This window comes from Enhygromyxa salina, from assembly GCF_002994615.1.
Classification (GTDB): Bacteria; Myxococcota_A; Polyangia; order Nannocystales; family Nannocystaceae; genus Plesiocystis; species Plesiocystis salina_A.
The window spans coordinates 1-41,762 of record NZ_PVNK01000055.1 but is presented as its reverse complement, the minus strand read 5'-3'; the positions used below and the strand labels follow the sequence as shown (position 1 = coordinate 41,762).

Genomic DNA, 41,762 nt, shown 5'->3' with positions numbered 1-41,762 from the left:
CCCCGTCCCCTTGCCCCCAAGAACGAGGACAGCGTCAGGTCGGACGAGCTGCTCGGGCGCCTGGTCGAGTCCGTGACCGGGGCCTATTCGTTCACCGCCCGCGAGCAGGAGGTGCTCCACTACGTGCTGTTTGGCCACACCCCCGCGGCGATCGCCTGGCGCCTCGAGATCCGCGAGACCACGGTTCACAAGCACATCCATCGGATCTTCGCCAAGACCAACACCGACACCCGCAAGCGCCTGCTCGACCTCGCGCTGCGGCTCACGGCCAACGACGCCTGGGTCAGCGCGCCCCGACGCGCGATGGCGAGCTGAGCTGCCCGGCTCAGACCTCCATGAAGAAGCGGTGCTCGTGAGCCGGCTCGACGCCCGGCTCACCCCGCTCACCCGGCGCCCCCCGATCACCCCGCTCGGCGTTGCGCAGCAGCCGGAGGATCTGAGGCCCGAGCGCGTCGACTTCGGTCGACACGAAGCTCTCGCCGCCAAAGCGCTCGATGTTTGCGACCTGGCGCTCGAGCACGGCGGCGTCTTGCTTGAAGATCGCCCGGGCGAGGGGCCCGAGCACGGGCGTGACCATGAACGAGGGCACGGGCAGACGAAAGCTGATGACCGCCGTCAGCCGCGTGCGCGTGTCGGTGATCGGGGTCAGCGCGCTGACGGTGCAGATGTGGCTGGTCTCGCCGAGCCGGTACTCGACCTCGGTGATGCTCGGGAGCACGAAGCGATCGAAGTGCTCGACGACCCCGCCCTGGGGCGCGAGCAGGCGCCCGACGACACCGGGCGGCCGCGGCTCGCCGATGTACTCGGCCTCGGCGCGGTCGTGCCAGCGCCTGACGACGACCTCGATCCGGTTGCCAGCGCCCGATTTGCGAAACAAGCCCTTGTGCAGGAAGGCCGTGTGGGGCACGTCGAGCGCGTTCTCGGCGACCGCGTGGATCGTGCCGTCGACCTCGAAGGTCTCGCGCCCCGAGTGGTAGCGGCTGTCGCGGACCCAGCGAAATACATAGGGCTCGCGGACCGGCTCGACGTCGGGGGTCGCGTAGACCCACACGACCCCGTCTTGCTCGCACGCCGCGAAGCGCGGGACCACGCGGGCCTTGCCCTCGGGGTCGCCACACAGGGTCGGGATCTCGCGGCACACGCCCTCGGCGTCGAAGGCCCACCCGTGGTAGCCGCAGCGCAGCAGCGCGCCTTCGACCGCGCCGTCGGACAGCGGGACGTTGCGGTGGGGGCAGCGATCGAGCAAGGCCCCGACCTCACCCGTGGCGCCGCGAAACACCACGATCGGCACGCCATAGAGCGTGGTCGAGAGCGGCTTGGCCCCGAGCGCGTCGAGCTCGTCCGAGCTGCAGACCACAAACCAATCATCGAGGACGCGAGCCGCCGAGCTGTTGCCGGAGCCCACGATCGGCAGCCGGGGCCGCCCCTCGCCCTCACTGCCCGTGCTGCTGGGGCCGTCCACCGGGCGACGATAGCAGCGCCGGCCTGGGCCCGCACTCGCGCCGCGCCGCACTAAATGCCGTTGAGCGCGTCGAGCAGCTGGGCCCGCCGGAAGGGCTTGGCCAGAAACATCGCGGGCGCGACCCCCTCGACGTCGGGCACCTCGCCGTGACCGCTGATGAACACCACGCGAATGTCGCTGCCGCAGGCACGGATCCGCTTGACCAGGGCGACCCCGTCGAGCTTGGGCATGCGGATGTCGGTGATCACCAGCCCCCAGATCTGCGGGTCCTCCGCGAACAGCTCCCAGGCCTCGAGCCCGTCGCGGGCGAGCGTCGGCTCGTACCCATAGCTCTCGATGATCCGCGCCAGCGACTTCGCGATTCGCGGCTCATCATCGGCGATGAGTACTTTCATGAGGTCATCGCGTCCGTGTCCGATCAGCTCGGTGCGCCTCGAGCGTGCAGGCCCATGGTACCCCCGGGAGCCAAAGCGGCCCAATCTCCCGCATTGTCGAGGCTGTTGGGTGCTCGGGTCAGGCTGCCGAGATCTGTGCGAAGACTTTCACACCAGGTGAGCGCAGTCCTCGGACGGTCCGGTCTTGGCATCCTGTGATCCCGATCATCGTTGCGAGGATCGCGCCAGGTCTATGCTCCCACATGCGAACTCGCCTCACGACTCCCCTAATTCTCGGTCTGTCCCTCAGCTGCTTTGGCCTCGTCGCCTGTGGTGACAGCGTCGCCGACACGGGTGCGGAGGACGACACCACCGGCGACGGCGACACCGACTCCGGTACCGACACCGACACCGGGGACGGCGATGGTGATCCCGGGGACGGCGACGGCGATCCCGGGGACGGCGACGGTGATCCCGGGGATGGTGACGGCGACACCGGGGATGGCGACGGCGACACGGGTGATGGCGACGGCGACACCGGCGATGGCGATGGCGACAGCGGCTGCCAGGTCTGGGAGATCACCTACGACCTCGAGGGCAGCATCTTCGAGATCAGCGACACGCCCGCGGGAGAGGGCGATCAGGTCAACACCTTGACCATGCCCTACGACGCCGACGACCACGTCGGACCGGGCAGCTTCGTGCTGCGCTTCCGCGACGTCGGCGGCGAGCCCGGCGACATGGCGTACATGTACAGCTACGACATGATCATGAACTTCGTCGTCGGGGGCGCGGTGACCGTGACGACGGATCTCCAGAACAACGCCGGACCCGAGGAGTGCGGCATCACCAGCGCCCCGATCAACGGCACGAGCGTCGCGTGGGATCCGCTGGCGATCGTCGACCATCACAGCATGGGCACGATCCTGTGCGAGGGTTTCCTGTGTGGCCTCGGCGGGTTCCAAGACGGCGTGCCCGAGGACTTCGACGAGACCACGAACCACCCGCTCGAGCCCTTCGAGTTCAGCGACGACTTCACGACCTTCAACATGCCCACCGTCGTCGTGCAGATGGACAGCGACTCGACGACGACCTGGACCTTCGAGGGCACCGAGGCCAGCCGCGAGCTCGTCAACGCCGACGCCTGCCTCTGCGAGTAGCCCGAACACCCGCTGTTTGGCCTACGAGCCCTGACACCGACATTTCACCATCGTCTCCCAAGTCCTGGGAGACTGTCAGTTGGTGAGCGCGGGCGACGAGAGAATCTCGTCGCCCGCGGGCAAAAGCCATGTAGTCTCGGCCCGTGCGCGTGAAGTATCCGCTGAATTATCGTCTCCAAGCCCCCCCGGTCCTGGGAGACTGTCTTCTTTTCGGAGCCATCGTCGGCGCTCTCGGAACTCTGACCGCGTGCCCGGCCGAGCCGATGTCCGACGAGACCAGCACGACGATGCTGACGATCACGACGCTTCCGCTCGACACCAGCGACAGCGGCGACGGCGACGGCGACGACACGGGCTGCCCGCCCGGCGGGTGCCTCGACCTGGAAGAGACCACTGGCGGGCCGGGCTGCGCGTCCGGTGACGGGACCTGCAACCAGGTCGACCTCCTGTTCATCATCGACAACTCGGGCACGATGGGCGAGGAGCAGGTCAACCTCTCGGCCAACTTCCCGCTGCTGATCGACAAGCTCCAGATGCTGACCGACAAGGACGGCGAGCTGCTCAACCCCGACGTCCACATCATGGTCACGACGACCGATGTCGGGCACCCGCAGTGCACCCAGTTCCAGATCCCCGGCTACGAGCCCGCCGTCGGCTCGCCGCAGTCGACCGCCTGCAGCGAGCGGCTCGAGTACTTCACCGGCCTCGGCAGCAACCCGCCCTCCTTCCCCGAGGCCTGCGACTGCCCGGTGCCGATCGTGCCCTCGGGTGCGCCCTTCATCGAGTTCTCCGGGCCGATGGGCCAGACCACCAACGTCCCCGGCGACGACATCAAGGGCGCGCTGAGCTGCATCGGGCCCCAGGGCATCGTCGGCTGCGGCTACGAGGCCCCGCTCGAGGCCATGCTCCAATCGATCTACACGGGCGCCGAGTGGAACAGCGGCAACAAGCCCTTCTTGCGCGACGGGGCGATCCTCGCGATCGCGGTCATCACCGACGAGGCCGACTGCTCGGTCCGCTCGCCCGATGGCTACGCCTACTTCACCGACCCCAACCTGGACACCTACTGGGAGGTCAACCCCGACACCGGGACCAAGAGCCAGGCGACCTCGGCGGTGTGCTGGAACGCGGGCGTCGACTGCGGAGCGCCCGACGGCAACGGCGTCTACGCCGACTGCATGTCAACGGATACCGGCGTGCTCCACCCGCTGAGCCGCTACCTCAACTATCTCCAGGACGAGCTGATCGTCAAGGACAACAAAGAGGTGATCATGCTCGGGATCCTCGGGGTCCCGCCGGTCACCGCCCACAACCTCAACCCGCCCTTCGAGCCGACCGCGGGCGGCGTCATGGACCTCGTCTACCGCCAGTGGCGCGACGGCGCCTACCCGGCCGGCGACATCCTGCCCGACGACATCGCCGACAGCGACGCCGCGACCAAGGAGTTCGAGTTCGGCGTCGGGCCGGGCTGCACGGGCGAGGACGGCATGGGCGGGTTCACCGGCCAGGCGATCCCGCCGGTCCGCGTCAAAGAGGTCTGCGAGGCGCTCAACGAGGGCGACAAGATTCGCTGCTGCATCGAGTCGATCTGCGACACCGACTTCTCCGACGCCCTCGGCTGCCTGACCGGCATCATTCAGACCGTCGTCGATCCACCCGAGTGATCGCCGGGGGCTTGTCGTCGCGATCGGATGCGATCGGATGCGGCCGGATGCGGTAGGATGCGGCCGGATGCGGTAGGATGGGCCATGACCTCCCGCAGCCTCGCTCGTGTGTGCACCTCTTTCTTCGTGATCGCCGCGAGTGGCTGCGGTGATGACGACGGTCGCCCCACGACCGGCGACGGCGGCATCGTCACGACGATCGGCGACGGCATCGACACCGACGACCCCAGCACGAGCGACGGCGACTCGGGCGACGGCGACTCGGGTGACGGCGACGGCGACGGCGACGGCGACGGCGACAGCGGCGGGCTCAAGCTCGATCTCTCGCCCTTCCCCGACATGGACGAGCCGATGGCGCCGATCATCCCCGAGACCTGCCTCCAGGCGGAGGAAGGGCTGAGCACGGTCGGCTGCCTGTTCTACGGGGTTGACCTCGACTCGCACGACTCGGTCGAGAACCAGCAATTCGCGATCGCCGTATCCAACGTCCAGCAGGCCCAGATGGCCACGGTCGTGGTCGAGACCAAGCAAGGTGGGGTGTGGAGTACGGTCGCCGGGCCGGCCGTCGTCAGCCCCCTCGATCTGCACACCTTCAACCTGCCGGCCTTTAGCCAGGACGACAGCGGGGTCAAGATCGGCGGCGCCTATCGGGTCACCTCCGACGTCCCAATCATCGCCTACCAGTTCAACCCGATCGACGGCGCGAGCTCGTATCTGTCGGACGCCTCGATGCTCTACCCGGTGCCGACCTGGGACAGCATCAACCATGTCGTCGGCTGGAAGGTCATCAACGACGGCTCGGTCCAGGGCGCCTACCTCACGGTCGTCGCGGCCCACGACGGCACCCAGGTCACGATCACCCCGAGCGTGACCACCCTGGCCGGGACCAACATCCCGCCGAGCCCCGCGGGCGTGCCCTTCGTCGTCAACCTCGACGAAGGCGACATCGCCGAGGTCATGACCAAGAGCATGAACATGGGCCTGACCGGAACCCGGGTCACCTCCGACGAGGATCACCCGATCGCCGTCTTCTCCGGCAACGAGTGCACCTTCATCCCGACCAACGTCTACGCCTGCGATCATCTCGAGGAGCAGCTCTCGGGCGTGCGCCTGTGGGGCCAGCACTTCATCGCCTCGCGCGTGCCCCCGCGCAGCGCCAATGACCCCTCGCTGTGGCAGATCTACGCGTCCGAGGACGGAACCACGATCACGCTCACGACCGACGTCGAGATCACCGGGATCCCCAACAACAACTTCGTGCTTCAGGCCGGGGAGGTCGTCGAGTTCTACGTCGGCGGCAACGCCGAGGTCCCCGGCGACTTCGAGGTCGAGGCCGACAAGCCGATCGCGGTGCTCAACTACATGACCGGCTCGGAGAACGCCGGGGCCGGGATCGGGGATCCGGCCATGGTCCAGCTCAGCCCGATCGAGCAGTTCTTGCCGCGCTATGTGGTGTTGGTCCCGGGGACCTGGATCAATGACGTCGCCGTGCTCGCGCGACCGGCCGGCGCCCCGATCACCCTGGATGGGGCGCCGATCGACGATGGGCTGTTCATTCCGGTCGCCGATAGCGGCTACGAGGTCGCGCGGGTGCCCGTGAGCGATGGGATTCACGTGTTCGATGGCGGGCAGAGCCCGTTCTCGATTGTGATCGTCGGGTACGATACTTGGGACAGTTATGCGTACCTGGGCGGGACCGGGACCGGGGTGATCAACCCCAACCCGGTCGGCTGAGCGCGGCTCGGCCCTACTCGACCGGCACGGTGTCGCAGCCGAACAGGATGTCCACCGAAGCCTCGACCGCGGCCTGGGTCCGCGTGCAGGTCGCGGGGCAGATCCGGATCGTCTCGGGGTTGACCGCGTCGGGCAGATAGAACCACCCGTCGCCGCCGTTGCACGCGGCCTCGCTCTCGACGTAGTAGACGCTCTCTTGCTGGCCGTCGAGCACGAGCTCGACGTTGACCTTGGACGAGTCGAAGGAGTCGCCCTCGGGCGGCTCCGGGATCTCCCACTCGCACGCCAGCGGCACGTTCTGCTGGACCGACTGGGCGATCTGATCGAAGACCGGGCCGAACTCCTGATCGCACAGGTCCCCGGCCACGCCCGCGGTCTGGCTGACGAGCTGCAGATACACGTCGCCGACATCAGCGGACAGCGGGAGCAAGCCCGCGCAACAGCTGGCCCCGAGACCACAGTCGAAAGGGTTGGGGTCATCGAACGCGACGATCGCGTGGAAGAAGTAGTTGGCGTAGTCGGGGTTGAGGGCCTTGAAGCCCGCGTCGAAGGTCGCCGCGTCCATGCTCGAGTCGTCGTCGCTGACGACGACGATGTGCTTGATCGAGTTGGGCCGGATCGAGGCCGACCACAGCTGCTCGGTCGAGATGATCTTCGCGAGCGCGTCGCTGCTGCCGACGGTCTCGACGACGTGGAGGTACTCGGGCAGCTTGGTGTCGGCCGGGCACGAGCCGCTGCCAAGCGGCACGCCGACGCACGGCCCGTCGGGCGAGGACTCGGCGATCATGACCACGTGGTGGTCGATGTTGGCCAAGAAGATCTGCTGCGAGAAGAGGTTCATGTTCGACTGAACGAAGTTCTTCTCGTCGCTCATCGAACCCGAGGTGTCGATCACGAAGATGATGTCGACCGGCGCGAACTGATTTTGAGCCATCTCGCTGACCGCCGCGCACTCCTCACCGGTGTCGCCGTCGCCGTCGCCCTGCGGCATGTCGAGCAGCGGGCCGGTCGAGGAGTCGTCGCCGTCCCCCTCCCCCTCGCCCTCGCCCTCGCCGGCCGTGGTCTCGCCGTTGGTCGCCGTGAAGATCCCGGTTGTGGAGTTGACCGGCCGGCCCTCTTCACCGCCGCAGGCTCCCAGCAGCAGGCTCGAGCCGATCAGAGCACGTCGAAATCCACGAGTCATGGGCGCATGGTAACGGCACGAAGGGACCTGACCAGTTTTTTGCACGAGCGGGTGCAAACATCCGCTGCGAGCCAGGCCACAGCGACTTGGCCGAGTCGGACGTGCAGCCCCTGAGGTCGCCGCCTTGCCGGACGCGCGACCCCTCGTGGCCACGGCTGGCCCCGGCCCCCTCGGCCTCGGCGACGCCCGAGTCGACGCAGGCCGTGAGACGAGCAGCGCCGCGCAGGGTACCCCCCCGACCGCGCGCAGAGGTCGACAGCGCGAACTCGGCCATCGCCAGGCCTGGATCTACGAAAAGCTTCGCCTTGGCCAGGCTTTTCCGCTTGTGCGGCCGAACCCCGCCCCCTACGCTATTTTGGATGTTCTCGGCGGCGCCGCTCGACCAGCGATCTCATCGCTACAACGGCCTCAACATCGATCCGCGCGTCGTCGTCGTCGCCGACGGGGCGTTTGGAAACGGCTTCTTCGTCGACAAGTGGCGCGACACGGTCGTCACGGCGTGGCACGTGGTCGAGGGCAGCGCGAGCGTCAAGATCGAGGCCCAGTCGAGCGACAGCGCGCGCTCGACCGTGTGGTTCGACGCGTGCGCGGTCGCCTGGGACGGAAGCCGCGACCTCGCGGTGATCCGCCTCCCGGGCAGCGTGCGCGGGTTCACGACGCCGCTCCAGGCCCGGGTCCCGCACACCGCCGTCGAGGCCGTGCTCCAGGGCTACGAGAGCTACGACGCGTGGCGGGCCGCGCCCCGACGTTGGCGCAAATGGCAAGCTGTGACCGCGGCCCCGAGCGGCGACTGGCTGGTCTACGGCGAGACCAACGCCAGCGGTGAGCCCCAGCCGTCCCCGGGCCTCAACGGCTTCAGCGGCGGCGCGGTCATCGAGCCCGGCTCCGGCGAGGTCATCGGCGTCCACCACGGCGCGATCGCCAACGAGAGCAACCGCGCGTCGATGTTCAGCCTCGACCTCATCGACCAGCTGCGCAGCAAAGCCTACGAGATCGGTTGAATGTCCGGCCCCGCCACCCCATTGAACAAGCGCCTCGTGCGTGTGCTCGCGAGCCTCGCGCTCGCGCTGTGTGCCGCGCTCTCGAGCCCCCGCTCGGCCCGGGCACAGAGCCCCGCGGAGGCCCCAACCTTCGCGACCAACACCGAGCCCGGCTCGCTCGCCGACCCCAACGGCCAAGGCGGCGGCACAAACCAGTCCGTAGATCCGAACCGCCTGGTCGCCGAGCACTTCGCCAAGATCGCAACCAGGCTCGGGATCATCTGCGCCGACCCCGAGCAGCCCTTCACGCTGCTCACCAGCACCGAAGACATCGCCGCTCCGGTCGTCCCCGCGGCGGCCGACGACTGGAAGGGACTGTGCGCGACCTACTGCGGCGACGCGGCCAAGATCGATCTCTGCGCGTTCTCGGATCCCGCGCTCGCCCGCGTCGCCGCGACCAACGCCCAAGACGACATCCGCACGACCCTGAGCGCCCTCGAGCCGATCCGCAAATACGCCGACCAACTGCAGCCGCTTCTACAGCCGCTTCGGGACTCCACCCCAAAGCTGACGCCGATCGGGCAGGCGGTCACGCAGCTGTCGACTTCGGTCAACACGATCCGCCAGTCCGCCGACGCCGGGGCCGTCGGCGCGCTGCTCAGCGGCGGCGCCACGGGCATGGACGTCCTCGAGCCCTTCCTCGGCGGGCTCGCCCGGGTCATCGCCGATCGAGCCAAGCGCGAGGCGATCGGCTGGATGCTCGACGAGATCGGCGACCGGGTCTGCGGAGCTGGCCCGCTGACAAAGGCCGAGCGCAAGGATCTCAGCGCCGCGCTCGGCCAGGGGGCCGAGGCCTACTCGGACATCGAGCTGGTCACGCTCGCGGAGCAGCTCCTGCGCGAGCGCCCCGGTGGCCCCAACGCCGACGCCCTGCGCGCGGTCTTCGAGTCGCCGCACATGGTCCTCCAGACCGAGCTCCGCAACGAGCTGCTGCCCAACCTGTGCGCGCTCGCCCGCGAGAATCGCCTCGATCACTACGGCGCTGGCGCGGCCCTGCTCGAGGCCCTCCGCGGCGCGCTCGAGGCCGACATCGAGGGCTGGCCCGGGGTCGTGACCGGGGTCGCGCTCGCGGAGTTTCACTGGTCGCAGGTCGAAGGCCCAGGCGACGCGTCCGCGCCCCAGCAGCCCGCGCTGGTCGCCTGCAAGGCGCCGAGCGCCGCGCAGACCGAAGGCTGCGCCGAGGTCGGGCGTCTGCGCCGAGCCGGCCAGCGCTTCATCGAGCGCCTGCTCGACCACGCCGATCCACTCATCGCGCTGCGCGAGCTCGGGGCCGCGGCCAGCCGCGCCTCGGTCCGCGCGAGTGAGGCCGCCGTCGTCGACCCGCCCCTGGCCTTGCTCGCCTGCGGCGTCTCGCTGCCCGCCGAGATCGCCCACTTCGAGCCGCGCTTTCACAACGCGGCCAAGGCCAGCTACACGGCGGTGCTGACCAGCATGCTCGACGCCCCGGCCTGCTGGGTCCTGGTCGGCCAGGGCTACGCCAGCGTCGAGGCCAGCGGCGACCTGGGCACCGCCCTCGCCAACCCCGACATCGAGCGCCTGTCGACGATCGTCCGCCTCCACCGCCACGCTGGCCAACAGCTCCAGTCGCTGGCGATCGAGGTCAACGCGATGCAGACCGCCGCCACGGCCCTCGCCAGCACCTCGAAGGCCGACGCTGCGCCCGACCACGCCCGCGATCACATCGTCGAGCAGTGGCAGGCGGGGATCGCCGTGATCGACGCGAGCCTGAGCCTGACCGCCGCGATCCTCGACGCCGCCGAGGGCCTCTCGGACCCAACCCAGATGTTCCCCGGCCTCGACCTCGCGCCCGAGCTCGACAGCGCGGGTGCGGCCACGGCCCTCGCGCTGCTCGAGCGCCACGTGGAGGCGACCCACGCGATCAGCGACAAGCTGCGGGCCGGCGCCGACGTGGCCAGCAAGATCGCGATCGGCGACTACGCCCAGGCCGTCGCGGTCGGCTCGGCCGAGCTCCTCTCGACCTTCAGCCAGGTCTGCGGGACCCACCCGGCCACGAGCGAGTGCCGGGCCCGGCTCGACGCGCTCGGCCGAAGCTCTGGAACGATCGCGGCCCTGCTCTCGGCCGAGACCACCGAGCAGATGGCCGAGACGATCGACGCGGCCGCGAACCCCCCGGGCGGCTGGCGGCGCAAGCTGGTCAAGGACAACGTGACGATCTCGCTCGCGAGCTACCCCGGCATCTTCGCGGCCACCGAGTTCCGCTGGGGCCCCTACGGCGCGACCCTCGAGCAGGGCCGCCCGGCCTACGGCCAGGCGCCCACGCTCTCGCTGCCGGTCGGGATCGACATCGTGCGCGGGTTCGGCAACTGGGGCTTCGGTGGGTTCCTCTCGATCCTCGATCCCGCCGCGTTTCTTCACTACGACGTGTCCAACAGCGGCCAGCTCCCCGGCCCGCGCCCGGTCACGGTCCTGGCTCCTGGCGCCTTCTTGCGCTTCAACCTCGGACCGACGCCGCTCGTCGCCCTGCTCGGCGCGGTCTATCGCCCGCAGTTTCGGACCTGGGGCCCGACCGTCAGCGGGCCCGGAGCCGACGCCCTCCAGATCGGCGTCGCGCTCGGCGTCGACCTTACGCTCTGGCGGCTCTACGCGAGGGGCAAGTGAGCGTCATGAAAACGCTTCGAGCGACGCTTCGACTGGGCTTGGCCGTGACCGTGCTCGCGGCGACGGGCTGCGGCGACATCGTCGAGCCGATCTTCGACGTCCGCGACGAAGCCGACGGCCGCCGGCCCGCGCTGGGCAGTGACAGCTGCGCGAGCACGGGAGATCTGAACGTCACGAGCGACCAGGTCATCTACGCCGTCCATGCGCTGCCCGAGCAGCTCGACGGCTCTCCCGCTGAGCTCGAGCTCACAGTCTCGACCGCTTGCGCCGAGCTCACGAAGACGGCGACCCACGATGAAGACGGCCTGGCCTTGGTGCCCATCGCCCTGCCCAAGGGTGCCGAGTGCGGGGCCGTGGTCACCGCCTCGATCGCCAACGCGAGCGAGCGCTGCGTGCTCCGAGGTGTGCTCGAAGGCGCCGGCTGCAGCGTAGATTGCGGCTCAGCCGAGGCCGGAGACACCGAGACCGGCGACGACTCGACCGAGACCGAGACCGGCGACGACTCGACCGACTCGACCGGCTGAATGGGCTGTTGTTTTGGTTTTATCCGCCGCAAAGACCGCCTATTCTCTCGCCTGTGACAGCTCCCCCATTCAAACTCTGGCGCACGGTCGTCGCGGCCGCGGTCGCGCTGCCGATGACCCTGGGGATAGTGGCGTGCAAGACCGGTAACGCCGCCCAGAAGCTGGCCGACTCGACCGCGCCGACTCTCGAGGGCAGCGTCGGCAAGTGCAAGCCCGGCGCCGAGGCATCGAAGTCGCTGGTCGTCGAGTGGCCGATGGGCGAGCGCGCGGCGCTCGAGAGTCGCGTCAAGCAGGGCCTGGTCGCGGTTCGCTATCGCAACTGCGAGATGGAGCTGATCACCAACTGCACCGTCAGCGGGGCCTACAGCTACACCAGCGTCACGCCGAAGTCCGAGAACATCAAGATCACCAACGCCGACGAGCTCTACGCGAAGATCCCGATCGGCGCGGTCAAGCTCGAGGGCAAGCTCGAGCGCGACGGTCAGCTCAACGTCGACATGGTCCTGGTCGGACGCCACGAGGCCAGCCGCTATTACTTTCAGACCTCGGATCTCTCGGGTCGCTGCGACGGGGCGACCCACGTCGTCACGGGCCTGAGCGTGGGCGCCTTCGTGTTCTACTCGGGCGCCGGAGCCGACATCGGCATCTCGGGCGGCGTCAAGGGCACGGGCGTCGAAACCGGAGCCGGGTCGACCGCGTCCAAGGAGATCCTCAACCGCGACGGCGACGCGGCGGCTTGCTCGGCGCCGTCGACCGTCGCCGAGGGAGAGACCGGGGATCTGGCGATCGCGGGCCCGCCCGCCGGCTGCGCGGCCGCGCTCCAGGTCGAGGTCGTGCCGATCGACCGCCCGCAAATGACGACCACGACGAGCACGAGCGCGGTCGGAAAGATGACCGACACCAACGGCGTCGCGGGCGTGGATCTGGCGACCGAGACCCTCGACAAGCGCATCAAGGTCATGACCTTCACGGCGCTCTCGGGCTACGCGATCGCGGCCGGTGGCGTCGTGCTGGCCTACATCGGGCTGGCCCAAAACAAAAAGTACAGCGCCGAGTCGACCGACGTCGGCGCGGCCGGGAGCGCCGATCGCAGCAAGTACATCGCGGGCTACACCACGAGCCAGGCGATGCTCTACGGAGGCATCGGCGGGTTCGTGCTCGGCGCGGGCATCGGCCTGTGGGCGACCGTCCGCGGCAACAAGCTCCGCAACGAGCGCTCGACTCGGCTCGCGGGCCTCGACGTCGCGCCCCTGCCCGGCGGCGGCTTCTCGCTCGGCGCGGCGTGGAGCTTTTGATGCGCAGTACGGTCAAATACTTGCTGCTGCTCGGCGGCCTGCTCACCGGGGCGGCCTGCGGCAGCCTCGGCGAGGCCCTCGACGGCGAGGAGTGCTTCTCGGACGCCGACTGCGGGCCGCTCAACTGCGTGCAGAGCCAGCCCGTGATCGACAACATCGCCGTCAACTCCACGGGCATCGGCTGGTGTCTCGATCGGTCGAGCTGCATCGTCGGTGAGCAGCCCTACTGCGCCTGCGGGGTCGACCCGAACACCAACGGCCCCCTGTGTTCGACGCCCTACTCGAGCAACAACATGGTCCAGGGCACGGTCGCGTGCTGGGACGGGGTCGACATGGCGACCTGCGTGTGCCTGCCGCCGATGACCGAGTGCCCCTACATGCAAGACGATCCCTGAGCCTCACGGGGCGAGGTGCTCGTAGGCGTCGACGGTGCGCAGGCGCGGATCGTCGACGGCCCCGCCGATCGTGAAGTGATAGATCGTGTCCAGCGAGTGGTCCCCCACCCCGATGATCTCGTGGACCCCGTCATCGAAGAAGCAGCCGATCCCCGTCGCCCGGCGCCCGGCCGCCTCGGCCTCGAGGTAGAGGACCTGCCCGATCGCGCCGGCCTCCCAGTGCAGGTGGCGATACATCCACGCCCCGTGGTCGGCGAGCGCCGGGCCGAGCTCGGCCAGCATCGCGACCGCGAACGCGCCGTCGGCCGCGATGCTCTGGTGGCACGAGACCAGCCCCGCGGCCTGACGCGTGTCGGCTCGCTCGAGGCACCAAAGCGGCAGCGCGAGCGCCCCGGTCTCGACGGGCTCCCACCCGAAGCCCTCGTGCATGCTGGCCGCGACCGCCTCGCGCACGGACGGGTCGCGCAGGAGCAGATACAGCCCCGGCTCGAGGCCCTCGACCCGATGAACGAACAACAACAGGTGCACGCGCGGGCGACCGAGCAGGCTCGAAAAGGGCGCGTGCCCGGGCCGCGCCAGCGTCCGTGACAGCATCGCCAGGAAGCTCGCGCGCGACAACCCGGTGACCCCGTCCATGGCCACGGCGCTGCGCCGCGTTCGAAACAGGTGGTGGGCGGCCGCGTTCGAACCAGACGGCGGCGGCTCGGGCAACGCGTCGGGCGAGGGCTCATCGAAGGTCACCGCGCCGACCCGTCGACACGCCCCGGCGACGTGCTCGATCACCGGCCAGGGCTCGTGCGACTGGCTGAGACGATTGGCGACCCCGCTCAGCCCGAGCGCGAGCGACTCGGGCACGACCGGCGCATGCGAGGGCAGGCGCGGACCGACAAAGAGCGCGAGGTCGGGGTGCTCGGGCTCGGGCCCCTCGATCTTCGCCAGGCCGAGGAGCCGAGCCACGGCCGCGTCGTCGAGCGAGGGCAACATCCGCGTGTGCCAGCCGAGCGCCGCCGCGGCCAGGGCCAGAGCCGCGAGCGCGTGGCCGACGTCGTGCTGGCAGTAGCGAAACGCCCGCTCCCCGTACTTCCACGACTCGCGCCACGGGATCGAGCTCAGCCCGATGATCACGCCCTCCCCCTGACCGCGCAGCGCGTCCCACAGCCCAGCGTCGACCGCCGCCCGACGCTCGAGCGCATGCAGCAGGGGCGTGTAGTGCCACAGCCGCGGCCCGTCGCCGAGCCCGGCGACCTCACCGACGACGTAGGCCTCGGTCGGGTGAAGGTTGCCGCTCGACGGGTTGCAGCGCAGCGACCAGCGCTTGCCGGCCACCTCCTTCCACGCCGACAGGGCCATCGCGTCGTAGAGCAGGCGAGCGACGCCCGCGGCGTCGAGCGGGTGAGCCGAGATCCGGGCGGGGTCGTAGGCCTCGTCGAGGGTCGGACCGACGCGCTCGTCATCGCGCGCGAGCACGTCTCGCTCGCTGCCCTCGTAGAGCCGAAAGGGGTTGGGCTGGTTGTCCCAGTCGAGGTACCCGAGCGAACGCGCATAGCGGTTGGGCAGGCGGTGCTTGGTCAGCTCGTGATACGCGAGCGTGGCTGAGACGGGATCTTTACTCATGTTACCCAAAGACGCCCTCGTGGTAGCGTGGGCCCGAGGTAGATACCATGCACTGCACGACGAGATTGACCGCAGTGACCACGACGCGCCCCGCCGCCCGTGGCGCCGCCAACGTCGCTGAGACCGAGCTCAGCGGCGACGCCGACGCCAACTTCTACGGCGCGCTTCGGATCGCTCCGGACACGCTCCCGTACACGCTCCCGTACAACCCCCAAGGTTAGCCACCATATGGACATCGAGCAGCTCGAAGCACTCGCGCTGGCATCGGATCGCGAGGCTGCCCTCGCGACGCTGATCCCAGGGACCGAAGACTACTATTTTCATCACTGCCTCGAGCACCAGCTCCGCGGTGAGCTCGACGAGGTCGAGGCCCTGCTCGACGCGTGGGTCAAGCGCCACGACGAGACCGCCCGCGTGCGAGAGATCCGCGATCGTCAGGCGCTGCTGAGCTACGAGCGCGACCCCGCCCAGACCCTCGAGCACATCCGTCGGCGCCTCAACCTGACCTTCGATCATCAGCGCGAGACCGAGGACGCGCGCAGCGAGCTGCCGACCCGCCTCGACCCCGCGCAGATCGGCCGCGAGGCGTTCCTCGTCGACGCCCTGGGCCGCCACGACAACCTCGATGGCTTCACCGATCGCGCGCTCGACTGGCTGACCGAGTCCAAACAGATCGCCGGCTCGCTGACCCGGCTGCGCGCGCTGCTCTCACGCCTGCGCCGGCCCGACTACCCCTCGCTCGTCGCCCTCGTCCTGCGCGAGCTCGACGACAAGCACTCGCGCGGCTTCGGCGGGCTCCCGATCCACTCGCTCCTGACCCTCGCCCAGCTCAACGCCCTCGCCACGGCGCGCCCCGCTTTGGTCTCAGAGCGCCGCTTCGTCGAGGTCCTCCTGTCGCGGCTGAAACCGGGGCCCGACGTCGACCTCGACGCCGAGCCAGCCCGGATGGACGCGCACCTCGACACGCTGTGGGCCTTCGTCGAGCCCCTCGCCGAGACCTTCAACAGCCTCAAGCTCCACGTGCTCTACCACCGCCTCGACTTCGATCGGCGGCGCGGGGTCTACGACCGCGCCCGCTTCGATCGCTACATCAGGCTCCCGCGCCAGGCCGCGTACATGGCCAGCGACTACCGCCGCGCCCACCAGCGCGCGCTCGCCCGCTTCGGCCAGGACTACGTCGCGGCGACCGGCCTCGCGCCCGTGGCCGGCGACGACGCGCTGATGCGCGACTACCTCGGCCAGATCTTCGCCGATCCCAGCGTCGACGACTACGACGCCTACCGCCCCTTCCTCGACGGCGACTACCTGCGCCGCGTGTTCGCCGAGACCAAGATCCTGGCCGGGGTCGGCGATCAGGAGCGCTGGTACTCGCTGCTCGACAGCCCCTCGTACTACGGCGAGCTCGAGGATCGGGTCGACATCGAGCTCGCACCCGACAACCCGCGCTACGTCGGCGCCAACGAGCCCGTCGAGCTGCGCGTCGACCTCAAGAAGGTCCCGGCGCTGGTCGTGAAGGTGTTCGAGATCAACACCCTGGCCTACTTTCAGACCCACGGCCGCGAGCTCGACACGAGCGTCGATCTCGACGGGCTCGTGGCCAACCACGAGCGCGTGATCGAGTACGACGAGCCGGCCCTGCGCCGGGTCCGACGGAGCTTGAAATTCGAGTCGCTGACCGAGCCGGGCACCTACGTGATCGAGCTGATCGGCGGCGGCAAGAGCAGCCGCGCGCTCGTCCGCAAGGGCGGGCTGCGCTTCGTCGAGCGCCTCAGCGCCGCCGGTCACGTGCTCACGATCCTCAATGAAGACGACGAGCTCGTGCCCGAGGCCAGCGTGTGGTTTGGCGGCCGCGAGTACCCGGCCAACGAGCGGGCCGAGGTCCGGATCCCCTACAGCGCAGCCGGCTCGACGAGCAAGATCCTGCTCCGCCACGGCCGCGCGAGCTCGATCGCCAGCCTCCGCGTCGAGGCCGAGCGCTACCAGCTCCGGGCCGGGGTCCACGTCGAGCGCGAGCAGCTGATCGCCGGGCAGACCGCCGACCTGGTCATCCGCGCGACCCTGAGCGTCAACGGCCTGCCCGCGGCCCCGAGCCTGCTCTCGGCGCCGCAGCTCGTGATCACCTCGAGCGACCGCCACGGGACCAGCTCGAGCGTGACCGTGGCCCTCGAGCTCGATGACGCGGCCGAGGCCGTCCACTCGTTCAAGGTCCCCGAGGCCCTCGCGCAGCTCTCGTTCGAGGTCCGGGCCAAGGTCCGGAGCCTCAGCGAGCAGCGCGACGTCGAGCTCTCGGACCGCAGCTCGATCGCGGTCAACGGGATCGACGTCGGCGCCGAGATCGTCGGGCTCCACCTCGCCGCGACCGCCTCGGGCTACGTGCTCCACGCCCTCGGCAAGTCCGGCGAGCCGCGGCCCGACATGCAGGTCAACCTCAGCTTTGGCCACCTCGACTTCAACGCGCGCATGCAGATCGCGCTCCAGACCGACGCCCGCGGCCGCGTCGAGCTCGGGCGCCTCGACGACATCGACAACATCCAGGCCTCGCTCGGCGCGGGCGGTCAGGCCAGCTGGACCCTGCCGCGGCCAACGGGCTCGATCCCCACCATCATCCACATCGCCGCCGGTCAGGAGCTCACCCTGGCCAGGCTCGACGACGACGACGCGCCCGTCCGCTCGCTGCTCGAGCGCCGCGGCAGCGGCTATCTGCGCGAGCGCATGGACGCGGTCTCGATCGACGACGACGCGATTCAAATCCGCGGGCTCGAGCCCGGCGACTACGACCTCGTCCTCGCCCACGATCGCCAGCGGGTCCGGGTCCGGGTCGGCGGCGAGGCCAAGAGCGGCTTCGCCCTCTCGGCCAAGCGCCACCTCGAGCTGCGCGCGCCCGAGCGTCTGCGCGTGGCCGCGATCGAGGTCGACGAGCAGCGCCTGCGCGTCCGCGTCGCCGGGGCCGACGCCGACACCCGGGTCCACCTCTTCGCCAGTCGCTTCGTCGCGGCCACCCGCGCCCGCAGCTCGCTCGATCGTGTCCGCCTCCCCGAGCCGCTGTCCGCGAGCGTCCGTCGCAGCAGCAGCCACTACCTCTCGGGCCGCGACATCGGCGACGAGTACCGCTACATCCTCGAGCGTCGCAGGGCCGAGATCTTCGCTGGCACCATGCTCGAGCGCCCGGGCCTGCTGCTCAACCCCTGGGCCCGGCGCGGGACCTCCACGGGCACCGAGTCAGCCAAGGCTGGAGCGTCCTTCGGCGCGGCGGGCAAGAGCGAGGCGATGGCGCGACCCCCAGCCGCGCCCGCGCCCGTGCCCCGGGCCATCCAGGCCGCGCCCTCCAACAACCTCGACTTCCTCGCCGCGCCCGCCTACGTCGCCCTCAACCTCGAGCTCGACGACGAGGGCGTCGTGACCCTCGCCCGCGAGGAGCTCGCCGGCCACCAGCTCGTGCATGTCGTGGCCGCCAACGCGCGCGGGCTCGCCTCGCGCGACGCGACCCTGCCCGAGGTCGAGGCCGCGCCCCGGGATCTACGCCTCGACAACGGGCTCGCGCCCGACGGGCACTTCGTCAAGCGCAAGCAGCGGACCGGCCTCGCGCCCGGGGCCACGCTGACCCTCGACGACATCCACACCGCCAAGCTCGAGGTCGTCGACACCCTCGCCAAGGCCCACGCCCTGCTCTTGACCCTGTCCAACGACAGCCACCTGCGCGAGTTCGAGTTTGTGACCCGCTGGCCCTCGCTCTCGCCCGAGGATCAGCGCAGCAAGTACAGCAAGTACGCCTGCCACGAGCTGAGCTTGTTCTTGTCGCGCAAAGACCCGGCCTTCTTCGCCGCGCACATCCAGCCCTACCTGGCCAACAAGCGCGACAAGACCTTCATCGATCACTACCTGCTCGGCGACGATCTGGCCGGCTACCTCGAGCCCTGGGCTTACGGCCGCCTCAACACCCTCGAGCGCATCCTGCTCGCAACCCGAGTCGAGGGCGAGCCCGGGCCGACCGCGCGCCACATCAACGATCGCTTTGATCTGCTCCCGCCCGACCTCGAGGGTGACAACGCCGCGTTCGATACGGCCCTCCAGGGCAGCGCGCTCGACACCCGTGACCCCCTCGGCCTCGACGAGCTCGCGGCCGAGGCCGAGGCCGAGGCCGAGGAGCTCAGCCTGGCCGAGGGCGGCGGCGGGCCGAGCGGGGGCAGCTTCGGAGGCCCGCCGAGCGGCCCACCCCCGCTCGGACCGGGCCCAGGCGGACCCCCCCCAACGCTGGGCAGCCCCTCACGCAGCCGCCGCAAGAGCAAGCGAGCAGCTCCCCCCGCCGAGGCGCCGATGCTCGATGGCCTCAGCAGCCGCGCTCGCCTCGACGAAGACGTCGCCGCGCGCGAGGAGGCCCGACGCCTCTATCGGGTCCTCGACAAGACGCAAGAGTGGGCCGAGAACAACTACTATCGCCGGCCCCCGACCGCGCAGGGCCCCGAGCTGATCGGCGTCAACGCCTTTTGGCGTGACTACGCCGCGCACAGCGGCGACGGGCCCTTCTTGTCGGGCCACTTCGTCCGCGCGACCGCCAACTTCGCCGAGATGATGTGCGCGCTCGCGGTCCTCGACCTGCCCTTCGACGCCGAGCCGACCGAGACCAGCCTCGACGGGGCCGCGCTGACCCTCGGCGCCAAGTCCCCGCTGATCACCTTCCACGAGCAGATCGTCGCGGTCGAGCCCGACCCGCGCCCGCTCGGCGTGCTCGTCAGCCAAAACTACTTTCGGGCCGACGATCGCTACCGCTACGAAGACAACGAGCGCCACGACAAATACGTCGAGGGCGAGCTGCTGATCCACACGGTCTACGTCTGCCAGGTCGTGCTGACCAACCCGAGCTCCTCGGCCCACAAGCTCGAGCTCCTGGTCCAGATCCCCCGCGGCGCGATGCCCGTGTCCAACGGCCGCGCGACCCGGGACCTCCACGTTCACCTCCCGCCCCACGGGACCCACGCGATCGAGTACGCCTTCTACTTCCCCGCCCCCGGCAGCTTCGCCCACTTCCCGGTCCACGTGGCCAAGAACGGCGCGCTCGCGGTGTTCGCCGCGCCGACAACCCTCGAGGTCGTGCGTCGGCTCAGCGTGGTCGACACCGCGTCGTGGAGCCACGTCTCGCAGCACGCCGACGACGACGAGCTCCTGCGCTACCTCGACCAGCACAACGTCGAGCGCCTCGAGCTGAGCCGCGTCGCCTGGCGAATGCGCGAGCGCGGCCTGTTCGAGGCGATCTTGGCCCGCCTGTCCCGGCGCCACGTCTACGATGACCTGCTGTGGTCCTACGCGGTCCACCACGCCGACGTCGAGGCGATCGGCGTGTACCTGCGTCACCAAGACGCGCTCTTGCGCGGCTGCGGCCTCGCGATCGACTCGCCGCTGATCCGCGTCGACCCCGTCACCCGCGGCTGGTACGAGCACCTCGAGTACGCGCCGCTCGTCAACGCCCGCGCCCACCAGCTCGGGGCCCGACGCAAGATCCTCAACACCGCGTTCGCGGCTCAGTATCAGGCCTTCTTGCGCGGGCTGGTCTATCTGCGCCGCCCCAGCGATGAGCAGCTCCTCGCCGCGGCCTCGTACCTGCTCTTGCAAGATCGCGTCGCCGACGGCCTCGCCCTGCTCGAGCGCGTCGACGCCCAGTCTGTCACCGGGCAGCTGCAGTTCGACTATCTCCGCGCCTACGCGGCCCTGCTCGTCGAAGACACCGCCCGCGCCCGCGAGCTCGCCGCCCGCCATCGAGAGCACCCCGTCGATCGCTGGCGCGAGCGCTTCGCCAACCTCCTCGCGGTCCTCGACGAGGCCGAGGGCGCGGCCACCCAAGTCGTTGACGCCGACAGCCGCGAGCAGGAGCACGCGCGCCTCGCCGCGACCGAGGTCGGGTTCGACTTCGAGGTCGACGGCAGCACGATCGCCCTCAGCTACCAAAACCTGGCCGCGTGCACGGTCAGCTATTACCGCATGGACATCGAGCTGTTGTTCTCGCGTCAGCCCTTCATGAAGGATCAGTCGGGCCGCTTCTCGATCGTCCAACCCAATCACAGCGCGCGCCACGAATTGCCCGCAGATCAGACCGAGCACCGCTTCGAGCTGCCGCCCGAGTACCGCAGCGCGAACACCATCATCGAGATCGTCGGCGAGGGCCTGCGCCGATCAAAGGCCAACTATGCCCACGATCTGCACGTACGCGTGATCGAACAGTTCGGCCAGCTGCGGGTTCAGGAGCGCGGGACCAACAAGCCGCTGACGCGGGCCTACGTCAAGGTCTACGCGCGCAAGGGTGACGGCGCGGTCGGGTTCTACAAAGACGGTTACACCGACATACGTGGGGCCTTCGACTACGCGTCGCTCTCGACCAACGAGCTCGATCAGGTCGAGCGCTTTGCGATCCTGGTCATGACCACGGGGCATGGCGCGCTGATCCGCGAGACCGCGCCGCCCCAGCGTTGAGCCTCCGATCCACGCAAGCATGACCCAGGGGTCGCACCGCAGGTTGGTGCAGGTGACCCCTGAGTCGTGCGTGCGACAAACGCGAACTCGCCCCTTTGCTCGAATTCGAGCAAACTGCCCCATTCGCTCGCTGTGCGATGATCTGGACGGCTTGCGAATGGGGCCGCAGCCTCGATTGCGCCATCCACCAATGCGATGACGACGCAGATATATCAATTGACGAAATCGCCCTTTTCAAAAAATCACCGGATGCTAGCATCCCGGTCATGGAGGTCGGAAGATGACATCGAACGTAGCTGCAGTTTTGGCCGGACTCACCCTCGTCGTGGCCACAGCAGGCTCCGCCTACGCCCACAAGAACATCCAGGGCAACTCGCCCGAGCGGGCCAAGAGTGGGCACGGCCACGGTCACGGACACGGGCACGGGCACGGCCACGGACACGGACACGGTCACCACGGCCACGGTCACGGCCACGGCCACGGCCACGGCCACGGCCATCACGATGACGCGATCGATGTCGCGGGCGATTTCAGCGTGGAGATGGGCGCACCTACCTATATCTCCCAGGAGGCGCCAGACCTGTGCGTCATCGAGCTCCCTGCGACCTTCAGCTTCACCGGCGACCTCGAGGGCAGCTTCTCCAGCCCGTTCCTCATCGAGCACGCCGGTCCATGTGACCAGCCGGCCGCCGAGTACTTCTCGACCTCCGGCGTCTTCGTCGGCGCGATCCTCGGTGGTGAAGGCAGCATCGACTATTCCTTCGAGGGCTCGATCGACAGCCAGGGCAACGCCCTCGGCGACATGGTCCTCGACGACGACAGCGGCACCAACGAGCTCGAGGACTGCGCCGGCAGCGTCACGCTCGATGGCCTCACGGGCGTCGGCGGCACCTACAGCGGCGAAGTCGAGCTCTAGCAGCCCCTGGTGCAATGCCTAGGTCTCGAGCGGATTAATAGCACCACTCCTTGTCGCCATCGAGCAGCGTGCAGGCCATGCCCGCCGGGCACGTCTCGCCCCCCGCGCAGTCCAACACACAGTAGGGGCTCACCTCGGAATTGCACACGGGGGTCGCCGTGCCCCCGTGGTTGACGAGGCACTCGCCATCGTTCGCGCAATAGTTGGTGCAGAACCCATCGAAGGGGTCGACCTCGCCCATCATCGTGACCGTCGCGCAGGCGTCGAGGCCCAGGCACTCGTCGGGCACGAGGCAGTGCGAGTACAGCCCGTCGACCGGCTGGCCGCCGCCGCCGCCACCGTTCGAGCAGCCCGAGATATCGATCGCGCAGGCGAGGCAGGCCAGTGAGCCCTGATCGAAGCCGTAGTCGGCGCAGGTCAGAGCGCCGAAGTCGTTGCCATCGCAGGTCTCGCCCTGCTCGACGATGCCGTTGCCGCAGCTCGGGCCGCCGCCGTCGCCGTCACCGTCACCGTCGCCCGTGCTCGGGTCGCCGTCGCCGTCGCCGTCGCCGTCGCCATCGCCGTCGCCATCGCCGTCGCCCGGGTCGCCGTCGCCCGAGCTCGAGTCACCCTCGCCGGACCCGGCGTCGGTCGCGTCGCCCGGCTCGTCGTCCGCCGTGGTCAAGGTCGTGTACGAGCCGCCGGAGAAGGTGCCGAAGGTCCCCTCTTCGCTGGTCCCGCCTGCGCAGGCCAGCGACGGCGCGAGCAGCAGGGACGCAATGCTGATCTGAACGACGCGTGTCGACATGCTCAAGCTCCGAACGGGCGAGCGCTCGCGGGTACCATAGCACCGGCCCCTCGCAGGCGAGCGCGCCCCGACGCTCGTGCGCGGAGCCCCTGCCCTGGAACAGCGTGCACAGATGTCCAAGCCACGGGGGACTGACACCGAGCTGGGGGTGCAGCGTCCGAGGTTGGGGTAGATTTCACCGCCATGTCCAAGGACCGCAAGCCGGCGCCCGAGACCCCGGGTCCGATCCTCCCGCCGGGAACTCGGCTCGTCGACTCCCCCGACTGGGACCGCGCGGCGCCGAACCTCGAGATCGTGCTGGACCCCAAGCGCAAGGTCGCGGCGCCAGCTCCGGAGCCACCGAAGCCTGGGGGCGCAGCTGTCCCCCGCACGACCGCCATCGCCTTGATGATCGGCGTCGGCCTTGCGATCGTCGCGGGCGCCGGTTTTGGCCTGTGGAAGCTCCTCGACGCCAACCGCGACACCGAGTCCGCGGCCCTCGCCGAGACGCAGACCGAGGCCGGGGTCGAGACCGGGGCCGTGAGCGCGGTCGAGGTCGAGCCCGCCCCGGTGACCCAACAAGAGCTCGAGACCCTCTACCGCGGCCACGTCCTCGAGACCGCCGTGGCGCTCGACCTCGACCCGCTGACGATCGAGGAGCTTCGCCAGCCCAACGCCTTCTCCCACCCGATCAGCTACGGCTCACCCAAGATCATCGCGCCAGGGAGCTCCAAGCGCATCGGCCCCTTGACCTTCAAGGTCCGGGTCGACACCCTCTCGCTCGAGCGCCGGGGGATCATCAGCAAGGGCAGGCACACCACTTTGGTGGTGACGAACAACGGCGAGCAGCCCCTCGCCTATCGGCTGTTCATGCGCAAGGCCGAGGGCGGCGAGTGCAAGTCGCCCGTGGTGTTCAACTACGACGCGATGGTCATCGATCCCGGCCAGACCTTCGACATCTCCGTCTGCGGGGGCAGCCACAGCGTCGAGGTCATCGACCTGCGCATGCTCGAGATCACGGCCCTGGGCGCCGCCTGGGTCCGCCAGGTTCCGCCCGAGGTCGTCGGCCTCCTCGGCATGGCCGCCCGCGCCCACGACCCGGGCCCAGACGTGATTGCCTGCAAAGAGGACGCGGCCGAGATCGTCCGGGCGCTCGACGAGCACCTCGTCGACTGGGAGGACGTGATCGACTTCTACAGTCGCCACGATTGTCAGCACTACCCCTGGCCGTCGGAGTATCGACTGGCGACGGAGGCGCTGCCGAGCCTGCCGATCCGACCGGCGCCGCAGCCCTGAGAGCGCAGCGGCGTCGCTGCCTGCGTCGCGTCGCGCCGGGGACGCCAAGCCGCGTGCGACAGGCCCCGGGGACGAAAGCGTCCGTTCAAGGTAGGATCCAGCGAGCGAATGGACCGCGACCTAAAACGCAAGCTGATCGCCGACTGCAAGCCCGAGGAGCCCGTCGGGCCCGAAGACCCGCGCCACTTCGACTTCGACGCCCCCGAGTTCAACCTCCGAGGTGCGCCCTGGCGTGACCGCCTCGCGGACGTCATCGATCTTGCCTCCGAGCCCACGGCGCAGCTCGTCACAGGCCTGCGTGGCAGCGGGAAGACCACAGAGCTCAAGCAGCTCGAGAAGAAGCTCCGCGCGCAAGGCTACCGAGTCGTGATGGCCGACGCCGGGCAGTGGCTCAGCGACGAGCGGCCTGTTTCAACGGAGGATCTGATGCTCGCGCTGGTCCTCAGCGTGTTCCCCGACGGCAAGCCCGAGGGCGCCAGCGCGTGGGCCGGCGAGTACGTCCAACGGGTGTGGAGGCTCCTAAAGTCAGAGGTCAGCGTCGAGGGCAACGTCGAGGGCGTCAAGGCCAAGCTGACGACGGATGACACCTTGTTTCAGGCAGTAGCCAAGAAGCTGCGACAGCGCGACGGCCTCCGCCAGCATATCCACGGTCTGCTCGAGCAGGCTGCCGCGGCTTCGCACGAAGCCGGCAAGGAGCTCGTGATCATCGTCGACGGGGCCGAGAAGCGGGCGACCGGCGACCTCCACGCGTCTGCGCGCCGCGAGGAGTTTCACAACCACTGGTTCGGCGCGTTCATCGTGCAGGGCCGAGATCTGCGGCCCCCGGTCCATACCATCTACACGGTCCCGCCCTTCATGGTCCGCAGGGCCTCGGAGCTGGCCGCAAACTTTGGCTCGGAGCTGCAGTTCTTGCCCATGGTCAGGGTCTATGAGCGCGATGGCAGCCTCAATTTCGCGGGCGTCGAGGCAATGGCGAGGGCCCTGTTTCGCCGCGTGCCCCGGAATCTGTTCGCCGATCAGGCGATCCCTCGCTGGCTCAGCGCGCGCTGTGGGGGCTACTTCCGCGATCTGCTGCGCTTCTTGACCGAGATGACCTACCGGGTCGGTGAGGCCGAGGCCTTCACGCGTGAGCACGCCGAGGCCGCTGTCCAGCAGGTTCGGCAGACCTACTTGCAGGCGCTGGTGCTCGAAGACAAGGACGTGCTGCGGAGGCTCCACCCGAGCAAGAAGTTCCCCGATGCTGAGGCGGCCCAGCTGCGCATGGACAGCTTGCTGCAGGGCTTCAAGATGTTTCGCTATCACAATGGAAGCCCCTGGTACGACGCCCACCCGCTGTCCTGGGCCGAGCTCGGCTTCGCTGATGACGTGCCCGGTTGGGACGACATCGAGTCACTCCCGTGAACGACGAGGAGGCTCTCGCCTGGTGGCTGGCCCAGGCTGACAACGCCAACGAGTGGGCGCGCCTGCGGGAGGCGTTGGCGCTCAGCGAAGGCTTTGCGCTGCTGCTCGTCATCGTGCCCGACGCGCGAACCGAGCGGCACGTCGAGCTGATGGTCGCGCTCGAGGCCACCGCGCTCGAACGCGACCTGCGTCATTCGAGCCCCCTCGACGCCGACGACGACGGCCCTTTGCAGCGGCTGACGGCGAGCGTCGACGGCGTCGCGCCGCTGGCCGTCCTGACGACCACCGAGGCCAGTCGTCGAGATCCCGAGGCGCTCGAGCGTTGCTTCGCCCAGCTCAACAGCCGGCGGGACCAGCTCGTCACCCGCCTCAGCGGCCCCCTCGTGCTGATGTTGCGGCTCGATGCGCTGCGCCAGCTCGGTGATGTCGCGCCCGATCTCTTCAGCGTGCACGCGGCGCAGTTTCGCTTTGCGACCCCCCACGAGCCTCGAGACCCACCTCCGTGGCTGCTGCTGCCCTTCGAAGCCGTCGGCGCGCTCGGCATCGATCCCAGCTTTGGGCCCGCCGACCGCTCCGGGATGCCGAGCTTCATCGACGAGCCCCCGGCGCTCACCGAGCCGTTGATTGGGCGGGATGTGGAGCTCGAGTTGATCGCTGATCGTATCCTCGCCGGGGCTCGGCGGATCGGACTGAGTGGCAAGCGCAGTGTCGGCCGGGCGGCGCTGGCCCGAGCCGCGCTCGAACGCACTCGTGAACGATGGGATCGAGTCGTGTGGGTCGCCGCGCCCATGCTCGACACGACCTTCATGGTCCTGCACGCGATCGTCGCTGAGCTCGGCGACGAGGGCGAGCTGCCGCCGGTGCACGAGGTCGATCTGGAGCACCGCTATCGTCAGCTCACGGGCCGCCAGCGCGTGTTCCTCGTGGTTGACGATCTCTACCTTCCGCTCGAGATCCCCGAGCCGTCACCAGGCTCGCTGCTCATCGAAATTGGACCCGAGCGCCCAGGCCAGACCGACGCCATACACCTCCGTCGGCTCGAGCGCCCCGGGGTCGACGGCGCGCTCGTTCACGACAGCCCGATTGACACCCTTCTCGACCAAGAGGTGGAGCAGGCGTTGGGAGCGATTGCGGACGCGATCCAACAGGAGCGCCAACTCTCGGAGCTCGAAAAACGCCTCCTGCATCTCTTTTCTCGTGCCGCGCCCGAGCTCGAGGGGCCGCCGCCCCAAACGGATCATGCCTGGCGCGTGTGGCAACGCCCCGGACTCCTCGAAGCGTCCGTCCGCGCCCTCGCGCCCCCGCAGCGCACCGATTTTTTGGACTGGTGGCACCCCCCAACAAGCTACGCCGGGTTCATCGCCACCCTCCAGGCCTTCACCTGGGACCGACTGCGCGCACGCCTCGAGACCTTGACCTCGGCCAGCAAGAGCACCGAGCAGCTCGCCCTTTTGCGCCTCCTGACCGAGCTCCGCCCGCCCCACGGTACTCGCACGGCGGCACGCCGCGCGCTGCACGAGTGGGAGGCCTCCGGCGGCGCGAATGAGCTCTCCAAGCAACTCCGCGCCGAGCTCCACCTCGAGCTCGGCGTCGCGGCTGACGACCCAGACCCTCCGCTCGACGATTCATCAGGCTCGCTCGTTCGCGCGCTTCGTCATGTCAGCAACTGCGACGACACGCATGCGCTCGAGAGCCTGCATCGGGCCACGAGCCAGGCGTGGGAGCGAGACGAAGTCCAGCTGCGCCATCTCGCCTGGTCCGGGCTCGCGTGGCTCCACATCCACCACTTTCGTCCCGCCGAGGCCCGCGCCGCCCTCGCCGAAGTCGAGGCGAGCGCCCGCGCGTGGGCGACCCCCTTCGCGCTGCTCCGGCTCCGTCTGCTGCACCACGAGCACGCCATCGAGCGCGGTGATCTGCTCGCCGCCAGTGCGGACTTCGACGCGATCTACGAGCGCTGCGAGCAGCTCTTCGGCCAGGTTCACGCGGTCACGATCACGGTGCTCGCCCGTGGCGTCGAGATCTTCGACAGGATCGCGCAAGCCGAGAGGGCGCACGAGCTCGCGGACGACTGCTGGCGCCAGCTCCAATACGTTGAAACAGCTCCGAAGCCGGCATTGCAGACCCTCGCGGCCTTCTTCGCCGAGCATGGCCGTCCAGACCGCGCCCAGGCCATCCGCGAGCGCCGCGAGCAACTCGTCCACGACCATGAGTGGCCCCTCGACGAGCCCACCTGACCAGGACCCGGCCAGCGCCATGCCCGACCGCAGGGGTCGGTTGAAGCACCGCCGCGTTGTTCGTCAGCTGCCCCCCTCGGCGCCGCGCACCGAATACGCGGCCTGCTCGAACACTCCGAGCCCAACTCACCACACGATAACGCGAACACCAGCGCGTCAATGAGGACGCGCTGATGGTCACGGTTGAGCGCTCAGCTGCGCGACGGATAGATGCCGACCAACGCGATGATGAAGTTCACGCACTGGAAGGGCTGGATGATCTGGACGGGCTGACCGCCGCCCGTGTTGGCGATGACGCCCTCGTTCATGGCCGAGTCGGGCGTGCCACCCGAGTAGATCTCATTGCCCGGAGCGCTGTTGCCCAGCGCGTTCCCGGCCGCCGTCGTCGACTTCGAGTCCCCGGCGATCGCCCTGTAGCCGTGCTTGTGGCTCGGCATCTGGTTGACCGTCAGCGTGACCTGCTCGGCGCCCCCCTTGTCGCCGAGTCGGTAGTGCGACAGGCCAGGGCCGTTGCCAGGATGAACCGCCGCGCGCCCGCGCAGGTCGGGCAGCCCGAAGGACGTGACGCCGTCGCCACCGTAGGAAGTGCCGAGGATCGAGAACAGGGCGCTGTTTTCCGCGATTGGGAGCAGCTGTCCGTCGCAAAAGGCCCAGCCCCGCGGCGCAAAGTTTCCGCCGAACTGGATGATCATTCCGATGAAGGGTTCCATGGTGTCTCCTCGAGGATGCTAGTTGTGGAAGCGGCCGCCCGCGACGAGCCCCATCGGCTCGCGCGACCGGACCTAACCCCGGCTTCATAACACGCGCGCGCAGCTCTTCGGACCGCGCTCATGCGCCCGTACCTAGGGCCGCTGGTCCGGCGCAGGCGAGTTCCCATACGTGTTCAGCCCGGCCGGCCCCGCACCCCATCCCCGCGTAGTGGTGCCCCGCAGGCCCGTGAGGCCCGCGGAAGCTCCGCCATCGCCGACCCCCGTCGAGCGTGCTTCAATGTCTCCGCGACCATGCAGCTGCAACAGATTTTGACAAGTACCGCCATGGTGTCGATCAGCCTCGGGCTCTGTGCCTGCGAGCTGAGGCTCAATGATCCGTTCAAGGTCGAGGAACCGGCCGACTGCGAGGTCGAGAGCCAAAACCAGTTCGTGGTCGACGTCATGCGGGAATTCTACCTGTGGACCGATGAGCTGCCCGCCGACATCGACCTCAGCGCCTGGGAGACGCCCGAGTCCCTGGTCAGCGATCTGCGCCAGGGCGTCGACCGCTGGACCCGAATTAGTGACAAGTCGACCTCCGACGCTCTGTTCATGGAGGGCAAGTTCGTCGGCCTCGGCTACAAGACCCTGCGCGGGCCCGACAACGAGGTCCGCATCTCCTTCGTCAGCGACAACTCGCCCGCGACCGCCGTCAACTTGCTACGCGGTGACATGATCCTCGGCGTCAACGGCGTCAGCGCCGAGCAGCTCGACGCCGAAGGCAGCTGGTCCTCGGTCTACGGCGACAACGAGCCCGGCGTCGAGGTCAGCCTCGAGATCGAGCGCCTCGCGACCGGCGAGGTCGAGACCGTGATGCTGACCAAAGACTGGATCGACATCGTCAGCATCCCGGTCGCGTCGGTCGTCGACGGGCCCGGCGGCGTCCCGGTCGGCTACTACATCATGGACAAGTTCGTCGAGACGACCAAGAGCGAGCTCGAGGCGACCTACGCCATGTTCAAGGAGAAGGGCGTCAGCACGGTGGTCATCGACCTGCGCTACAACGGCGGCGGCTTGATCAGCGTCGCCGAGCGCCAGGTCAACCTCACGGTCGGGGCCGATCACGAGGGCGCGACCGCGTACACCTTCCAGTACAACAGCAACTACACCAGCGAAAACAAGTCGACCGAGATCAGCGAGCTCGGCCACTCGCTCGGCGCCGACGAGGTCATTGTCCTGACCAGCTCGCGCACGCTCTCGGCCTCGGAGCTGGTCATCAACGCGCTCTTGCCCTACGCCAAGGTCACCCTGATCGGCGGGCCGACCGGGGGCAAGCCGGTTGGCTCCAAGAGCTTCGAATTCTGCGACAAGCTGCTGTTCCCGATCACCTTTCGGCTCGTCAACGCCAACGGCAACACCGACTACTTCGAGGGCATGCCCGCCGACTGCTTCGCCGAGGACGACCTCTTCCATCAGCTCGGCGACCCCGAAGAGGGCATGCTCGCGGCCGCGCTCGCCTACCTCGACAGCGGCGCGTGCGACATCCAGCCGATGCCCGCGCCCGGCCTGCCCCCGCGCCTGACTCAGCTCGACTCGGTCGGCGAGACCTTGCTGCCCAACGCCCTCGAGCGCGAAGACATCGACTCCTGGTAGTGGTCGAGCGCCGACTCGCGCTGGACCATCAGGCGGCCGGCGAGCGGGCGGGCGAAGTCCTGCGCCCGATCGACGTAGGTGTTTGGCGGCCTGAAGTCGTGGAGGTGGGCCGCGCACATCAGCAGCACGTCACCCGGCGCCACGACCCAGGTGCACTGGCCCGGGCTCCCGCCCCCGCCCAGCGTCCGCGTCACGATGCGCTCGAGCGCGGGGCTGTCGTCGAATGGAGCCACGATCGCGAGCTCGTCGGCGCTCGGGAGCTCGTGGACGAGGGTGTGATCGTGGGTGCTCGCGACTAACCGCGCGCCACGAATCAAGTGGGCCCGAACCACCCCGACCCAGGCGATCATCAGGCCACGCTCGGACCACAGCGCCGCCGTCGCCGAGGCCAGCCGATCTTCGCGGGCCTTGCGGTGCAGGACCGCCAGCGCGTGCTCGGCATCCTCGGGAGGGTCGTCGGCGAAGGCCCGGGCGACGAATTCGGCGGTCGAGGGCATGCCCGGCAGCACCGGACCTGACGCGAGCACGGCGATCAGCTCGGTCCCGACGACCCGCTCGACGTAGGCCCCGTCATCAATGCCTAGCTCCTGTTCAAAGGGGAATTCCATGGCCATCTGCATCACAATTCACGGTCTCTCGAGGCTTTGGGCCCGAGCGAAGCCCAGGGTCGGGGCGCAGCCCCGCGGCCGGAGACGATAAAGAGAGTCTCCACGACGGACGCAGGTCCGCAACGTCCGGGCAGGTGAAGAAGCTGCACCACGGACCGCCAGCGCCCTCGATGCCCGCATCAATTACCGGATACGGCGCTCGATCCCCCCCGAACATGCCGTTGACCGGGGCATGCGCCCGATGTTCAATGTATCTAATTGTAACACTGTCGGATATCCCACCATCGAGTATGTGGGTGATCAGATCGGTTTTAGGTGAGCCCGTCATGAGCAATTTTGACCTCACAGTCCCTGCAGTCAACGCGCGCCCGGGCCCAGGTCAGACCAGCCCCGCGCGCGTCCGAACAGACGTGGTTGGCTTCGTCGGCGTCGGCGGACCACGCCACCGTCACGAGGCCAAACGCATCGACGACTGGACGAGCTACGTGGCCACCTACCTGCGCGACGACGCGGGTCAGGCGCTCGACGAGCCCCCCGGCGCGCGCCTCGCCGAGGCCGTGCGCGAGTTCTTCGCCAACGGCGGGGCTCGCTGCGTCGTCGTCAACATCGGCGCGCAGATCGACAGCACCAACACCGACCCGCTCGTCGCCGACATGCTCGGGATCCCGGACGAGCCCCCGACCGAGCTCGCCGGTCTTCCGGTCCGCCCGATCGGCCTCGAGCTGCTCCTGACCATGCCCGAGGTCTCGCTCGTGATCTTGCCCGAGCTCCACGCCCGGGTCCCGGTCGAGGGGGTCGCCGGGTCCGAGCGCCCGCTGTTCTCGAACCCCGAGCTGCTCACGCTCCAGCGCCTGTTCCTCAATCGCCTCGCGCAGCCGCGCGAGCGCTGGCGCGTGTTCACCTTGCTCGAGCCACCGATCGAAGCCGACGCCCTCGCCGCCCTGCGCTGGCGTGACGCCCTCGGAGATCACGGCTACGCCGCCCTCTATTGGCCCTGGGTCGTCGTCGAAGACGGGGCCGAGGCGCCGACTCACACCCTGCCGCCGAGCTTCGCGGTCGCGGGTGTCTACGCCCGAGTCGACCTCGCCTGCGGGCCCCATCGGCCGCCAGCCAACGAGCGCCTGCGCGACGTCGTGGTCCTGACCGAGCAGGTCGAAGATCGGGTCCAGGCCGATCTCTACGCTGGCGGCGTCAACCTGCTGCGCGCGTTTCCGGGCTTCGGGATCCACGTCTGGGGCGCCCGCACCCTGCTGTGGGATCCCTACGCGAGCCCCCGCCCCGAGCTCAACCCGCTGAGCTTCGTCAACGCGCGACGGTGCCTGACGGCGATCGAGCGCAACGCCGAGCACATCGCCCAGCGCAGCGGCAGCGCAGCGCAGCGCAGCGACGCCCTCGCGTCCATGCGCCTCACTCGAGAGCTGAGGGCCCAGCTGCTCGCCGCCTACGAGTCGGGGGCCCTCGCTGGCGACACCCCCGAGCAGGCCTTCTTTGTCCGCTCCTGCGCCGACTCGAGCGCAGCCGAAGACGAGCTGGTCTGCAAGATCGGCGTCGCGCTGGCGGCTCCGGCCGAGTTCATCGTATTTCGCCTCATCCGACGGCAGGGCATGATCGAGATCGAAGAGGCCGGGCCTTCGCGCGCTTCTTGAGCTGCGCGAGTCTGGCTCTCCAGGTCACGAGGGTTCGGCTCTGCTGCTTACAGCTCCTTGTGTACCACCTGTCAAGTCATCGACGCCCGCTTCGGTCGCTTTCAATCATGAGCCAATGAGTCGCCTCAAGAAGAAGATCAAGAAGCCCATCTGGCTGAACTGGAGCGGACGTGGCTACTTCACTGTACCGCATGAACCCCTGATCCCCTTCCCACGAGAGTTCCGCGCTCAGCCCACTCGCGCGTGGGTATCCGCTTTCCAGCACGCCCGAAACGGAAATTTCCGGTACGTCGACCTTGTTCCAAATCTCTTGGGGGTCGAGAGCGATTTCGTTCCCTATCAAACGTGCTCGGACCTCCTCGGCGACGCCGTGGTCTTGCCCCAAAAATTCGGACACCTGGTTTTATGCGGCTTGACGCGGGGCTAGCTCCGAGTAGTAGTTCCGCTCGTACTCGACCGGCGAGCAGTAGCCGATGGTCGAGTGCCTACGTTGGCCATTGTAGAAAGCTCCGATCCATTCTGCAATGGAAAACTTCGCATCCTCGTGGGTGAGAAAGAGCTTTCGATAGACGTGTTCGCGTTTCAGCGTGGCGAAGAATGACTCGGCCACGGCGTTGTCCCAGCAGTTGCCTCGACGACTCATGCTGCAGGTGATCCCCTTGGTCTCGAGGGTCTCTCGGACGCGTGTCGCCGTGTACTGGGCGCCCTGATCCGAGTGGAAGAGCAAGCCGTCGTCGGAGGGCTTGCGGCTCCCGAGGGCGACGCGAAGGGCCTCGAGGACGAGCTCGGCGCGCATGTGGTCCGCCATCGCCCAGCCGACGACACGGCGCGAGTACAGGTCGATCACGACCGCCAGGTACAGCCAGCCCGCGGCGGTCCAGATGTACGTGATGTCCGAGACCCAGACGCGATCGGGCTCGTCGACCTCGAACTGACGGTCGAGGACGTTGGCCGCGAGTTCGGCCGCCGGCTCCGAGTTGACGGCCCGGAATTTCGGCTTCAGGTCCGCGCTGAGGCCCATCTTGGCCATGAGCCTCGCGACTCGCTTGCGGTCGACCTCGAAGCCCTGGGCCCCGAGCTCCTCGGTCACGCGAGGGCTGCCGTAGATGCCACGGCTCGCGTCGAAGATCTCGACGATCTTGGCGCTCAGCTCCTCGTTGTCCTTGGCGCGCTTCGACGGCTCTCGCTTCTGCCAGGCGTAGAAGCCTGACCTCGAGACCCCGAGGACCCTGCACATGGTGCTGACTGGGAAGTTGGCCTTCTCCGCCTGGATCAGCTCGTAGGCCTCAGCCGTTACGAGCTCTCCTTGGCGAAGAAGGCCGCGGCTTTTTTTAGGAAATCGCGCTCCATCTTCAGCTCGCGATTTTCCCTCCGAAGGCGCCTGAGCTCTTCCTGCTCTTCGGTGGTCAGTGGGCCATTTTCGCGAGGGCCAGCCTCGTCGATCTTGGCCTGCTTCACCCAGACTCGCAGCGAGTTCTCGGGGAGGTCGAGATCTCGTGCGACCTGGGCGATCGGCTTGGTTGACCGGAGGCAGATCTTGACTGCCTCCTGCTTCTGATGCTTTGTAAATGTCCTGCGCTTTTTGCGTGGCACGTGATTGCCCTCCAGTTTCCCTCTTCCGGAGGTGTCCTTCAAACTGGGGCAGATCTACCGGACGCTCATCCTCTTTCCCGCAACTCCTGGACTTCATCGCTCTACGGCACTGGAACACTGAACTCACCTATTCGTGGTGTCAGGCAATCGCTATCCGCGGCCGGCTCGGCGACATCCCGGCATTGATTGGCGCCTACCAGAGCAACATGACCGAACACAGCGATGACCACGAGATCATCCCCGTATTCGTCAAGAGCGTCATCGACGACGGCGCCTCGCGGAGGCTGGACCCCGATCACTTCGCCAATTTCGAAGAGTACCGCGCCGCCGTCGAGGAGCACTGCAGCATGCTCGCAGAGCGATTTGGCGGCGAGGATGTGCTGCTCTGGCGCGGACAGCCCACCAGCGTGCGCCGGATGGCCCGCATGTTCCTCGAGTGCGCGGGCCAACGAAAGATCGTCCTCCCAGCCTGGAACCGCCACCGCTTCGAGGCCTCGACCGGCATCGACTGCACGGCGATGTTCGATCGCCGCGGCAGCTTCAAGCCGCTCGAGGCCGCCGCGATCGCCGAGGCCTTCCTCGACAGCCCCGCCGCCGAGAACTACGTCGACGGCGCTCGCTACTTCTTCGGCCATCGGGTGCCGTGACAAACAGTCTCGAAGAACGCTTCACCATCGCGCCACCACGATCCGGTGGGTGTCGTCTGAAGAACCGGTGGCGTAGACCGTGATGGCACCCCCCACCTACGCAGTCGTGCTCGCAGTCACCGCGACCACCCAGGCCTGTCAGCCCGACTCAATCGACACGCCGAACGAGTGCTACACACTCGACGGCAACGGGGATTGGCCGGTCAGCCCGACGGACTTCGTCCAAAACTACTGCGGGCGCGGCCCCACCATCGTCGACGAGCCGGGGTTGGGCCGCGAGGTCGTGAACCTGTGCGAGCTCGCCGTCGTCGCAACGGTCATGGTTTGGTCACGGCTGGATAGCGGAGCCGTCGCCCCCGCGGGCTCACAGCCTGGGCGTGCGAGCTGGAGATCGGCTGCGAGATCGCGTTGTCGGCCACGATAGAGATCACGCTTGAGTTGGAGGGCTGCCGTCCTGTCGCAGCACACCCGCGACCCAGCCGGTGGCCGCGACGCAGGTGTCGAGCACGCATCGTTAGGTGTGCGGATGCGCCCTTGTGGTCCGGTTCTCGGCCACCTTGTTGTCCGGTTCTCGGCCACCTTGTTGACGCAGGCATTAGCGCGCTGCGACACGAGACCGCGACGGCCGATCAGGTCGTCGTTGTCGGCGTCGCTCCAGCTGCTCCCGCGAGATCGGTGGCGGCGAGAGCTCGCGGCGCCCTAGCAGCCCGGGGTGCAATGCCTCGCGCCGCCTCGCTTGGCCTCTTCGCCGAGGGCTTTGTCGCCAAAACTTGCAGTACGCCCGGTACAGCGGCGTTTTGGCTTCGCGCCCTCGGCGAAGATTCCGGCGCGAGGCGACACGATGCATTGCACCCCGGGCTGCTAGTACCGGCGACGTCGTCACTCGGCCAGCCGGATCTGCACGTCGTAGGTCGGCTGGCCTGGCCCGGCGCTCCAGGTTTCGACCCGGTAGCGCCCCGCGGCGAGCGGGTAGTCGTGCGAGCCGACCGAGAGCCCGAACGAGTGATTGAACGAGCAGGGTTGCTCGCACGCATCGAGGAACACCCCGTGGCTCGGGGTCGAGATCTCGTAGATTCCCGTCTCGGCAATCTCGACGATCGCGTGGCGGAGGATGTGATCGCCCTCAGGTTGCCGCACGCCAATCGCGCCGCCCTCACAGCCTGTTGGCGAGTACGTCGTCCATTGTCCATCGACCCATGGCGTGGGTTCACCGATGCAGGTCACGAGCTGACACCCGGGCTGACCCTCGACCTCCGCGAGCATCTCATCGAGTGACTCCCCGAGGGTCGCCTCGAATGCTGCTCGGAATGCCGCGGCGCTCGTGGGAGCTTCGACGGCGAACCGCAGTTGTGCGAGCGCCTCGAGTCCATGCCGCTGCGCGACCCAATAGAGGATGTAGGCAGCGACACCATAGACATCGAGCTGGTCTCTCGGATCTTGCAGTTCGATCAGGTCATCCAGATCCTCCGCGTCGATCGACGGCATCAAGTCGACCGGGACACCATCGTCGAGCAGCGTCGCCAGCCCCTCCTCGAGGAAGGGCGGGCCGACCTTCGTGCCAGCGGTCACAGCGTGAACGAGTTCATGTCGATTCATCGGATGGTACGCGTAGACGTTGACTTGTCCATCGACGTGGTCGGCGCAGTGAATGCTGAGGTCGCCGCCCTCACAGAGTTCTTGGCTGGTCGCCTGGTCAACCAAGTAGTAGGTCGTGGGAGTGAGCTCGTGTTCGGGAATGCCGAGCTTGTCCGCGATGGCGATCATCCACTGCTCCAGATAGGGTATCGTTGCCGGACATATCTCGATGTCCTCGTCCGCCGCGTAGCTCAGCAAGGTTCCGCTGACCTGGACGGGCGGGAGCTGTGGGCTTTGTTCCGTACACCCGACAGACAGGGTGCACGCGATGGAGAGGTGGCAGTACAAGGGGCGCATCGTCGCTACGTGCGTGAGTGTAGCACCTTCGACGGACTGCAGCCCTGGCGCGGCTCACGCAGGATCGAGATATCCCAACCTGGGACGCCTAATGACGAAACGATGTTCAGGATTACAATCAAAACCATTAACCACACTTGAAACTGGTGATAGGAAAAAACATGAAAAGGCTCCGAAGAGGCCTCGCCGCGGATGTCGGACTGCGCCGCGCACCTCGTCGACGAGGTTCTCCCTCGGGTGCCCGTCCGGCAGTGGGTCTGCTCGCTGCCCTGGCAGCTGCGCTACGCGATGGGCCATGACGCGAAGCTCTGCTCGGCGGTCCTCGCCGAATTCGTGCGAGCGCTGCGGCGCTCGCTCCGACATCGAGCCAAGCTCGCGCTCGGTCTGGGGTCACTCGTACGGGCCCGGAGACCGACGCCACCGTGACCGCGGACAATTCCGTGTTCCTGTGCGGCGAGTCGATGCCGGCGGTCAACCGCGGCTGATCTGGCTTGCCACTTGCGGTTCGTGCTAGCGTGGGCGCGTGTCGAGGGACGTCTTCGCCAATGGCATGGCCATCGCCTGCAAGGCCGGCTCGGCCAAGGTCGTCTCGGCGTTCCCGAGCGTGTGCCCGAGTCCGCCGGGACCGCCGAGCGGCCCGGTGCCGGTGCCCTACCCGGTGTCGTCGTCGTCGCGTGATCTGAAGAGAGGCTCGAAGCAGGTCGAGATCGGGGGCAAGCCCGTGGCGCTGCAGGGGCAGAGCTTCTATCAGAGCAAGCCCCTGGGCAACGAAGCCGCCACGCGGAACTTCGGCGCTTCCCTGGTCACGCATCAGGTCGCGGGCAAGACGCAGTTCTCTTCGGGGTCGATCGACGTCAAGGTCGAGGGCAAGAAGGTCTGTCGCCACCTCGACATGACGACGTCGAACCACGGAAGCGCGCCGGGGGAGGGGCCGAGTCCGGGGCTGGAGACCATGTCTGGGGCCAGGCCAGACGGGCCGCTGGACAAGTGTCCGTGCTGCAAGGGACCCTTGCACGCCAATCAGTTCGACCCCGACACGGGCGAGGCTTACGAGCCGATCGATGAGCTCGAGTGGTACAAGGTCGCGCTCGACTACCACGAGAACAAGGTCGCGGGGATCGGAGCGTTCTTGGCGAAGCGGCCGGGTTGGGCGACGCAGATCGATGCGCGGACGGAGCTCCCGAATCAGGCGAAGATCGACAGCGCGCGCGACCAGCTCGACAAGACCCGCAGGGACTTTCAAAGGCTCGTCGACGCGCAAGGTGAGGATCCACCATGTCCGAACCTGACCACTGAGCCCGAGAATGCGGGGTGCCGCACCCACCTCAAGAAGACCAACCCCGTGCCACGTACGTCTGACCCCGATGAACGTCGTCGGCTCGGCATCTCCGATGGTGTCAAGCACAGGTGTATCAACGCTTACAGAGCGCTTGGCCATGAATGTAGCCTCCACTCGGAGGTTTGCCACAAGACACCGCTCGCAGCTGGCGGCTGTCCGAACCACCCACCAAACCTCATCCCCAAAGACGTCCTCAGTGGGCCCTGTGCGGAGCTCGACAACGCGCAAACCCGACTTCAGGGCCTCGCCGCCGAGCTGCACTCAAAATGAGCGACTTCGCGTTTGCTGACGGCACTTTGATCGCCATGGAGCGTGGCTTCCACTGGGCCGACCCGCCGCCGCCCGACGTCGGGGCCGATCACAATCTTCTCTCGAGTCGACCGGACTCCGTTGTCTACGCTGTCTTTGCGCGAGCGCGTGACGGGGACTTCAGCTGTTTTGACCATCTAATCCGTGTGATGCAAACTCACAACAGCGCGTGGCTCTGGGGCGTTGGGCAACTACTGCTTTCGCACGCAGCTCCGATGTCGTTGTTGCGATCCCTTCCCGCGGTCTTGCAGCCTCCCGTTCGAGGCTTTTCTGACTGGGCCGACGTTCACGCCCAGTGGACGCTCGAGATCCTCGGGAAGAGCAACTACCTGTGGACCGCGCCGGTGATCTTCGACCTGTATCGCGGCATCGAGGACAAGCTCAAATACAGCTCCGCCTGCTTCATGCTCTCGCGCCTTCTCGAACCCGAGTGGGGTCCGGTGTTCGAGGGCCCCAAGGAGATCCCGCCGCAGCCCGACGAGCCCGACTGGTACATCCCGCCCAAGGAGTACGACTTCGCCAGCCACCTCGAGGCGACCAAGGCCAAGATCGACGAAGTCATGGCCTCGATCCCCGCACACCTGTGCGTCTGGGGAGGCCGGGTGCTCGAGCTCGAGAACGTCGCCCGCGAGGCCATCGTCCACATCCGCGAGCGCCGCGAGCCGGACATCACCTACACCCACCGCATGGTGCTCGAGGCCTACACGGGCTGCGACCTCACCGGTTTCTACCTCGACAACGGCCGCCATGACACGCTCGCCGCCATCGCCATGCTCGAGCAGCTGCTCGAGACGGGCAACCTCGATCAGTACGAGCCCGGCGTCCGTTACTTCTTTGGCCGTCGAGTCCCGGACTAGCAGCCCGGGGTGCAATGCCTCGCGCCGCCTCGCTTGGCCTTTTCGCCGAGGGCTTTGTCGCCAAAACTTGCAGTACGCCCGGTACAGCGGCGTTTTGGCTTCGCGCCCTCGGCGAACATTCCGGCGCGAGGCGACACGATGCATTGCACCCCGGGCTGCTAGCGTGCAGATCACGACGAACACCACACCGCTGCTCGCGGCGATCGCGGTCGCAACCGACAAGCTCGGCCACGACCACTGCGTCGTCGTCGCGCGGGGCAGCTACGCGGTGAATTCGAGCGGCGCCACGGTCTCGACGGACCCGCCTGCGCCCTTCGTCTACGCCGACATCCACACGGGCGCCCCTGGAACCAGCAGCACCGCCTGGGAGAGCGATTTTTGCCGCTACAAGCCGTTGACGGACGTCATCGTGCTCGGCCGCGCCGTCGCCCCCGGCGGCAGCCCGGTGTGCGAACTGCCGGTTCGACTCGAGGTTGACGGGCGAGCCAAAGACGCGCTCGTCTCGGGCGAGCGCCGATGGGCCTCGTCCGGAAGATTCGCGCGCGCGTCGTCACCGGCGCCCTTTTTCGAGATGCCGCTGACCTGGGAGCGCAGCTTTGGTGGTGCAGATTCGCGAGGCCAGCTCGATCCCCGCAACCTGGTGGGCGTCGGGCATGCAGACGTCTTGCCCAACATCGAGGCCGTCCATGAGCGGATCCGATCGCGTTCGGATCGGCCCCGACCTCACGGGTTCGCGTGGGTCGGTCGCTCCTGGCAGCCGCGGATCGCCTGGGCAGGCACCTACGACCAGCGATGGCGAGAGCAGGTCTGCCCGCTGCTCCCCGAGGACTTCGACGAGCGCTATTTTCAGGCGGCCCCCGTCGACCAACAGTTCCCGCACTTTCGAGGCGGCGAGCGGATCCGCTGCGTGCACATGTCCGAGGCTCCGGTCATCGAATTCGTCGTGCCGACGGACGAGCTGTGGATCCACTTCGCGTTCGTCGACGGTCTTCGTTCGAGCTGCGCTGTCCTCGATACGGTCGTGGTGGAGCCGCACCTGCACCGCATGCACCTGACCTGGCGGACGTCGATCCGACTGCCCAAGCAGCTCACTCGTCTAAGAGGCGTCCACGTGGGCGAGCGGCCTGTTCGCGACGGTCCGGTCGGCTACCGTCGTGGCAAGCCGTTGTTCGAGAGCCTGGGCTCCTACGTGCGCTGGCGAGCTCAAGCTCGCGAGGAGGCTCGGCGGTGAGCGGGACCGCGCTCGGACTGCGGGTCGACGCCGTGGGGTTGTGCTGTCCAGTCGGGATGTACGCCGAGGCCGCGTGCGCCGCGATGCGGGCCGGGATCGCGGTCATCGACGAGCTCGACGAGTTGGTCGGACTCGATGCCGATGGTGAGTCAATCTATGGATCGGTTCTGAGCGTCGTCGATGCCAAAAGCCAGCGCGATCGCGCAACTGCGCATCTCGAGCGCGCGCTGCATGATCTCGCGCGCCGTGTCCCCCAGCTCGCGCTCGCGCGCTGCCCTGCGATCCTGGTCACGCGCGACGGTCGACCCAAGACGGAGCGAGCGCTGCTGGATCTCATGCCCAACCGCGACCTCACAGCGACGTTGCGCGGCGGCAGCCAGACCGCGTTCGAAGCGCTCGTCGCCGCGGCACGCTGGATCGCCGAAGGCTCGACTCATGTCCTGGTGTGCGCGGTGGACTGCCTGCTCGGAGCGATCGAGCTTCACGCTCTTCGTCGAGCCGGGCGTCTGCGCGGGCCGGGCAACCCGCACGGCATCATCCCGGGCGAGGCGGCCGCGTGCTTGTTGGTGTCCGCCTTCGACGCACGCAGTGAAGGCCTCGAGGTCGTGTCGCACGCGGGCGCCCACGAGCCCGCCACGTTGCACAACGACGTGCCCGTGCGCGGCGTTGGCCTGACCGAGGCGATCCGCAGCGCGCTCGTCGCTGCTCGAGTGGACATGGACCGCGTCGACTGGCAGCTCGTCAACCACGCAGATGAGACGCTATTTGTAAAAGAGCACGACATGGCGCTCGCGCGCGTGCTTCGTGCACCGCGGCCGGACATGCCGACGTGGCAGTCCGCGCAGTTCATCGGTGACGTTGGTGCCGCGAGCGGGTTCGTCGAGATCATCTGGGCGATGCAGGCCTGGGCTCGCGGCTATGCGCCGGGGCAGGTGGCGCTGTGCACGTGCAGCGACCCCTCGGGGCCTCGAGCAGCGGTCGTCGTGCGCAATGTAAGCACTCGGTGAGGACATCTGTCGCCAGCGAGCGTAGACGCCGACGATCGGCAGATGCCAACTCGACGCGTAGACCCTCGAGACCTCGCCTCCCTCGCCGCCAAGCGCCGTTGGACCCGTCCAG

General features: G+C 68.2%; 31 protein-coding genes. 22 read left to right on the top strand and 9 right to left on the bottom strand.

Annotated elements, in window-relative coordinates; translation table 11 throughout:
• The coding region (locus ENSA5_RS05160) for a helix-turn-helix transcriptional regulator (protein WP_146155345.1) at positions 1-315 on the top strand (315 nt) is incomplete at its 5' end.
• 10 nt (positions 316-325) lie between these two features.
• Here ENSA5_RS05160 and ENSA5_RS05155 read toward each other — a convergent pair.
• Both ENSA5_RS05155 and ENSA5_RS05150 read right to left on the bottom strand, forming a co-directional pair.
• Complete coding sequence (locus ENSA5_RS05155) at positions 326-1,462, bottom strand: Rieske 2Fe-2S domain-containing protein (RefSeq protein ID WP_258182741.1); 1,137 nt, start codon at positions 1,460-1,462, stop codon at positions 326-328.
• Positions 1,463-1,512: 50 nt separating this feature from the next.
• On the bottom strand, positions 1,513-1,857 hold the full coding sequence (locus ENSA5_RS05150) for a response regulator (protein WP_106390431.1): 345 nt from the start codon (positions 1,855-1,857) through the stop codon (positions 1,513-1,515).
• A gap of 242 nt (positions 1,858-2,099) precedes the next feature.
• Between ENSA5_RS05150 and ENSA5_RS05145 the strand changes: the two genes are divergently transcribed.
• The 3 genes from ENSA5_RS05145 (at position 2,100) to ENSA5_RS05135 (ending at position 6,394) form a co-directional block, all read left to right on the top strand.
• On the top strand, positions 2,100-2,996 hold the full coding sequence (locus tag ENSA5_RS05145) for a hypothetical protein (RefSeq protein ID WP_106390430.1): 897 nt from the start codon (positions 2,100-2,102) through the stop codon (positions 2,994-2,996).
• Between the two features lie 263 nt (positions 2,997-3,259).
• A complete protein-coding gene (locus tag ENSA5_RS05140; RefSeq protein WP_181197389.1) occupies positions 3,260-4,660 on the top strand; it encodes a hypothetical protein in 1,401 nt (466 codons plus the stop codon).
• 84 nt (positions 4,661-4,744) lie between these two features.
• A complete protein-coding gene (locus tag ENSA5_RS05135; RefSeq protein WP_146155344.1) occupies positions 4,745-6,394 on the top strand; it encodes an IgGFc-binding protein in 1,650 nt (549 codons plus the stop codon).
• 13 nt (positions 6,395-6,407) lie between these two features.
• Here ENSA5_RS05135 and ENSA5_RS05130 read toward each other — a convergent pair whose 3' ends face one another.
• Complete coding sequence (locus ENSA5_RS05130; protein ID WP_106390428.1) at positions 6,408-7,577, bottom strand: vWA domain-containing protein; 1,170 nt, start codon at positions 7,575-7,577, stop codon at positions 6,408-6,410.
• A 359-nt stretch (positions 7,578-7,936) separates the two neighbouring features.
• On the opposite strand from ENSA5_RS05130, the gene ENSA5_RS05125 reads away from it, so the two are divergent.
• The 5 genes from ENSA5_RS05125 to ENSA5_RS05105 are packed head-to-tail and all read left to right on the top strand — an operon-like array spanning position 7,937 to position 13,450.
• A complete protein-coding gene (locus ENSA5_RS05125; RefSeq protein WP_106390427.1) occupies positions 7,937-8,578 on the top strand; it encodes a S1 family peptidase in 642 nt (213 codons plus the stop codon).
• The gene (locus ENSA5_RS05120) at positions 8,579-11,236 is read left to right on the top strand and encodes a hypothetical protein (protein WP_146155343.1); all 2,658 of its coding nucleotides are present in this window, start codon (positions 8,579-8,581) and stop codon (positions 11,234-11,236) included.
• 5 nt (positions 11,237-11,241) lie between these two features.
• Positions 11,242-11,760, top strand: a complete 519-nt coding sequence (locus tag ENSA5_RS05115; protein ID WP_146155342.1) for a hypothetical protein — start codon at positions 11,242-11,244, stop codon at positions 11,758-11,760.
• 53 nt (positions 11,761-11,813) lie between these two features.
• Positions 11,814-13,055: a hypothetical protein gene (locus ENSA5_RS05110; protein ID WP_146155341.1), complete on the top strand. Its 1,242-nt coding sequence runs from the start codon at positions 11,814-11,816 to the stop codon at positions 13,053-13,055.
• Positions 13,055-13,450: a hypothetical protein gene (locus ENSA5_RS05105; protein WP_106390423.1), complete on the top strand. Its 396-nt coding sequence runs from the start codon at positions 13,055-13,057 to the stop codon at positions 13,448-13,450. Before ENSA5_RS05110 ends, ENSA5_RS05105 begins: the two co-directional genes overlap by 1 nt.
• 3 nt (positions 13,451-13,453) lie before the next feature.
• On the opposite strand, the gene ENSA5_RS05100 is transcribed toward ENSA5_RS05105, so the two are convergent.
• Entirely contained in the window at positions 13,454-15,064 is a 1,611-nt protein-coding gene (locus ENSA5_RS05100) for a nitroreductase family protein (protein ID WP_106390422.1), read from the bottom strand.
• Between the two features lie 74 nt (positions 15,065-15,138).
• Here ENSA5_RS05100 and ENSA5_RS37040 point away from each other — a divergent pair, with 74 nt between their 5' ends.
• From ENSA5_RS37040 to ENSA5_RS05090, 3 genes are all read left to right on the top strand, one after another.
• On the top strand, positions 15,139-15,285 hold the full coding sequence (locus ENSA5_RS37040; RefSeq protein WP_181197388.1) for a hypothetical protein: 147 nt from the start codon (positions 15,139-15,141) through the stop codon (positions 15,283-15,285).
• Positions 15,286-15,292: 7 nt separating this feature from the next.
• Positions 15,293-21,526: a hypothetical protein gene (locus ENSA5_RS05095; RefSeq protein ID WP_106390421.1), complete on the top strand. Its 6,234-nt coding sequence runs from the start codon at positions 15,293-15,295 to the stop codon at positions 21,524-21,526.
• A 325-nt stretch (positions 21,527-21,851) separates the two neighbouring features.
• A complete protein-coding gene (locus ENSA5_RS05090) occupies positions 21,852-22,442 on the top strand; it encodes a DUF3224 domain-containing protein (protein WP_181197387.1) in 591 nt (196 codons plus the stop codon).
• 34 nt (positions 22,443-22,476) lie between these two features.
• On the opposite strand, the gene ENSA5_RS37035 is transcribed toward ENSA5_RS05090, so the two are convergent.
• Positions 22,477-23,229, bottom strand: coding sequence for a hypothetical protein (locus ENSA5_RS37035; RefSeq protein ID WP_181197386.1), 753 nt, complete (start codon positions 23,227-23,229; stop codon positions 22,477-22,479).
• A 183-nt stretch (positions 23,230-23,412) separates the two neighbouring features.
• On the opposite strand from ENSA5_RS37035, the gene ENSA5_RS05075 reads away from it, so the two are divergent.
• The 3 genes from ENSA5_RS05075 to ENSA5_RS05065 all read left to right on the top strand — a co-directional run bounded on the left by ENSA5_RS05075 (position 23,413) and on the right by ENSA5_RS05065 (position 28,139).
• Positions 23,413-24,504, top strand: a complete 1,092-nt coding sequence (locus tag ENSA5_RS05075; RefSeq protein WP_106390417.1) for a hypothetical protein — start codon at positions 23,413-23,415, stop codon at positions 24,502-24,504.
• 108 nt (positions 24,505-24,612) lie between these two features.
• Positions 24,613-25,905 carry a P-loop NTPase fold protein gene (locus ENSA5_RS05070; protein WP_106390416.1) on the top strand — a complete coding sequence of 431 codons (1,293 nt, stop codon included), beginning with the start codon at positions 24,613-24,615 and terminating at the stop codon, positions 25,903-25,905.
• A complete protein-coding gene (locus ENSA5_RS05065) occupies positions 25,902-28,139 on the top strand; it encodes a hypothetical protein (protein ID WP_106390415.1) in 2,238 nt (745 codons plus the stop codon). The genes ENSA5_RS05070 and ENSA5_RS05065 overlap by 4 nt, the downstream gene beginning before the upstream one ends.
• Positions 28,140-28,330: 191 nt before the next feature.
• On the opposite strand, the gene ENSA5_RS05060 is transcribed toward ENSA5_RS05065, so the two are convergent.
• Complete coding sequence (locus tag ENSA5_RS05060; RefSeq protein WP_106390414.1) at positions 28,331-28,849, bottom strand: phage tail protein; 519 nt, start codon at positions 28,847-28,849, stop codon at positions 28,331-28,333.
• Positions 28,850-29,173: 324 nt separating this feature from the next.
• On the opposite strand from ENSA5_RS05060, the gene ENSA5_RS05055 reads away from it, so the two are divergent.
• Positions 29,174-30,481 (top strand): S41 family peptidase, encoded by a 1,308-nt coding sequence (locus ENSA5_RS05055; RefSeq protein WP_181197385.1) that lies wholly within the window; start codon positions 29,174-29,176, stop codon positions 30,479-30,481.
• Here ENSA5_RS05055 and ENSA5_RS35605 read toward each other — a convergent pair.
• Complete coding sequence (locus ENSA5_RS35605; protein ID WP_181197384.1) at positions 30,412-31,101, bottom strand: hypothetical protein; 690 nt, start codon at positions 31,099-31,101, stop codon at positions 30,412-30,414. The genes ENSA5_RS05055 and ENSA5_RS35605 overlap by 70 nt on opposite strands.
• 314 nt (positions 31,102-31,415) lie before the next feature.
• Here ENSA5_RS35605 and ENSA5_RS35600 point away from each other — a divergent pair, with 314 nt between their 5' ends.
• Positions 31,416-32,735: a phage tail sheath subtilisin-like domain-containing protein gene (locus ENSA5_RS35600; RefSeq protein ID WP_146155339.1), complete on the top strand. Its 1,320-nt coding sequence runs from the start codon at positions 31,416-31,418 to the stop codon at positions 32,733-32,735.
• Positions 32,736-33,138: 403 nt separating this feature from the next.
• Here ENSA5_RS35600 and ENSA5_RS05040 read toward each other — a convergent pair.
• Positions 33,139-34,328, bottom strand: a protein-coding gene (locus tag ENSA5_RS05040) for an IS3 family transposase (RefSeq protein ID WP_373422421.1) whose coding sequence is annotated in 2 segments (ribosomal slippage) — positions 33,139-34,049 and positions 34,049-34,328 — 1,191 coding nt in all. Because the reading frame shifts where the segments join, the coding sequence is not laid out codon by codon here.
• A gap of 206 nt (positions 34,329-34,534) precedes the next feature.
• On the opposite strand from ENSA5_RS05040, the gene ENSA5_RS05035 reads away from it, so the two are divergent.
• Positions 34,535-34,975 (top strand): hypothetical protein, encoded by a 441-nt coding sequence (locus tag ENSA5_RS05035; protein WP_146155338.1) that lies wholly within the window; start codon positions 34,535-34,537, stop codon positions 34,973-34,975.
• An 879-nt stretch (positions 34,976-35,854) separates the two neighbouring features.
• Here ENSA5_RS05035 and ENSA5_RS05030 read toward each other — a convergent pair.
• Positions 35,855-36,808, bottom strand: a complete 954-nt coding sequence (locus ENSA5_RS05030) for a hypothetical protein (protein WP_146155337.1) — start codon at positions 36,806-36,808, stop codon at positions 35,855-35,857.
• A gap of 649 nt (positions 36,809-37,457) precedes the next feature.
• On the opposite strand from ENSA5_RS05030, the gene ENSA5_RS05020 reads away from it, so the two are divergent.
• From ENSA5_RS05020 to ENSA5_RS05005, 4 genes are all read left to right on the top strand, one after another.
• Positions 37,458-38,516, top strand: a complete 1,059-nt coding sequence (locus tag ENSA5_RS05020) for a PAAR-like domain-containing protein (protein ID WP_106390406.1) — start codon at positions 37,458-37,460, stop codon at positions 38,514-38,516.
• 263 nt (positions 38,517-38,779) lie between these two features.
• Positions 38,780-39,412: a hypothetical protein gene (locus ENSA5_RS05015; protein ID WP_181197383.1), complete on the top strand. Its 633-nt coding sequence runs from the start codon at positions 38,780-38,782 to the stop codon at positions 39,410-39,412.
• A 163-nt stretch (positions 39,413-39,575) separates the two neighbouring features.
• Entirely contained in the window at positions 39,576-40,643 is a 1,068-nt protein-coding gene (locus tag ENSA5_RS05010) for a DUF2169 family type VI secretion system accessory protein (protein ID WP_181197382.1), read from the top strand.
• Complete coding sequence (locus ENSA5_RS05005; protein WP_146155336.1) at positions 40,640-41,650, top strand: hypothetical protein; 1,011 nt, start codon at positions 40,640-40,642, stop codon at positions 41,648-41,650. The genes ENSA5_RS05010 and ENSA5_RS05005 overlap by 4 nt, the downstream gene beginning before the upstream one ends.
• Positions 41,651-41,762 lie beyond the last annotated feature (112 nt).

What these genes read in the sequence shown, in the direction of transcription:
- ENSA5_RS05150 (WP_106390431.1), bottom strand. Translation starts at nt 1,857, where the DNA reads ATGAAAGTACTCATCGCCGATGATGAGCCGCGAATCGCGAAGTCGCTG.
- ENSA5_RS05145 (WP_106390430.1), top strand. Translation starts at nt 2,100, where the DNA reads ATGCGAACTCGCCTCACGACTCCCCTAATTCTCGGTCTGTCCCTCAGC.
- ENSA5_RS05140 (WP_181197389.1), top strand. Translation starts at nt 3,260, where the DNA reads ATGTCCGACGAGACCAGCACGACGATGCTGACGATCACGACGCTTCCG.
- ENSA5_RS05135 (WP_146155344.1), top strand. Translation starts at nt 4,745, where the DNA reads ATGACCTCCCGCAGCCTCGCTCGTGTGTGCACCTCTTTCTTCGTGATC.
- ENSA5_RS05130 (WP_106390428.1), bottom strand. Translation starts at nt 7,577, where the DNA reads ATGACTCGTGGATTTCGACGTGCTCTGATCGGCTCGAGCCTGCTGCTG.
- ENSA5_RS05125 (WP_106390427.1), top strand. Translation starts at nt 7,937, where the DNA reads ATGTTCTCGGCGGCGCCGCTCGACCAGCGATCTCATCGCTACAACGGC.
- ENSA5_RS05120 (WP_146155343.1), top strand. Translation starts at nt 8,579, where the DNA reads ATGTCCGGCCCCGCCACCCCATTGAACAAGCGCCTCGTGCGTGTGCTC.
- ENSA5_RS05115 (WP_146155342.1), top strand. Translation starts at nt 11,242, where the DNA reads ATGAAAACGCTTCGAGCGACGCTTCGACTGGGCTTGGCCGTGACCGTG.
- ENSA5_RS05105 (WP_106390423.1), top strand. Translation starts at nt 13,055, where the DNA reads ATGCGCAGTACGGTCAAATACTTGCTGCTGCTCGGCGGCCTGCTCACC.
- ENSA5_RS05100 (WP_106390422.1), bottom strand. Translation starts at nt 15,064, where the DNA reads ATGAGTAAAGATCCCGTCTCAGCCACGCTCGCGTATCACGAGCTGACC.
- ENSA5_RS05095 (WP_106390421.1), top strand. Translation starts at nt 15,293, where the DNA reads ATGGACATCGAGCAGCTCGAAGCACTCGCGCTGGCATCGGATCGCGAG.
- ENSA5_RS37035 (WP_181197386.1), bottom strand. Translation starts at nt 23,229, where the DNA reads ATGTCGACACGCGTCGTTCAGATCAGCATTGCGTCCCTGCTGCTCGCG.
- ENSA5_RS05075 (WP_106390417.1), top strand. Translation starts at nt 23,413, where the DNA reads ATGTCCAAGGACCGCAAGCCGGCGCCCGAGACCCCGGGTCCGATCCTC.
- ENSA5_RS05070 (WP_106390416.1), top strand. Translation starts at nt 24,613, where the DNA reads ATGGACCGCGACCTAAAACGCAAGCTGATCGCCGACTGCAAGCCCGAG.
- ENSA5_RS05060 (WP_106390414.1), bottom strand. Translation starts at nt 28,849, where the DNA reads ATGGAACCCTTCATCGGAATGATCATCCAGTTCGGCGGAAACTTTGCG.
- ENSA5_RS05055 (WP_181197385.1), top strand. Translation starts at nt 29,174, where the DNA reads ATGGTGTCGATCAGCCTCGGGCTCTGTGCCTGCGAGCTGAGGCTCAAT.
- ENSA5_RS35605 (WP_181197384.1), bottom strand. Translation starts at nt 31,101, where the DNA reads ATGCAGATGGCCATGGAATTCCCCTTTGAACAGGAGCTAGGCATTGAT.
- ENSA5_RS35600 (WP_146155339.1), top strand. Translation starts at nt 31,416, where the DNA reads ATGAGCAATTTTGACCTCACAGTCCCTGCAGTCAACGCGCGCCCGGGC.
- ENSA5_RS05035 (WP_146155338.1), top strand. Translation starts at nt 34,535, where the DNA reads ATGACCGAACACAGCGATGACCACGAGATCATCCCCGTATTCGTCAAG.
- ENSA5_RS05020 (WP_106390406.1), top strand. Translation starts at nt 37,458, where the DNA reads ATGGCCATCGCCTGCAAGGCCGGCTCGGCCAAGGTCGTCTCGGCGTTC.